Origin of the sequence: uncultured Chloroflexus sp. (genome assembly GCF_937129525.1) — a bacterium.
Classification (GTDB): Bacteria; Chloroflexota; Chloroflexia; order Chloroflexales; family Chloroflexaceae; genus Chloroflexus.
Genome location: NZ_CAKZNK010000051.1, coordinates 57,672 through 114,886 on the forward strand (window position 1 = coordinate 57,672; position 57,215 = coordinate 114,886).

Genomic DNA, 57,215 nt, shown 5'->3' on the forward strand with positions numbered 1-57,215 from the left:
CGCTGAAAGAGGGCCTGGCAGGAATATGATGATCTTACTTGCCGTTAGCGGTGTTCATCAGCGCGCAGGCTTCGGCCACTGCCGCTGCCGGATCGGCGCCGCCGTCAAGTACCTTCGTCATGGCGTCGCCAAACGGCCCCCAGTAGTTGTCAAGTTCGGGGATCTGCGGTCGGGGCACGCCGGTAGCCGAGGCCTGGGCAAAGGCTTCGACTAGCGGATCGCTGATCGACACCTTCGTGCTTACCGGCACGTGACCGGCTTCATCAACATACACCTTCATCGACTCGGGGCTGGTTAAAAACATCGCCAATGCAACCGCTCCCGCTACGTTTTGGCTGTTGATGCTGACGTAGAAGCCATCGACGCCGGTCAGCGGGCCAGCCGGGCGAGTCGCCCCTGGCATTGGGGCAACCCCAAGATTGTCACCCAGCACAGCTCGATAGTCACCCAACACCCATGGGCCGTTGATGATCATATCGGCCTTGCCGTCCTTGAAGAGTGAGTCAGCCTGCCCGCCGTCGGTCGAGAACGTGACAGTGGGCACTTCCTTCAGCGCCTTGAGGTACGCAAACCACTCGGCGCCACCAGCCTGATCGGCAATGCACTTGCCGTTGGCATCCATCAGTTGACCGCCAAAGGCCTGCAACCAGCCAAAGTTGTGATAAGCGTTCTGGTTGAGCACCAGCGTATTGCCACCCTTGACCAGCGCCAGCAGCTCGTCAGTGGTTGCCGGTGGATTAGCCACTTTGCTCTTGTTGTAGTACAGGGCAACTGCCTTAAACGACTCAGGGATTCCGTACAGTTTGCCGTTGAGCGACATACCGGCTACGCCGGTAGGCGCAACATCGGTCAACATACTCTGATATTCGCTCAAATCGGCTAATACACCGGCCCGAATCTGGCTACCCAGGCTGTCGTTGGGCGCAATAAACATATCGGGGCCGCCACCGGAAGAAACTTCATTGTTGAACTTGTTGAAGATCTGGTCAAAGGGGATCTGCAGGACATTGATCGTTGCTTGCGGATAGGCAGCGCGCGCGCGGTCGATCAAGACGTTAATAGCTTTTTCTTCGGCGCTGCCCGTGCCATAGGCATGCCAGAGAGTCACTGTGCCGGTAATGGCCATCCCGCCGGCAGCAGGTTCGGCAGGAGCTGCTGTTGGTTGGGCAGGAGCAGCGGTTGGTTGAACAGCGGGGGTAGTTCCACAGGCGGCAAGAAACGTGGCGAACAAAGCCAGCAGTGCGATCAGCGAAAACGAGAGGCGCTTCACGATTGCTCTCCTTTGATAGAGGCAACAATGCCTGATGTCACAAAGCCTACACTACAGCCAGTTGAGTCTACTGATCATCTGTCAGTGATCGATCACCTCCTTCTGTACCGTGCTGCAAAATCGTTAATTCACGACGGAGTTTCAGCAGTAATCGAGTAAGCAGTTCGCGTTCTGCATTGTCGAGTACTGCCCAGCGTCGTGCCAGCGATTCATTGTGTGCCGCCTGTACCGTATTCAGGTGAGCGCGGCCCTGCGGCGTCAACATAATTCGTTGCACTCGCCGGTCACTCGGGTCGGCCACCCGCTCAACCAGGCCAAGGGCAGTGAGACGGTCAATCAGACGGGTCGTACTGCTCTTGTCAATCAACAGATGCTCGCTCAAATCCGATAGCCGCGCGCCATAGTGTTCGGCCAGCAGAAGCAGCGCCGCATACTGAGTCGGATTGAGCTGGAATTGGCGCAAGACACGACGATCGCCATCATCCAGCAAAACATAAACTTCCTGGATCATACGGTGCTGCCTGGTGCCAGATGGCGTCATAGGTTTGACGAGATTTTGTTGTCAAGAGAATAGTTGTAATAAGAATTATTGTGTATGGGATTATATCAGAAGGTATTGAAGCTTGTCAAGAGGGATGCTGCGCTGCTAAACGTAAGAACAATGTATAATACCGATAGTCTTCGGTGATAACGGTTTTTGATGCATCACTATGATAACTATCACCGTGCGCGATGTTGTGCGGCTGGCATTGCCGGAAGGTACGGCAGTGGTGGCCGGCGCTGCTGGATTAGGGCGTCAGGTCAGTTGGATTGCGACACTCCGGGCTACATTGCCAGCTTTCGCCGAGCTGCGCGGTGGTGAACTCGCCTTGCTATCGGTTGAAGCAGCGCGCGCGCTCGATTCTCGCCTGACCCTGGCCGTACTGGTGCGCCGTCTGGCGCAAGCGCCGGTGCCGATCGCCGGTGTTGCCGCTCTGGGTGATATTACGCCTGAAGATCAGCAGGCCGCAGAAGAGGCGCGCCTGCCGCTGTTGCGCTTGCCTGATGGGGCCGATCTGCGCGAGGTTGAACGCGAGATCACGCGCCTGATCACCGATTACGAAGCCCAGTTCGAACGGCGAGCTGCCCAACTCTACGATCTGCTTACCCAGTGTTCGCTTCAGGGTGGCGGGATTGGTGGCTTGCTTGACATTCTCTACGAACGTACCGGTCAGAGTGTTGCCTGCTACACTCCGAATGGCGTCATTCGCGCCCAGCGTGGTCGCGGTCAAGCGCGCCTGGCTTTGCAGGCGCTGCGTCCAACCAGTCGTGGTGAAACCAGCTTGCTCAATCAGCAGATTTGGGTCGAGCCGATCGGCAATACCAGCCTGCCGGCTGGCTATGTAGCGATTGCCGGCGCAACGCTCGATCCCTGGGATCGCACGGCGGTGCAGCGTGGTGCGCTGGCCCTGGCGCTCGAGCTGGCTAAAGAACAGGCGGTACAGGCAGCCGAGGAACGACTGCGCGGCGATTTTATTGCCAGCATTCTGGCCGGCCCGCCCGGCGATCTGTCCGCCGCGATTCAGCGTGGTCAGGAACTAGGGTATACGCTCAATCTACCGCATGCGGCCTTGCTGGTGCATATCGATGATGCCAGCGCAGCTATGTTGGGCCGGGCAGCCGCAAATGTGCAAAATGAATTGAAGCGGCTGAAGATCAATGCGCCGATTTCCCGGCGCGAGAGCAATGTGCTCTGTATGTTGCCGGCGCTCAATGTTGGCCGTCTGCGTGAGCTGGCTGAGCACTTGCGTGAAAGTCTGCTGGCCGATCATCCCGATGTCGTGATTGCCATTGGTACCCCGGCAACTCATCTCACTGAATGGCGGCGCACACTGGAAGAGGCTGAGCAGGCGCTTCATCTCGGTCGCCAGATTTTTGGGAATGATCGGGTGTTGGCGTTCAGTGATTTAGGCGTCTACCGATTACTCGTTCGGCTCCGTGAGACGCCTGAGTTATGGTCGTTTTACCGCGAGACCCTGGCCAGCCTCGCCGAATATGATAAACGTCAACACGCCGATCTGATCAAGACTCTGGAAGCCTATTTCAACCATCTGGGCAATCTGCGCGCAACCTCCGAGGCGCTCCATGTGCATCGCAATACGCTGCTTTACCGTCTGGAGCGGATTAAAGAGATTAGCGGCATGGATCTCGATAATGCCGAAGAGCATTTTGCGCTGTGGTTAGCAATTCGGATCCATCGCATTCTCTCGACGCTCGAAGAGGGATAAGTTTCCAATACCGCAACAGCCACGTATGAAACGCTGCGGGCAACGAACGCATACCGTTGTCGTGGTTGAAGTTTCTGTCGGGCGTAACCCGGCTTGTCCACTCATCTTCCCGGTCGATATTGCAACGACTTTACGGTTGGCGATCATTTCCCAGTATGACGACAATCTCAGTTTGCGCGCTAACGCCTGGCGGGTTACCGACAACCAGCTCAGCGCCGAGCAGTTGCGCAAGCCGGCGGGCCGTGAAGGGGGTGTCTCCCACCTGATAGACGATTGTGCGCGGATACTCACCCGGTGGCGCATCCGCCGGGGTAATCACCCTAAAGCCGGCAGTGGTCAGCTCATCACTGGTACGCCGGGCCAATCCAACGATGTCAGTGCCGTTGAGCACCTGCACTTGCGCCTGTTCACTCGCTTCTCCCGGCGGTGTCAACCAGCGGTTTACCAGTGCCGCTACGTCATCGGCGTTCCAGATCAGATTCGAACCGTTTTCCTGCACCCTCACGCTGCCCGGCTCGATTCGGTAGCGTCCCAGTAATGCCGGATCGAGATTGGCAGCCAGCCGTCCCATTGCCAGCAACGTGTCAAGGTTACTCAGCGGGAGCGTTGTCAGCACGGCTGGAGTTTCGCCGGGTGGGGCAACCGCATCGAGCATTCGCGGCAGCAACAACACCCGCTCAAGCCAGTTGCGCTGCCGGATCTCGTTCATAATGGCCTGTACTACCTGCTGTTGCCGTTCGGTGCGCCCAAAGTCGCTGTCAGCATGGCGAGTGCGCGCATAGATCAGGGCGCGTTCCCCATCCATGCGTTGCAGGCCCGGTTCAAATTCGACGCGCATGACGCCGTAGTCGGGAGTGGGGTATGCCTCATCGATAATTCGCCTTGGCACGTCGATGGTAATACCGCCGAGCGCATCGATCAGTGCGGCGAAACCGTCGAAATCAATTTGCACGACATAATCAACCCGCATACCGCGTCGTTCAAAATTGAGGAAGCGACCAACCGTATCAGCAGCGTAGGCCATCCCACCCTGCTCGGCGCTAATATCGGCGCCGTAGAGTTCATTCGCATGCAGGTAGCCGTAGGCGTAGGCAGCGTTGATCTTGCGCGGGCCGAGTTCGGGTATATCAACTTGCGTATCGCGGGGAATTGAGAGCAGGTTTGCCCACCCGCCCATGCCATCAATCCGCACCAGCATCAGCGTGTCGCTACGAACTCCTTCATCCGGTCGATCGCGTCGAATGTCAACGCCGACGATCAAAATGTTGGCTCCCAGCAGTGGCGAGCTGAATGTTGGGCCACGCGGATCGGCCACCACGATTCGTTGCGCAAGCTGGTGCAGATACCAGTAGCCGAATCCCAGGGTCAGGGCAGCCACAATCAGGATGCCCAGCAGCAGACGGCCAATTGGCCAGCGTGATCGCTTTGGTTGCGGGCTAGCAGCCAGACGACGCTGTGCCTCCGGTCGGCGCATCACCAGTGTTTTGCCGGTGTAGGGTGGTTGATTTGTTGGATGATTTGACATAAAAATAAAACTCGTCTGCACACCTTATTGGTTGGCGACACATCACGCGCTTTTCCCTGACAGTGCTGCGCTATTCGGGCTTGCGCAACGGCATCGGCGCGCCGAAATGTGCCGCTGTCGCCTTTAGACCGGAGTATAATGCGAATGCATGGATTGTCAATCGCCTTGCGATGAGCGAGATTAAGGAGCGCATCATGGAAGTTGGTCTGATCGGGCTTGGCCGGATGGGCGCCAATATGGCAATCAGGCTGCGTCGAGGTAGCCATCGGGTGATCGTGTATAACCGCACCGTTGCCAGGGCGCGTGAACTGGCCGCTGAGCACGATCTGATTGCCGCGGAGGAGTTGTCAGATCTGGTTGCAATGCTGACGCCGCCGCGGGTGGTCTGGTTGATGTTGCCGGCTGGCGCGGCTACCGACGAGCATCTGGCGGCGCTGACACCGTTGTTAGCGCCGGGTGATATTGTGATCGATGGCGCAAACAATAACTACAAGGCCAGTATCGCACACGCCGAGCAACTCAGTGCGAAAGGTCTGCGCTTTCTCGATATCGGCGTCAGTGGGGGCATCTGGGGCTTGCAAATCGGCTACTGTCTCATGGTTGGCGGCGACGAGGAGACGTTCCGCCATGTTGAGCCACTCTTGCAGACACTGGCGCCGCCAGATGGGTATCTGCTTTGTGGGCCGCATGGCGCCGGTCATTTCGTCAAGATGATCCACAACGGGATCGAATATGGGATGATGCAGGCTTATGCCGAAGGTTTTGAGATCCTGCGTCAGTCGCGCTACGATTTCGATCTGGCGAAGATCAGCCATCTCTGGAATCAGGGTAGTGTGGTGCGGTCGTGGCTGCTAGAGTTGGCCGAGCGCGCTTTTGAGTCTGATGCCGATCTGAGCAGCATCCGCGGCTATGTCGAAGATAGCGGCGAAGGACGCTGGACGGTGCAGGAGAGTATCGACCTCGATGTGCCTGCCCCGGTGATCACGCTCTCGTTGCAGATGCGTTTCCGATCACGTCAGGACGATAGCTTCAGCGCCAAAGTGTTGGCGGCTCTACGTCAGCAGTTCGGTGGCCATGCCGTTAAAAAAGCGGAATGAGCTGATTCTTCCGCCGCTCTCTGCAAGAGCGTGGCGTGATGCCGCGCTTCGCATACGCTGCGCTCTCGTGATCCAAAGGACGCAATAGTTGTGGCTACATCTGCCTTCAATAATCCGCTCCGCGCCGGCTTGCGTATTGGCCGCACTCCTGAACCATGCACGATGGTCATCTTCGGCTCAAGCGGTGATCTGACCAGTCGCAAGCTGGTGCCGGCGCTCTACAATCTGGCCCGTGAGCGTCGCCTGCCGGGCGGTTTTTCCGTCGTTGGCTTTGCCCGTCGCGACTGGACTGATGAGTATTTTCGCGATTTGTTGCGCGAAGCAGTGAATGTTAATTCGCGGTCGGGGCCGGTTGATCCCGAACTTTGGGCCAGTTTTGCCCACGGTATTCAATACCACCGTGGTAGCTTTGATGATGCCGAGGCTTATACCAGTCTGGCCGAACGGCTGGCAAAGATTGACACCGAGCGCGGCACCGGCGGCAATCGCGTCTTCTACCTGGCGACACCACCGGACGCTTACCCGACGATTGTGGCTCAGCTTGGAGCGCATGGTCTGGCGCATTCACGCGGCTGGACACGCATCATCATCGAGAAGCCGTTCGGCCACGATCTAGCCAGTGCCCAGGCACTCAATGCCGAAGTGTTGTCAGTCTTCGATGAAGATCAGGTCTTCCGCATCGATCACTACCTTGGCAAAGAGACGGTGCAGAATATCCTGATTTTTCGCTTCGCCAACGGTATTTTCGAGCCGATCTGGAATCGCAATCAGATCGATCATGTTCAGATTACGGTTGCCGAGACCATCGGAGTGGAAGATCGCGGCGGTTATTACGATTCCTCTGGCGCGTTGCGCGATATGATCCAGAACCACCTGATGCAGTTGTTGTGTCTGGTGGCAATGGAACCGCCATCAGTGTACGATGCCGATGCGGTGCGCGACGAAAAGGTCAAAGTCTTGCGCGCAATACGTCCCTTGTCGGTGAGCGACACAGTGCGCGGTCAGTATGGGCCGGGCAGCGCCAATGGGCTGCCAGTGCGCGGGTATCGCGAAGAGAAGGGGGTGTCACCGACATCGCAGACCGAAACCTATGTGGCGCTGAAGTTGTTCATCGACAACTGGCGCTGGGCGGGTGTGCCGTTTTATCTGCGCAGTGGGAAGCGTTTGCCGCGGCGCGTGAGCGAAATCGCCATTCAGTTTAAATCGGCGCCGACGATGATCTTCGCTGATACGCCGTTGAACGATCTCGATCCTAACGTCCTGGCGATCAAGATTCAGCCCGACGAGGGCATCTCGCTCAAATTTAGCTCAAAAACCCCCGGTCAGCCACAGATCCGCCCGGTCACGATGGATTTTCGCTACGGCGCATCGTTTGGTGTGACCTCACCCGAAGCCTACGAACGCTTGCTGCTCGATTGTATGCTCGGCGATGGCACGCTCTTTACCCGTCGCGATGAGGTGGAAGCCAGTTGGGCATTATTGACGCCCATCTTGCAGGCCTGGGCAGAAGGGCCGCCACAGCCATTTCCTAATTACGAAGCAGGCAGTTGGGGGCCGGCGGCAGCCGATGAATTTATTGCCCGTGATGGTCGCTACTGGCGGCGACTATAACGAGTGGAGCCAGTATGAGCGAGGCGGTAGCCGGGCTATCGAGCGTGGGTTACGCCAGATGTGGCAAGCAGGACTCGTGCCAGGGGAAATAAATGGCCGGCAACGCGCTGTAGCAAGTGGAGCGTGTATGAGCGAAGCGGCAATCGATATCAATGCCATCGAGCGTGAGTTGCGTCAGATGTGGCAAGAGCAGGAGAATCCGCCTGATGCTGGCGGGCAAGCGGTTATTCGGGCTTTGACCCTCAATCTGATCGCTCGCATGCCTGACGATCATTGGGCTGATCTGGCTATGACGGTGGCGCCAGCATTGACTGCACACCATCCGAATCGGACAGTGATTGTGATCGACCGACCCGGCCAGACGACCGAGTTACAGGCCAGTGTCCAGGCCCTCTGTACCCTAACCAGTGGTGGCCGCGCGCAGGTGTGCGGCGAGCAGGTGACAATCAGCGCCCGCGGCGCGTCTGCCGGCCAGTTGACCAGCCTGATCTTACCATTACTGGTGCCTGATCTGCCGGTTGTGTTGTGGGCGCCGGGTGCGCAACCTCTTGCGCAGCCGCTGGTGCAGCGACTCTATCGGCTGTGTGACCGACTTATCGTCGATTCGGCCACCTTCGCCGACCCGGTGCGCGAGTTGACCGAACTGGCTACCTTTGAGCAGGCAACAAATGGCGCGCCAGCGGTAAGCGATCTCGGCTGGACGCGCCTGACTCCATGGCGGGAACTGACTGCCCAGTTTTTCGATACGCGCCCGTTTTTGCCTCATCTGCACCGGATCGATGAGATTGTGATTGAATACGCTGCTGCTGACCGTCCCAATCCGGTAGCAGCACTGCTCTTTGCCGGTTGGCTGGCAAGTTGTCTCAAGTGGACTCCGCTGGAAGAGGCGGTTGGAATTGAGGGTGAGACGATCCAGCTATATCTGCGCCGGCCAGCGGTTGGCGTTGGGCCGGCGGCGATCCGACTGGTGAGCGTTGAAATCAGGCCCGTAGCTCATTCCGCTGGTGAGGGATTAGTGCGGTTGATCTTGCGCGCAGTTGATAATCAACGCGCTGAGTTTGTGGTTGAGTTAACCGGTGAAGCGGGCCATGCCTGCACGCGCGCCACGATTGCCGGCGCCGCTCCGATTGAGCGCACGGCAACGATTGAGCGCGCCACTCTGGCCGATCTGCTCAGCAGTGAGTTGCGCCTGCTCAGTCGCGACCGCACGTTTGCCGCCGCGTTGCATGTTGCTGCCGGACTGGCGCGGCGATTTCCGGTATAACGGACAACAGTACAGTGCGTTGTCAGCCGTGTGTAGTGTATAAGGATTGCATTGATGTTTCCATTTGTAGAACTCTTCACCAGCCCTCTTGGTGTTGGTATCCTGATCTTGATGCTGCTGATTGAGTGGCAATCCCTGGTGCAGATCAAGTGGCAACCGTTGTTTCGCTCCCTTGGCGATGCGGCAGCGGCCAGCGCTATTTCGTCGATAGTGATTGCCTTGTTGAGTCAACTGCTGTTAGGCCTGGAGAACCCGCTGTTCGTGATCGTGGCGGCATTTGCGGTGGCCGTGCTGGTTGAAGGATTCGTGTTCATGCTGATCCGCAAACGAAAGGCGGCAGCCAGCTATATGGCGGCCCTGGTCGCGAATGCAGTCTCGTTCATCTTTCTCTTGATCTTTTATCTGTCGTTTCTTGCCATGTAAACCACGTCTGGCGTTACAATTCCCAACAGGCAGCTCCCGGCGGTATATGAGCCGGCTGTGGTTGTAGCCCGCAGCGGGTGTACAACTGCTGCGCAGCCTCATGTTCGGCTGTGGGTGATTTTCAGACGGCAATGGTGAGGATATGGTGAATCAACGCCTGTAATGCCGTTGTCACGATCCACTGTCGCGGGGCCGCCGGGATCAGTAGAAGTTGATAGTTGCATGAAAGCAATGGCGGTGCCGAGGGGCATATAATTACTGAAACCGGTCGATCAAATCCATACTGCGCTGATGTATCCAGCGGACATCTGGTTCCGTCACCTGCCGGCACTCGCTATAATACAACTATCGATATCGATCTGGTCGCGAGAAATGGAACGCCAATGAGCGATCTCTTTCGTCAACAACCGCCACAGTTGGGGAACCAGTACACCGACGATCGAGTGCTGCGGTCGTTTCTTTGTCGAGTGCTGCCGCGCGATGCGCTGGCGCAGGCTGAGCCGGATCTGATCACGCTGGGTGAGCTGGCCGGCACAGAACTCTACCATCTTCAACTGGCCGATCGCCGTAACGAACCGGTGTTAACGCAATGGGATGCGTGGGGTGAGCGGATCGATCAGATCGAGCTTTCACCGTTGTGGCGTCGCGCCGCGCGGCTTGCTGCTCAATATGGTCTCGTTGCGCTTCCTTACGAACGTTCATACGGCGCACTATCGCGAATCGTGCAGTTTGCGCTCGTCTATCTCTTTCATCCATCAACTGATGTCTATACATGCCCGCTGGCGATGAGCGATGGCGCAGCGCGTACCCTGCTTCAGGCCGGTGATCAATTACTGATCGAACGCGCGCTGCCCCGTCTGATCAGCCGCGATCCTGATACGTGCTGGACAAGCGGGCAGTGGATGACGGAATTGCCCGGTGGTTCAGATGTCAGTCAGACTGAGACCATTGCGCGACCAGATGGCGATGGTGGCTGGCGATTGTTCGGACGCAAGTGGTTTACGTCGGCGACTACCGGGCAGATGGCGCTGGCGCTGGCCCGTCCTGAAGGCAATCCGTCGGGTAGTCGCGGACTGGCGCTGTTCTACGTCGAATTACGCGATGCCGCCGGTCGTTTGCAAGGTATTCGCGTTAACCGTCTGAAAGACAAACTCGGGACGCGCAAAGTGCCAACCGCCGAATTGAGCCTTGAAGGCGCACCAGCGCGTCTGGTGGGCGCTCCAAACGGTGGGGTGCGCGCCATTGTGCCGATGTTACAGGTGACCCGGATCTGGAACAGCATTTCGGCGGTCTCATTTATGCGGCGTGGCATTGCGCTGGCGCGCGATTATGCGCGGCGGCGAGTGGTCTTCGGCGCGCCGCTCAGTCGGCAACCACTTCACATCGAAACGCTGGCGACGTTGCAGGCTGAGTTTGAAGGCGCGTTCCATTTAAGTTTTTTAACGGCTCGTTTGTTGGGGGCTGAAGAGGCCGGGATTGCCGATGAACGCCAGCGGCAGTTGTTGCGTGTGCTTACTTCGATTGCCAAGCTCACCACTGCTCGTCAGGCCGTAGCCGTGATGAGTGAAGTTGTCGAGGCATTTGGTGGCGCCGGTTACATCGAAGATACCGGCTTGCCGGTACTACTGCGCGACGCGCAGGTCTTGCCGATCTGGGAGGGGACCACCAACGTGCTTGCGCTCGATACGATGCGCGCCCTCACGCAGGCCGGCGCGTGGGAAGCGCTAACTGGATTGGTCGCTGAATTGACGGCTGCGGCGACCAGTCCGCAGCTTGTGGCTGCCGGTGAGCGGGCGCGAAACGCGCTGGCGCATGCCCGGCACTGGTTTACCGCAGCCGATGGCCGTGACTACCTGGAGCGTGGCGCGCGTCGGTTGGCGCTGACGATTGGCCGCAGCCTCGAGCTGGCGTTACTCGTTGATCATGCTTCATGGTCGTTTGCCGCAGAACATGATGGCCGCGCGCAGGCTGCCGCGCTCCGATTTGCTCGCTCGCCAGTTGATCTGATCGATGAGTTTGATCATGATGACATGGCGCTGGCCGATGACACCCCCTTGCCGGTAGACGGTTAAAGGCGGCAGTGCGATACCGCTGACGCGCAGGAACAGAGCCTGCTGTGCATCTCGATGTCCCAAATCACCAAAAAACGGCGCGCCGGTTCTGGTAAGAACCAGCGCGCCATCATAGTTGGTAACTGCACTTACCGTTTTTTACCTCGCGGCACAGCCGGAGGCGCACTACGTCCCCGCGGAGTGGTCGGGCCATTAGACGGCAACGTACCACTATCCATCGCAGCCTTTATCTTTGCAGCCTCGTCGGCGATTGCCGGATTGGCAGGACGAACCGGTTTAGTCGGTGTTGTCGCTACCGCTGCCGGCGCGGTGTTCATTGCGCCAGTTAGCTCGTGTTCGCGGCCCAGGTGGCAATGCTTGAACTTCTTGCCACTGCCGCATGGGCAAGGATCGTTGCGTCCAATCTGCGGTTTTGTCCGGCGCTGTGGTTTGCGTGTCTGTTCGCCCTCGCTACTGCCACTGGCAGCCTGCGCCGTAGCCAGCCGGCGAGCCTGTTCTTCGGCAATCTGGCGCAGGTATGCTTCGTACTGAAACGATGCTGGAATGATATTGTAGACGATGTCGTGAGCGATATTGGCTTTCAACTCGTCGAACATGCGGAACGACTCGCGTTTGAACTCAACCAGCGGATCTTTTTGCGCATAAGCCTGCAAGAGAATATTCTGCCGCAGTTCATCCATTGCGGTCAGATAATCGACCCACTGGCGGTCAATCGCGCCCAACATCACTCGCCGCTCGACGGTGCGCATCACCTCTGGCGTGATGACTTTCTCTCGTTCAGCGTAAGTCGTTTCAAGATGATCGAGCAGGTACTGTTCAATCTCCTCTTTCGTCTTGCCCTTCAGTGTTTCGGCAGTGACAGTTGCCGGCAGCGTTGGATTGATCCGACGGTAGACGCGCAACACTTCAGTCAAGCCGAATTCATCAGGCTCATCGGCGAGATGCTCATCGATCTGGCGCTGAATCTCTTCCGCCATCAGATCAAGCACTCGCTCGCGCATATCGGCTTCATCGAGAATGGCCTTGCGGTCGGCATAGATGATCTGGCGCTGCTTGTTCATCACGTCGTCGAATTCGACGGTATGCTTGCGGGCGTCGAAATTGTAACCTTCAACCCGGGTTTGCGCACTCTCGATAGTGCGGTCAAGCAAACCGGCCTGCAACGGAACATCCGACTCGATGAACCGTTCCATCAAGCCTTTAATCCGATCCACCGGCCCAAACCGGCGCAGCAGTTCATCTTCGAGCGAGAGGAAGAAGCGGGAAGAACCGGGATCGCCCTGGCGACCGGCGCGACCGCGCAACTGATTATCGATGCGGCGCGCCTCGTGGCGCTCGGTGCCGATCACGTGCAGACCGCCGAGCTGACGAACCTCTTCGCCTTCGGCTTCGGTCAGGGCCTTGGCCTTTTCCCACGCCGCCCGCTTTTGTTCGGGAGTGGCCGTTTCGATGGTCAAGCCCTCTTTCCGGAGAAATTCTTCCACCAGACCATCAGGATTACCGCCAAGCAGGATGTCTGTGCCGCGACCGGCCATGTTGGTGGCAACGGTCACTGCGCCTTTGCGACCGGCTTGAGCCACAATCGCCGCTTCGCGCTCGTGGTGTTTGGCATTGAGGACATTATGAGGAATGCCGGCCTGTTTCAGCATGGCGCTGATCCGTTCCGAGGTCTCGACCGAGGTTGTGCCGATCAACACCGGGCGTCCGATGGCGTGCATCTCCTCGACTTCGCGCAGTACGGCTTTGAACTTTGCCTCTTCGGTGGCGTAAATCTGGTCGGGTAGATCCTCGCGGATCATCGGCTTATGGGTCGGAATGACTACCACTTCGAGATTGTAAATCTTGGCAAATTCTTCGCGTTCAGTGTAAGCAGTACCGGTCATGCCGGCCAGCTTCTTGTACATGCGGAAGTAGTTTTGGAAGGTAATTGTAGCCAGGGTGACATTTTCATTCTTGATGGCTACCCCTTCCTTCGCCTCAACCGCCTGGTGAAGTCCGTCGCTCCAGCGCCGCCCCGGCATAGCCCGTCCGGTGAATTCGTCGATAATCACTACCTCACCATTGGGGGTTACCATATAATCGCGATCGCGCTGGTAAATGAACTGCGCCTTCAGCGCATTTTCGACGTAGTGCGTCTTCTCGTAATGTTCGGGATCGAACAGGCTCTCACCAGGAGGGATGTTGAGCAGGCGTTCAAGCTTCTCAATCCCTTTTTCGCTCAGGTAGATACTCTTAGTGCGTTCATCGACAAAGAAATCACCATCTGGCTCCAGCCCTTCCTCTTTTACCTGCTTGGCCGTCACCGATGATCGCCGTAACTGTCGCACCAGTTTCGCCATCTGGCGATAAAGATCGGACGATTTCTGCGCCGGGCCAGAGATGATCAACGGCGTGCGCGCTTCGTCGATCAAAATATTGTCCACCTCATCGACAATCGCGTAATGCAGCTCGCGTTGCACAATCTGCGACTTTTCGTAGGCCATGTTGTCGCGCAGATAGTCGAAGCCGAACTCGTTATTGGTGCCGTAAGTAATATCGGCCAGGTAGGCTTCGCGGCGCGTGCAAGGGCGCCAGTGAACGAGGCGCTGGTCTTCGGGATTGGCATTTGGGTCGATGTAATCGGGATCGTACAGCGCGCTCTGTTCGTGCGCAATGAAACCAACCGAAAGACCGAGGAAATGGTAGATCGGCCCCATCCAGCCGGCGCCAACTTTGGCCAGATAGTCGTTGACCGTCACCAGGTGCGCGCCCTTTCCTTCGAGCGCGTTGAGGTACAGCGGCAGGGTTGCCACCAGAGTCTTACCTTCGCCGGTCTTCATTTCGGCGATTTTGCCCTGATGGAGCACGATCCCGCCGATCAATTGCACGTCGTAATGACGCAGGCCAATGGTACGCGCAGCAGCTTCGCGCACGGTAGCAAAGGCTTCGGGCAAAATGTCATCGAGCGTTTCGCCATCGGCAAGACGCTGGCGGAACTCGTCAGTTTTAGCGCGCAGTTCAGCGTCACTCAATTGAGCAAATTCCGGGCCGAGCCGGTTGATCTCGTCCACAATCGGCTGGAGCCGGCGCAGCTCTTTCTCGTTGCTGTCGCCGAGCAAACGCCGAAGAAAGTTCAACATATCAACTCCTTATGCCCTGCCGGAAAAGGAATATTGTTGCCCTGGCAGGCGCAATGATTGCGGGTAAGGTGTGAGGCGTCATCCTTAATGTAATCAGACGACGCGATGCTATCGCTACTTCATTATATCATTGCTGTCCGCTTCGGCGATGACCTGCTCAAAGACGGCAACCACCTGTGGATCGAAATGGCGTCCGGCCTGTTCACGGATGTAGGCGAGCGCCCGTTCGCGCGACCATGCCGCCCGGTAGGGTCGATCGCTGGTAAGCGCATCGTAGACATCAACGACGGCGAAGATGCGAGCAGCCAGCGGGATCTCTTCACCGCGCAGGCCGCGTGGATAGCCCGTTCCGTCCCATTTTTCGTGATGACACCAGGGAATATCGAGCGCGGGGGCCAGAAATTCGATTGGCTGCAAGAGTTCGACGGCCAGCGTGGGATGCATACGCATGATCGCCCACTCGTGTTCGTCAAGTGGCCCCGGCTTGAGCAAGATGGCGTCGGGAATACCCATCTTGCCAATATCGTGTAACAACGCGCCGCGTCGCACGTGTACCAGCTCTTCGTCGCTAAAGCCCATGCGAGCCGCGATCCGCGCGGTCAGTTCGGTGACGCGGCGTGAATGGCCTTCGGTTTCGCGATCACGCAGATCGAGCGCGCGCGACCAGCCTTCAATCGTTGCATCGTAAGCAGCGCGCAGCTCGGCGTTCGCCGCCCGCAATTGCTCAAAAAGTTCGGTGCGATGCAACGCATTGGCCGACAGATCGGCCAGATCGGCCAGCAGGTCTCGTTCAGCCGGGCTAAGCGGTGTTTCACGTTTGAGCAACAGTGCGCCGACCTGGCGGTTGGCAGCGTTGAGTGGAACACCGACAAAGGTCTCCCGGCGCTGCTTTAACACATCTCCCACCTCAATCGGCCCGTTAGCCTGTGCCAGGGAAACGGCGAGGTTCGCGCAGAAAGCTGGATGCGAGACGAGATTGGCCAAACATCCTATCGCCCGATCAACCTGCAAGGTTGCTCCAATCGGGCGCAAGAGGGCAATACTTTCGGCCTGCATCACTTCCATCATCTGTTTGAGCAGGATTGGAGTCAATTCTTCCCACAACTGCGCCGGACGCAATGCCGCGCCGAATGCGACGAGTGTTGCCCGGCGTTGCTCGCGGGCCACCTGCTCGGAAACGTCTTGCTTAATTGCGATAAAGCGCCGGATTGTGCCATCCTCATCGGTCACCGGCGTAATCGTCATCTCTTCGTGGTAGAGGCTACCGTCTTTCCGCCGGTTGATCAAACGGCCATGCCAGGGTTGGCCTGCCAGGATCTGTGACCAGAGCGCGGCGTAAAACGCGCGATCGTGCTTGCCGGAACGCAGCAGGCGGGTTGACTGACCAATCGCTTCCGTTGCGCTATAACCGGTCAGAGTGGTAAACGCCGGATTAACCCATTCAATGATGCCGTCATGGTCAGTAATCACAATCGCGTTGGCGGCGTCGTTGAGGGCCTGGGCCTGTAAACGGAGGCGATCGTGTTGTTGATTGAACTGGACGCGATAGTAAGCATTTTCAATCGCTATCGGCAGTTGGGCCAGAAAGCCTTCGCGCTTGATAATGTAATCGACAACGCCGATCCGCAACGCTTGCAAGGGAAATTCTTCATTGCCGGGCCTGGCCAGAACGATCAGCGGTTGCGTCAGTTGCCGAAACTGGAGCAATTCTTTCACCAGATCGAGCATTGCCAGCCTTGGTTGGTCACAGTCGATCACAATCACCTCGCCGGCCTGTTCACTCCGGTCAATCGCCCGCACGAAGGCGGATCCACCTTTGAACAATCGACAGTGAATGTGCGGCGCAGCGCGTTGCAGATAGTGGATGGTTGTTTCACTGTCAGCAGTAAATGCGATCAGGCTAACCTCAATCGGACGAGCGCGGCGCGCCCGTTGGGAATGAAAGCGCTCACAGGCCTGTTCGATCAGAGGGCCGATCCGGTCAAGATAGTTGTCACGCTTGATGACATAATCATCGGCGCCGGCTTTCAGCGCGCTAATCACCATATGGTCGCCACCGCCGCCGGTCAGGATGACGACAGCCAGTGGGAGATTGCGCGCCCGAATCATAGATAGAAGATCGAGACCGTCGCCGTCGCGCAGATGCAAGTCGAGAATAACGCCATCGCAGGGCGGCTCTGTTGCCGACATCTGGTTCAGGTATATACTGGCCGACTGGTAAGAATCGATATGAGTGATGGTAATCGATTGATCGTAGGCCAGCATTGCGCGCCGGAAGAGATCAGCATCGAACGGGTTGTCCTCAATCAACAGCAGGCGAAGTGGATGCGCTGGCATTCGGGAACTCCAGATAAAAGGTTGTGCCGATTCCGGGGCTGCTCTCGGCCCAAACCCGGCCTCCCATCCGCTCAATTGCTTTCCGGACAATAGCAAGCCCCATCCCCGAGCCGGGATATGTTTCTTGCGAATGCAGGCGTTGGAAAACACCAAAGATGCGGTCGTGCTGACGCATATCAAATCCAATTCCGTTATCTTTGACCCATAGTCGCGTGTTATTCCCCTCTATGTCAGCGCCAATCGCTAACCGGGGTTGCGGCACATGGGCGCTAAATTTCAGCGCATTGTCGATCAGGTTGCGCAGCGCAACAGTGACGCTGATTTCATCGCCGTAAATTGTTGTACAGCGTAGATCGCGCTCAATAACGACTCCGTGCCTCTGAATCTGATCAGCATAAACGATCAAAATCTGTTCAATTACATCTTCCAGATGAATTTCTGTCTGCGTGAGCGGTTTACGTTCGATGCGGGTGTATTCCAGCAAGCCGTCGATGAGCTTGTTCATCTGGCTGATGGCAGCGCGAATACTGTGCAGGCATTGTTGGCCATCATCGTCGAGGCGTTGGACATAAAAGCGCAACAGTAACTGGCTGTATCCCTCAATCGCTCGCAGCGGCGCTTTGAGATCGTGAGAGACGGTAGCGATAAATGCCTCTAGCTCCTCGTTAAGCTGGCTGAGCGCAACATTCGCCGCTTGCAGTGGCGCTGTGCGTTCGTTGATGCGCTGCTCGAGCGTTGCGTTGAGTTCTTGCAGCGCAGTATTTGCCGCGCGCAACTCGTCGTTAATACGGGCCTGTTCACTGATGGCGCGCCAGCGTTCAACTCCTAGCCAGGCTGCCATGATGAGCACAAATATCCATCCTTTGATCGTTTGCCAACCGGTGAGCTGTTCAGCATTGGTGGTGAGAAGGACGAGCAGGCGATCCGAGAAGAGAACCCATGCGCCGGCAATGACGATATACCAGCAGGAGAGTCGGATCGCGCTAGAAACCGGGTCAGTACTGCGCCAGAGATAGTGAAGATGAGCGAGTGACATAACCTCATCCTGCAGTTATTGGCAGTCGTGGCACAATATTGGCTGGAGACATCAAGCGGGGATGTACTCTTGCAAGATACTTTTTCATCATATCACACTGCGCTGAGCGATGCTATGCTACAATCGCACTGTTCGGGCTGGCATAACGCGCCGGTGTGACGGCAAGTCATGAGGAGGCCGCATGGCAAAAGCGGGAGTGCTATACGTTGGAACTGACAATGGGTTGTATACGTTCAGCGATCCGGGTGGTCTCGGGCGCTGGCGACTGTTGCCCGATACGGCGCTGTCCGGCGAGCAGGTGTTTGGGTTGGTTGCCGCCGACTCACAGAGTCTGGTGGTTGCAACGAAGCAAGCATTTTTGCGTAGCGATGATGGTGGCCGTCAATGGCGTGAAGCCGATGCCGAAGATCGGGCATTGTTTAATTTTCTGGCCGGTGATCGGTTGCCGGTGGCCACTGCGCAGGGCATGGGTGTCTGGCGCAACGTCGAACCGGCGCTGGCCGGAATCGAGTTGCTGGCCGTGCTTTCGGGTAAACAAGAGGTCTTGCTGGCGTCAGTTGCTCAGGGACGGCGCCTGATGCGCAGCGATGATGGCGGAAAGCAGTGGCAAGAGGTGCCGGTGTCCTGGCAGGGAGCGATCAGCGCCTTTGCGCCCAGTAGTTATCATATCGATGTGGTGTGGGTCGGCACTGATGCCGGTCAAATCTGGCGCAGTGATGATCGCGGGCGAACGTGGCAGCAAGTGGGAAGTGTTCCTGCTGCCGTTCGTTGTCTGGCTGCGGTGCGGGTGGCCTGAGCGAGGCGCCGCAGTGTTGAGCGTTCAATAGCCGTAAAAATCGGTATACCCCTCACGGTCGAGCCGGGTGATCATCTGTTCCAGCCGGGCAGCGCTGCGCGGTAATCGACCACTACACATGGTGTGCAAGCCGCGCAGTGCCTGCCGGAACCGTGGCGTATCATCGCCGCGCAGTCGTGGCAAGAGACGTTGCATCATTTGCCAGTCGAGCGCCTCAAGCGCGCTCATTGCGTGCGCCTGCTCAATAAAGCGCAACGTTTCACCCAAGGCGCGATACCCCGCCGGTCGTCCGGCAGCAGTCAAATGGGCCTGGATGTCTGCCAGTATCTGCCAGACCTGTTCATCGATGACGCCTGAGTAGGCAGCGCGAAGGGCAGCAAGATCGACTGCTCCTAGCTCGATGAGATTCGCTCGATCTAACACCTTATCGCTCAGCGCGAAAGTGCTTTCGTCAACGTTGACAGTGCCGATCAGGCGCACATTGATCGGCAAGCGCAACGGATTGCGCACTACGCCGCCGCCAGCCATGGGTGTTTCGACCAGCGGCGTGCCCAGGTCGATCAATCCCTCTGCCGTCTCCATCGCCGACAAGATCGGCGCCAGATAGTATTCCGGTCGGGCCAGATTCATTTCGTCGAGACAGACGATATAGGTTTGGTCAGGATTGGCGGCTGCGTCAAGCAGGTGGCGCAGGAATGGGGTCGGCTGGTACAGCCCAGTCAGCGTATTGTAGTAGCCGAGCAGATCGCGGGCGCTGTGCCAGTCGGGTTGCACTGCCACCAACAGGTAGATAGGGTTGGACTGCCCTTCTGCTACCCCGCTGATCGCGTCAGCGTAAAGGCGGGTCAACCACGTCTTGCCGCTCCCGCTTGGGCCAGCCAGAATGACCAGTGGCCGAGCCTGCACAGCAAGATGAAAGACTTGCAGAACTCGTTCATCGATCACCATCCCGCGGCGCCGAATGGTAGCCACAATCTGCTCAAGTGGTGGCGTGCCTGTCAGGTAGCGCGCAGGCAGTTCGCGCACAGCGCGGGTCGTGGTGAGATCAAACTCAGCCTGCTCCATGATAGCTTCATTGAATGGCAGCAAGGCGCACAGATCGTCAATGAGCTGTTCATCTGCCGGTAACGCATCCCACGAATAAACAAAACCGGCCCACAAATAGTTTGCCTGCCGCTGAGCCAGGTAGTGATCGATCCAGCGCATACCAGGTTCAGGCGGACGGCGACTGGTAAACCGTGCCTGCCCCTCCGAGCCGAGCCGGTCGATAAGCGCAGTCCACAAAGGACGGGCGTCACTCCAGAGTTGGGCCAGTTGTGGTCGTCGCGCGCCCCACAATTGCAACCCTACCATGACGGCGCGTTCGCTGCCGCTCACGATGAGCATCACGCCAGCGCCGCGAGGGGGACGGTCAAAGGCGAACCAGTAATCCTCGATCGGATCGCGCCGCCCCTTCCCGCGGTCGATGGCGCGTCGCGTCTTGAAACTCAGCTCATAGAGAGGCCATTGCTGCGGCAAGATCGTCGCTGCTTGCCTGGCAGCGCGCTCGGCTAACGCCAGCATTTCCGGATGCAACCAGCGTTGCACCGCTTGCCAGCGCTCGCTGACGCCGGGTTCAAGCAGAGCATGCAGGGCAGTTGGTGAAAATGGCATCAGGCAGTCGGTGGTCGCAGGTAAAACTGTGGATCCAGCGTCGATTCCGTCTCATTCCTGGCCGGCTGAAACGTCTTTGCCAGCCGCGGCAACACTACATTCAATTCGTAACCAAGCGCGTTGATCGCATCTTCAACCTGCTCAGCATGCCAGCCAAAGACTGGGAAGAGGCGGGTAACAGTGAGTTGGGCCAGCACTGGCGGTTGCGCGATGCGTCGGCGCATGATGAAGTTGATCTCAAGATTCTCGTCAATATTGGGTTGATCGGCGAAGATGTTGAGAACCTTTTCCGTCAGATGATCAAAATCCGCTGTCTGTTGTTCTTCGTCACGCAATGGTAGAAAGTATGTCACCTCAAAAACCATCGGATTGGCGTGCCGCAATTCGTGTAATTGCTCGGCGACAATCTGGTTAAGCGCGTCGATGATCGGTTGGCCATGAATGGATGCAACGGTAAATTCCGCCGGCCAGTGCATGCTGATCACTGCTCGCGATGGCGGTTGTGACCATACACCGGTATCAATCTGCTGTGGCAGACAGATCACTTGCAGGCTACGCCCCAGGTTGTGCAGGTTGAGCTGTTCTTGCGTGTGCGCAATGGTGATTTGTTGGCGCTCAAGATGTTCAATCAGATAGGAAATCAATTGCTCGTAAGTGAGCATAGCCTGTCCTCTGGCGCAGTCGGCGATTACCGGTATCTCGATTATACCACTGCTGGCAACGAATCGTTCACGATCTTCGCGCGGATATGCGGGCCGCATCCGGCGCGTTGCAGACCCGCGAACGCAGATGAGCGATGTCCTCTGGTATAATACTATTTGCTGTGTAACTGACACCGGGAAGCGTAATGGCAGTTCAGTCACTCTACCGTAAATGGCGTTCCCAGACCTTTGCCGAGCTGGTTGGGCAAGAGCATGTCGTGCAGACGCTGCGCAATGCGATTGCCGAAGATCGGGTCGGTCATGCCTATCTCTTTACCGGCCCCCGCGGCGTTGGTAAAACTACCATGGCCAGGTTACTGGCCAAAGCGGTGAACTGCCTCCACCCAGATCCGGCGGCGCGTCCGTGCGGTGATTGCGAGATGTGTGTCGCAATAGCCGAAGGACGAGCGGTTGATGTGATCGAGATGGATGCCGCTTCCCACACCAGTGTCGAAGACGCGCGCGAAATTATCGAGCGGGTGCAATTTCGCCCCAGCGTGGCCCGGGTGAAGGTCTACATTATCGATGAGACACACATGCTCTCGACAGCGGCCTTTAATGCGCTGCTCAAAACCCTGGAAGAGCCACCCGATCACGCCCTCTTCATTCTTGCCACGACCGAAGTGCACAAGGTGCCGGCAACCATTTTGTCGCGTTGCCAGCGCTTTACCTTCGTTCGCCACAGCGTGACCTCAATGGCTGCTCACCTGCGCCGGATCGCCGCCGCCGAAGGCATTGCTCTCGCTGAAGGCGCGCCTGAAGCGATTGCGCGCGCCGCGACCGGCAGTTTGCGCGATGCGCTCGGTATTTTGGAACAACTGGCTTCATTCGTCGAGGGGCCGATCACGCTGCACCATGTGCAAAGCCTGCTGGGTATGACCGCTGCCGCTGAGGTTGATGCGTTAATCGCCGCGCTCCTCAATGCCGATCTTACCGCCGCGCTCCGCGCCGTGAATGCAGTGTCGAATCAAGGGGCCGATCTACGCCAGTTTACCCGCGATCTGGTTGAACGGTTGCGCGCTGTGATGCTGCTGAAAGCAACCGATGATCGCGCGCTGCTCGATCTTGGCGATGATGAGGTGACGCAATTGACCCAATGGGCGCAGCAGGCTGAGATGGCCACGCTGGTACAATGGGTGAAATTGTTCAGTAATCTGGATTATCAATTGCGCATCACTCCCTACGGCCAGCTCCCGCTGGAAGTGGCGGTGGTCGAGGCGTTACTCGCTCCGCCCCCCACGACGCAACCCGCTGCCCCCCGGCCATCGGTAGCGCGCTCGCCGACCCATGCGCCGGTAACTGCGCCGCTACCGCAGCCGGCTGCTCCGGCTGAACCAACACTTCCGCTGGCACCTGAGCCGTCTGTGCGTTTTGCGCAATCCGCTTCACCTGCGCCATCTTCGGCTGCGCCGCTGCCGCCAGATGCGCCAATCGCGCCGCCAGCAGAGTCGCGACCAACAGCCGATCCTCCCCCACCGCCGCCGGCTGTGTGGGCTGCAACTCAGCAAATCCGCCCTCCTGCTGACCCGGCAGCCGCGCGCGCTGCTGCTGCCGATCTCTCGTTGCTCGAGCAGATCGAGGCGATCTGGGAAGATTTTAAGCGTGATGTTCGTCCGCGCAGTCCGACCGTTCAGGCATTGCTCAACAGCGCGCGTCCTTACGATGTCGAGGGAAACACGATCGTTTTACTCGTCACTTCATCGTTTCACAAAGAGCGTCTGGAAGAGCCAAAAAATCGGGCCATCATCGAAGAGGTGCTCCGTCGCCGTCTCGGTCAGGTCGTGGCGGTGCGCTGCACAATTGAGGAAAAATCGGTTGAACCAACCGATCTGCGCGGGAAGATTCGGGAAGCGCGCAAAGATGAGCTGGTTCGCGCTGCGCTCAATATTTTCGATGCGCATATCATCGATATCCAGCCGCTTGAGCCGGAATAATCGCTGCTGTACAAGCGAGCCGCAGTATGGTACCCTAACAGCAGAGTATCGGAATGGTAAATACTGCATAAGATGCGCGCGAGGGTAAGGTAACAAGCCGTTATCGTGGCCTATTCGTGAAGGAGTAAAGCTCATGAATCAGCGTCAACTGATGCAGATGGCGCAGCAGATGCAACGCCAGATGCAAAAGGTTCAGGAAGAACTGGCTGCTACCATCGTCGAAGGTACCGCTGGCGGCGGTATGATTACAGTAAAGATGAATGGTCATCGTGAAGTTCAGTCGATCACCATTTCACCCGATGTCGTTGACCCCAACGATGTCGAAATGTTGCAAGATCTATTGCTGGTGGCAATTAACGACGCTTCGCGCAAGGCGCAACAACTGGCCGAAGAGCGCATGCAGCCGCTGACCGGCGGGCTGAAGGGTCTTTTCTAAGCTAAATGGGGAAGGTATGACCGTTCGCCCCGAACAACATCTGATCGCTGCGCCGGTTGCCCGGTTGATCGAGGAATTTGCGAAGTTGCCGGGGATTGGGCCAAAAACCGCAGCTCGCCTCACCTTCTTTCTCCTGCGTGCCGAGCCAAAACAGGCTCAGGCGCTGGCCCAGGCTATTCTCGACATCAAAGAGCAGGTGGGATATTGCCGCCGTTGCTTTAATATCACGGTTGGTGAGTTGTGTTCAATTTGCCGAGATCCGGCGCGCGATCAGACCAAAATCTGTGTAGTGGAAGAGCCGCTCGATGTGCTGGCAATCGAGCGCACCGGTGCCTACCGTGGTTTGTACCACGTCTTGCACGGTCATATCGCTCCGCTTGAAGGTATCTATCGCGAGGATCTCAAAATTGATGAGTTGCTGGCCCGCGTGCGCAGTGAGCCGGTCAACGAGGTGATCCTCGCTACTAACCCGAATACCGAAGGCGAGGCAACGGCCTTTCTTCTCCTGCGCGATCTGGCTCCGCTGGGTGTGCGGGTGACACGGCCAGCCCGTGGCCTGCCCACCGGTGGCGATCTGGAATGGGCCGATCCCGAAACACTCGGCTCGGCATTGGAAGGCCGACGGGAGTTGTGACTGCAAAGATGCTCCGTCTGTGGCGATACAAATCTGCGTTATGAACGTTAACACTATTCTCAGTGAAACAATTGCCAGCGTCAAAGGGGCACAGTTTGCCGGTATCGTCGGTACCGACGGCCTGAGTGTGGCGATGGTCTTCCATCCCGCCGCTACTGAGTTTGATCTCGACATCGAACTGGCCGAGCTAGAGCTGGCCGAACTGACATCGCGCGCTGCCGCCGCTGCTGATCGGATTGGTGCCGGCTATGTTCGCGATCTGGTGATCGAAACTGATGCGCTGTTGATGTTAGCCAGCCAGATTTTGCCCGGCTACTATGGCGTGCTTGGTGTGCTGAGCGAGATGGCCAATCTCGGCAAAGCGCGCTTCGCCCTGCAAGCTATGATCGAGCGCGCGCGGGCCGAATTGTAATTCAGGCTAACGGCGCAGCTTTGACACGGCATTGCCAATGGCCAGTCTGCGTTGCCGCGCCGCTACCCGCTGCCCCCCACTTCTGTGGCGACCCTGCCCGGCGCCAGTACCATTTGCTGGAAGATGTGTTCGAGCATTACCTGCGCATGATCACACAGGCCGCAATGCACTGCTGAGGGCTGAATGATCGTGCTGCGGGTCGCCGTCAGCCAGCGAAACCGCTCATAGATGGGCAGTTCTCCGATTGGTCCGGCGGTAGCGCTGCCGGCGCAGACCAGCTCAAAGGCGATGAGTTGCTCGCGCACCGGCTCTAGATCAAGATCGGGCCAGAGCGCGGCGATGCGTCCTTCATCGAGGTATGCCCGCATACCGAGGAATCGTTGTTGCCGGCAGAGCAGTACGACGCCGATGTTAATCTGTTCGCCACGCTCAACGCGCGGCACCAGCCGTAACAGGGCATACTCAAAGGCGCTCGCGGGCATTGATAGCCTCCTGTACGAATGCGCGCGGCGCTGTTAGCCGCAACGTGAAATACTCGATATACGCTGCCCGATGCGCTTCGACCGATGGAAAGCGCGGGTCTTCTAACCACTCGCCGGGTACCTGGGCAATAATCTCGCCGAGTAGCTCTGGAGTGATCTGGCGAGCCAGCGCCTCATCAACCGCCGCAAGATGGGTTGCTGCCGGCAACAGCACGTGATCGCGAATCTGCGTGAATGGCGCTCTGGCCCGGTTTTGGTAATCGTGCCATGTGAAATGCATATATAATGCCGCGCCATGGTCAATCAGAAAAAGGCGCCGATGCCACCAGAGGAGATTGGTGTTGCGTGGTGTCCGATCAACATTGGTAATGAAGGCGTCAAACCAGACGATCAACGAAGCCAGTTCGCTGTTCAGCGAGCGCACTGAGGTGGGATCAAATGCCAGCGCGCCGGGCAAAAAGTCAACCGCCAGATTCAAACCGGCGCTGGCCGTCACCAGATCCTGTATCTCGCCATCAGGTTCGTTCCTGCCCAACGCCGGATCAACCTCGATCAAGACCAGTTCCGGCGCCGGCAATCCCAACGCGCGTGCCAGTTCGCCACAGATCAATTCGGCGACTAAGACCTTTGGCCCCTGGCCAGCGCCGCGAAATTTGACCACGTACAGACCGTCGTCGTCAGCTTCAACGATGGCTGGCAGCGATCCGCCTTCACGCAGTGGCGCTACATAGCGAGTTGCGGTCACTTTCCGTAACATTAGCGCTCCAGTTTCAAGATATACCCTGTCTGCGCCGGGATCTCGGTGAATGGCCGGTAATCGGTGAATGCGCCGTTGCTAATCGTCAGCGGCGCCGCCGGCGCTGGTGGTGTGCCATAGATTGATACGAGCTGGTACGTGCCTGCCGGTAGATCGCTCGCGCTCAGTGAGAGTGTAAACGGTTCGGTCGGCACTGCATCGAAATTGATAATCACCAGCGCGATGTCATCACCACTGCGGCGAATGTATGCAGCAATGTCATCACCATTGGCCTGGAGCGGAATGAAGTCGCCGATGGCGAGCGCTGGCGTGTTGATATGCAGGTGTATCAATTGTCGATACGCATTCAACAGCGAGTCGGGATCTTCATCTTGCAGCATCACATTCTTGGTCGGGTAATCAAGCTGTGGAAGCTGCCACGGATAACCGGCAGTGAATCCTCCCATCTCCTCTTTTGTCCACTGCATCGGTGTGCGGATCCGCTCGTCGGGTTTGACTCCCATCATACCGATCTCTTCACCGTAATAAATAAAGGGGAGACCAGGTATAGTCAACAGGGCCAACGCCGCAAGTTTGGCTTTGCCAAAATCATTGCCGAGCGTTGACATCACCCGGTTCTGGTCGTGATTGGTAAGAAATGGCGCCCAGCGCTGGTAAGGCAGTTTGGTATAGGCATCTTGCACGGCTTGCATAAACAGTCTGGCCAGACCGGTATTTGCCGCGCCGACGATTTGTTTGGCAACCTCGAATTCAAAGTAGTAATCGAGCTGATCAGGGTAATATGGCGCCAGGGTGCGAGGGTTGCCGTTAAAGACCTCGCCGACGGTAAATGTGCCCGGAAGTTCGCGCGCCAGAAATCGGCGAAAATCGCGCAGCCATTCAAACGTCTCGACAGTATCTTCTTGCAGCGTATAGTACTCAATTAAATGTTTGATCGCATCGAGCCGAAATCCGGCTACCCCCATCTCTTCAACCCAGAAGCGCGCAATGTTGCGCGCTTCTGCGGTCACAGCCGGATTGCGAAAGTTGAGGTCAGGCATGCCACCCCAGAAGACACCGTAGTAGTATTCGTCGCGGATCGGTGATTTGTGCCAGACAACGTTGTTGCCAAACGGGCCGCGATAACCCGGGTCGATAGCCGACCAGAGATACCAGTCCCGATAGGGTGAAGCCGGATCCCGCAAAGCTTCCTGGAACCAGGGGTGTTGGGTACTGGTATGGTTGAGCACCAGATCAATGATGATCTTGATTCCCCGTTGCTCTGCGGCTGCTACCAGTCGCTTAAAGTCATCGTTGGTGCCGTAATCCTTCTCGACCGTGTAGTAGTCGATAGTGTCATACCCATGATAACTGGCGGCTTCGGCAACCGGCATGAGCCAGATACAGTTGACCCCCAGATCGCGGGTAGTGGTCGGGTCACCATCGTTGAGATAGTCCAGTTTCTCGATAATACCATTAATGTCACCATTCCCATCACCATCGCTGTCATAGAACGAACGCACAAAGATCTCGTAGCAGACAGCGCCATCCCACCAGCCGGCCTCGATCGGAAAGGGAGTCGCAGTCGGGCCGGGAGTAATCCGGGGTGGGAGGGTGGGCAGACGTGGATCGCGCGTCGGTGTTGGCGGACGCGAACTGGTAGGGCTTGCTTCGGTTGTCGGCGTCGTTGCCGGTGTTGTTGACGTTGCTGATGGCAAACCGCATGCTGCCAGCAAGATGGTTATCAGCAAGCAGAGTGATATTCGATGCATACGAAACCGTTTCATTGGTAATTAGTTGCGCTTACCCGCATTATAACAAATCTGCCACACCATTGCGCTGATACTACTGCAATCTAACGCGCGTCATCGCAAACGAAGATCCGCCGCAGCCCTGCCGCAAACTCGCGCGCGCCACCTTGCGCCGGGTGGCGTACCGCAATGTGGTCAATGCCAAGGTGGGTTAACGACTGATCGGCAATGCGACCCATTGCCACAACCGGACAGTTGGGAAATAGCGCGCGCACCCGGGCCAGGAGTGGCAGACCTAACGCCAGTTCACTCCGGCGCGGCGCGCGATTGCTCTGCGGTTGACCTGGCTGATGTGGATGGAGCGGAAAAGCATTCCAGCCGACTGCAAAGCGATTGAGTGCCGCCAGTTCGCGGTAGACGATAGTTGCCGTCTGTTCACGCGAGATGCGTCCATCCGTTGTAGCCAGGGCAAATCCGCGCTGAGCGCCGAATTGACCAGGCGGATCCACGCCGGCCAGCAAAATCTGCTCGCTGGTGAAAGGAACTCCGGTGCGGCGCGCGCCGTGATAGCCGGGAGCTTCCCCAACCAGGAGCAGATCGGGGCCACGTTCCAGGGCTAATGCCAGAGCCAGTTCCAGATTGGCTCGCCGAATGGCATTGCCGCGTCGTTCCTCATCATCGGCGCCATCCCACGCATACATATTAATCGTGTCAGGTGGCGTCGGCAATGCCGCCAGATCGGCAATCAGTGCAGTGATCAATGATGACATATTGTTTAAGTTTCAATGTGTGATATGACTGCGAACTGTAACTGTTTGGGATTATAGTGGATCTAGCGAATACGAGGAGGTTTGTCATGTCTACGTCGCCAACACTCTGGGAGATCGAAAGTCCGCTCGGCGCGGTGTCATTTCGGGTATCCGGTCAGGGACGCCCGCTCATCTTAGTTCATGGCTGGGGTGGTTCCAGTCGTTACTGGCTGGCAGCTCCGGCCTTTCTCCCCAATCGACGGCTGATCGCAATCGATTTGCCCGGTTGCGGCGCATCTCCGGCGCCAAACGAGCCGGTCACCCTGGAGTCGTATGCGCGTGTGGTGCTGGCCGTAGCCGATGCGCTTGACATCGACCGATTTGCGTTGGCCGGTCATTCACTTGGCGCGGCGGTGGCGTTGGCCGTAGCCGATCTGGCCTGTGAGCGGGTAGAGCGGCTGGGGTTGATCAGCTTCGGTTTCAGCGCCAACTGTTACGAAGAGAGTCTGGTGACAATTGCCGGCGCGCAGTGGCAGGTTGCGGCGGCATACTGGCGACCCTGGCTGATCTGGTGGCGCCCATGGTGGGGAGTTACGCAATCGTGGCGTCAGGCCTGGTGGATGATGCCGCCGACACCAGAAATATTGGCGGCGCCGATGGTGCGTTGTTCGCTCGATCACTCACTACTGGCCCAGGGGATTGCAGATCTGGTGGCAATGGATCTCCTGGTAGCAATCGAAGCGGCAGCCATTATGGGACATCCAAAGCTCAAACGAGCAGCGCAAAGTCAGCTTCCGCCAGTGTTGTTACTCAGCGGGCAGTATGATCCGGTCTTCCCGCCGGTCAATGTGCGGGCGCTTCATCGTTGCATAGCGAATGCGCAATTAGTAATTCTGCCAGATTGCGGTCATGTGCCGATGGTTGAAGAACCGTCTGGCTGTTATCAAACGATTGCGCGCTTTCTAGATGGAGAAAACGATTATTCATCGTAGGATATTGTAGAATCAAACGATAAAATCTCGGCGCAAACTGCTGCTTGACAAGGTTAAACAATTCCTGTTACTGCTTGCCTGCATATGCTATAATGGGCAGGGCAGTGCGCGAAGTTATCCGGCTTCGCTCTGAACAGGAAGGTTGCCTTTTATGCAGCGTGGCGCACTACTGTTTATACTGATAATCCTTATCGTTATTATCGGTGGACTCGCCGCTTTCTTGTTATTGCGAGGCGGGTCAACAGTAACTGAAGTTTCAACCACCCCTGAAGTGCCACCGCCACCGACTGCTGTGCCGCTGGTGAGCGTCGTGCAGGCGCGGATCGATCTTGATGCAAATACCCTCCTCAATGATCGCAATCTGCTCGATACAATAGAAGTTCCAATCACCGAGTTCGACCAAGCTAACGAATTCAGCAACGTCAGCGATGTCCTTGGTAAGTTGCTCATCAACCCGGTCGAAGCCGGCCAACCAATCCGGCGCGATAATCTACGTGATGCCGGCCTCGCACAGCGCATTCCAACCCCCGAACCCGGGCAGCCAGCCGTGAAGGCATACCCCCTGTTTGTTAACAGCCTCTCAGGTGTGGCCGATCAGGTTGCTGTCAATGATTTTGTCGATATTGTCGCCACCTTCCAGGTTGATCGCCAGATCATTCGACCTGGCACTATTCAGGTCGTGACTCTCAATGATGTAGATCAGCTTGTGCGTGAATACGAATACGCGGAAACCCAGAGTTTCTTTACCACCAAGACTATCATTCAGCGAGCGCAGGTGTTGCAGATTGTTCGTCCGGCAATACCGACGCCGAGTGATGTCGAGGGAGAAGGTCAAACTACTGCGCCACAATCATCCAGCCTGCCGCAAGTTGACGAAACGGGACAGCCGATCGTTGGTGGACAGGTTGCAGAAGGTGGGCAGACGAGTAGTCCAAGCACGCTGACCGAGGGCATCTGGGTTGTCGTTCTGGCTTTGACCGATCAAGAGATTGAGTTGCTGGAGTTTGCGTTGCAATCGCAAGCCCGGATCGTCATGGCATTGCGCGCCTCTGGTGATAATGCAATCGAGGCAACGAGTGGAGTGACGATCGACCTGTTGGTGCGCGAGTTTGGTCTGCCGCTGCCGCGACCGCTACCGCCGCGAGTTTACGGTGAAAATGAAGTCTTTGTGCCAGAACCGACGCCAACTCCGTTGACATTACCTATTCCATGATCGTCGTCTCTAAGGTACAATGACACATACAAGATTACTCCTGATGGTATCGGCGCTCAATTGCTCTGCGCGCGTCCGTTGCGAATGACCAGCACTACGCATTCTGAGGAGCCAAGGCATGAATGAAGGTGAGAAGATTCGAGTCATGATCGTCGATGATGTGGTTGATACGCGCGATCAGCTCGAAAAATTGCTCTTCTTTGAAAAAGATATTGAGGTGGTTGCCAAGGCGAGCAATGGACGCGAGGCGATTGCTTTCGCTCGTCAGCATCGTCCGCAAGTCATTTTGATGGACATCAACATGCCTGATATGGATGGGATTGCCGCGACAGAAGCAATTCTCACCCAGGATCCGGGCATTCAAGTCATCATTATGAGCGTTCAGGGCGAGACCGATTACATTCGGCGGGCAATGCTGGCCGGCGCGCGCGAGTTTTTGATCAAGCCGATCAGTGCCGATGATCTATATCGTTCGATCCGGCATGTTGCCAAACTGGCCGCAATGCGGCCAGTTGCGCCAGTTGCCGGAGGAGTGGCCGGTGTGGCGGCGACGGCTGGCCAATCCTCGGTGGATGGCCAGATTTTTGCCGTCTTTAGCCCTAAAGGTGGTGTCGGCGTCTCATCTATTGCCGCCAACCTGGCCGTGGCAATCCGCCAGCAGACGAATAAAAAGGTGGCGCTGGTTGATGGCAATGTCGTCTTTGGCGATCTGAGCGTGATTCTTAATCTGCGCGCCGATAAGACGATAGTTGATCTTGCCTCACGGATCGAAAATCTCGATCGCGACTTGCTGAATGACGTGATGGCGACCCATCCCTCTCAGGTAAAGGTGTTGCTGGCGCCTCCTGATCCACAGCGTGGCGAGCTGGTTACTGCCGATCACATTCGCGCTATTCTCGAAGCGTTGCGGCATGAATATGACTATGTCGTGGTCGATACTCCGGCGTCGTTCCACGATCGGTCGTTGGCAGCCCTCGATCTAGCGCAACGGATCGTTACGCTCATCACGCTCGAGATGCACTGTATTCGCAATGTCATCCTCTTTCTTGAAGTCGCTAATCTGCTTGGATATCCGAATGACAAGGTGATGCTGGCGCTCAACAAAGCAACGAACCGCACAGGTATTCGAGCTGAAGATGTTGAGAAACATCTGCAACGCAAGCTTGCCTTGCAGATTGGTGATGCTGCTCAAGAAATGACCCTCGCGATTAATCAGGGTGCGCCGCTCGTCTTGTCAAAGCCAAACCATCAGGTGGCGAAAGATATTATGAACCTGGCTCGTGAATTGATCGCAAAATCGAGCGCAGCTTCGGCGACCGCAACCAAAGAAACAAAATCGCGTGGTTTGCTTGGGAGCTTGATTCCACGTCGCTGAGCTACCAATTGATCAACCCAGGTTATACGTGTCAGGGAGGTGACTGCGATGTCGTTGCTGAAGCGAATTGGTGGCGCTGCGCCAACACCGGTTGAGCCGGCTGTGTCGCGGTCGCCAGCGCGGACTGAAGCTCCTGCTCGCTTGCCAGGAACGGCAACACCAGGGGCGGAAGATACCTTCCGCGAGTTGCGCGCTCGGGTGCAGGATCGTCTGATTAATGAGCTGAGTTCACAACTCGATCCGAATAATCCCGCTAAAGTGCGGAAACAGGTCGAAGAGATCTTTAACTCAATCCTCGATGGTGAAAGTATTGTTCTGTCCCGCGCCGAACGTCAGCGCCTGTTTGAGAGCATCGCCGCTGATATTATCGGTTTGGGGCCGATTGAGCCGCTGCTTGCCGACGAGGATGTCAGCGAAATTATGGTCAATGGCCCGAAACAGGTCTATATTGAGAAAAAGGGCAAATTGATCAAAACGGATATTACCTTTGCCGATGATGAGCACGTTATGCGGATTATCGACCGCATCGTCGCGCCGCTTGGTCGCCGGGTTGATGAGTCATCGCCCATGGTTGATGCCCGTTTGAAAGATGGTTCGCGCGTAAATGTTGTTATCCGTCCGCTCGCGCTCAATGGGCCGACCATTACCATTCGCAAGTTTCGCAAAGATAAGCTGACAGTGCAGGATCTCGTGCGCTTTGGTTCAATGTCGCAGGATATGGCCGATTTTCTGGCTGCCTGCGTCAAGGCGCGTTTGAATATCGTGGTGGCCGGTGGTACCGGTTCGGGTAAAACAACCCTGCTTAATGTGTTGTCGTCGTTTATTCCTGAAGACGAGCGCATCATTACGGTTGAGAATGCCGCCGAATTGCAGTTGCGTCAGGATCACGTGGTAACGCTTGAGTCGCGGCCTCCAAACGTGGAAGGGAAAGGTGAGATTACCATTCGTGATCTGGTCATCAACTGCTTGCGTATGCGCCCTGAGCGGATTATTGTCGGCGAGTGCCGTGGCGGTGAAACGCTCGATATGTTGCAGGCAATGAATACCGGTCACGATGGCTCGATGACGACAATTCACGCAAACACGCCGCGCGATGCAGTGAGCCGTATCGAAACAATGTGCTTGATGGCCGGTATGGATCTGCCAGCGCGCGCGATTCGTGAACAGATTGCCTCAGCTATTCATGTCTTTGTTCAACAGTCACGACTTAAAGACGGATCGCGCAAAGTGACGCAGATCACTGAAGTATCCGGTATGGAAGGCGACGTGGTCGTGTTGCAAGACATCTTTGTGTTTGAACAGACCGGGATTGATGAGAAGGGCAAGATCGTCGGTCAGTTGCGGCCTACCGGCGTGCGACCACGATTCCTTGAGAAGTTTGAGGCGCAGAATATCTTCCTGCCGCCAACCATCTTCGGTTCGTCGGAGCGTTTTAGCTTCTAACCATCCCGACGATTGCCTCGATAGAGGGAGGCGTTACTGTTATGGATGCTTTGTTCTCGCCGGAGTCGATGCCGCTGACGTTGGGATTGTTAGGTGTGCTCCTCGTGCTTCTGGTGGCTGTTGCAGTGGCGTTGATGCGCCAATCGGCTACAGTCGATGTATCGCAGCGGCTTGAGATGCATGTTGGCGCAAAAGCGCAGGAGCGACCAAATGAGCCGATTGCGCGCCGGGCAATCGAGCGTATCGACTCAGTTGTCGCCCGAAGCAAGCAGGGTAGTTCGATCAAGAATGAGCTGGCGCGCGCTGATTTGAAGCTGACCGTAGCTGAGTTTTGGGGTATCAAGATTGGCGCAGCCCTGCTCGGTGTGGTGTTTGGCATGATCCTTGGTCGGGCTAGCCCGCTGGCTCAAATCGCTTCGGCCATCGTTGGCGCCATCGTCTTTTCATTTATCCCGAACATCTATGTCAGCCTCCGCGCCAAACAGCGCGTGAAGGCATTCAACAATCAGTTGGGCGATGTCATTACAATGATGGCCAATGCGCTGCGCGGTGGTTACAGCTTCTTGCAGACACTTGATATGGTGTCGCGCGAAGCGCCCGAACCCTCTGCAAGCGAGTTTCGTCGCGTTGTGCAGGAAGTCGGTCTCGGTCGCTCAACTGAAGAGGCCCTGCAAAACCTGCTGCGCCGTGTGCCCTCTGATGACCTCGATCTCTTGATCACGGCGGTCAGTATCCAGATGGAAGTCGGTGGTAATCTTGCCCAGGTGCTCGATACGATCGGTCATACTATCCGCGAACGGGTGCGAATCAAGGGTGAGATTTCAACCCTAACCGCTCAGGGTCGTATCTCGTCCTGGATCATTACCGGATTGCCTATCGGTCTGGCAATGTTTATTACGGTGGTGAATCCTGACTATATGGCGCCTCTCTTTACCTTTGGTTTTCCACCAGAGGCATGGTGTTGTATGCCGGTCACTTCGCTCTTTATGATTGCTCTCGGCTATTTTGCGATCCAGAAGATTATTGATATCGAAGTGTGAGGTGAGTCATGGCAGACCCTCTGATTATAGGTGTTGCTGGCTTGCTCGTCGTTGGCCTCGTGATAATCTTCTTTTTCGTCAGGCAGATGAACCGGTCGCGCGCTATCAGTGAACGTCTTGAGCAGTATACTGATGTTTCGTTGTCATTGGAAGAACTGGAGTTGCAGCAGCCATTTCGTGAGCGAGTCTTGAAACCGTTGTTTCGCTCGCTATTGAATTCGCTGGGTCGGTTTGGGCTGAAGCAAAATCAAGAACGATTGCGGATAAATCTGCAACTCGCTGGTAATCCAGGCAATTTGTCACCAAATATGTTCATCGGCCTGCGCATGGTTCTGGCAATCGTGTTAATGATCGCTACCACTTTGCTGACCATTAGTAGTATGCCGCTCATGCAGGCATTGAGCGGAATCCTGATCGCGGCGATGATCGGCTATATCTTGCCCGGTATCTGGCTGGATCGCAAAATCAAAGAGCGGAAGAAGAATATTCTGAAAGCTCTTCCCGATGCGCTTGATCTGCTTTGTATCAGCGTCGAAGCCGGTCTGGCTTTCGATCTGGCGCTGCAGCGCGTTGCGCAGAAATGGGACAATGAGCTGTCGCGCGAGTTTCGACGAGTGTTGCAGGATATTCGGCTCGGTCGCACTCGTCGTGAGGCACTGCGCGATCTGGTGACACGCACCGGCGTTGATGATGTGCAAACCTTCGTCTCAGCAGTGATTCAGGCCGATCAATTGGGTGTTTCGATGTCGAAGATTCTGCGCATTCAGTCGGATCAGTTGCGCACGCGCCGTCGCCAGCGCGCTGAAGAAGCTGCCCAGAAGGCGCCGGTTAAGATGCTCATTCCGATGGTCTTTCTCATCTTTCCTGCTCTGTTTGTGGTCATCCTTGGCCCGGCGGTGCCACGCATTATGACGGCATTGGGAGTTATGAGTGGTGAATGAATGGCGACGGTGAAAGTGGTGAATCAGACCCGGCGCGTTACCCTTGCCGAACAGTGTGAGGTGGCGCGTTCGTTTTTGGCTCGTGGTCGTGGTTTGTTGGGGCGCGCGACATTGCCAGACGGCAGTGGATTGTTGATCGAGCCATGCAGTAGCGTTCATATGCTGTTTATGCACTTCCCCATTGATGTCATCTTTGTTGATCGGCAAGGACAGGTTGTCGCGCTCTATCCCTCGCTGCCGCCATGGCGCCTCTACGCTGGCCATCGCCGCGCGCGCTATGCGCTCGAGTTACCCGTCGGTGTCATTGCTGCTTCCTCAACGGCAGTTGGCGATCAGATCGCAGTTTTGCCGGCACAGTCGTGATCAGCTTGCGCTGCATACAGCGTGACTGTCCATGTTGCAGTGCCCAGCCCAAAGCCACGATAAGAGAGATGGTGTCTGAGTGGTGGTTTGACGCCAGTTGCACGCTCTCAACGATTTGATGGTGGCGAACGTGATCCTGAAGGGCAATCTCAACCGGTGATGTGACAATAGCCTGGCTTCTTTCACCTGTGAGTAGTTTCAACAGTCTGTCTCAGTTATGAATCATGCCCAATCGCCTATACGCTGGCTGGCGCCGATGCTCGGCGTCGTTTTTGTTGCTCTCTACCTGCTGACACTAACTGAAGTGCATACTTACGATGCGCTCTCGTATATTCTCGATGTCGATCGCAAACCCTGGCCCGAATTGTTTCATCCCCACCATTTACTCTACGGCCCTTTAGGAGCGTTGATCAGGTCACTGGTATCAGCATTCGGCTGGCAGGGGAGCGCTGCAATCTGGTTGCAGGCGGCTAATGCCCTGGCCGGCGCAGGGGGTGTTGCGCTGCTCTTTCTGCTCTGTCGCGCGTTGACCGGCGCTTCAGTAGCATCGCTAGCGGCAACGTTGAGCGTTGGTTTGAGCTACGCTTACTGGTACTACGCGGTTGAGGTAGAGGTCTATACCCTGGCCGCCGTGGCATTGATGGTTTCGTTGTGGCTGCTGGCAACGATGGCACGCTCACCAACCTGGCCGACGGCAGGCTGGCTTGGGCTGGCGCAGGGGATCGCTGTGCTGGGGCATCAGACCAATGTCTTGTTGACCATACCGGCTCTCGTCACCATCGGGCTGGCAGCAAACGATCAGCGCAGCCGTTTCCAATTGGCAACGGCCTATCTCTTACCGCTGGCAGCAGTGGTTGGCGGCGCGTATTTGTGGGTAGCCTTCGGCGTGAGTGGCATGCGAAGCTGGGCCGAGGTGTGGGTGTGGCTGACCGGCTATGCCCGCACCGGTTTTTGGGGTGGGAGCATTGACGGAGCGAAGCTGGCCAGATTGGGCAAGGGCTGGAGCGAGACGCTGGCGCCGGTTGGCGGTAGCATTATCGGCATTGTCGCGCTGGTGTTGCTTGTGACCGGCTGGCGAGGTCTGCTACGTCTGCCTCGTCCATTGCTGGCCGGACTGCTGAGCTGGTTAATCGGGTATGGTCTCTTTTTCCTCTGGTGGGAGCCGGACAACATCGAGTTCTGGATTGCAAGTCTACCGCCGCTGGCAGTGTTACTGAGCGCAGCGCTGGCCTCACATCCGCTTGACCGCTTGCGCGCCGGCTTGTCCGGCTATATCGGTTTGGCGCCGGCGCTGGCGCTGCTTGCTATCAATTTGCCGGCCATTGGCGAGCGTGGCGACGCTGGCCGTGACTTGCAGCGCCGGATCGCAGCGGCACTGGTTGCCGCCAGTCAGCCAGGTGATCTAATCATCGTGCCTGATGGCATCCTGGAACTCTACCTGCCTCACTATTGGAAGCATGATACGGTGTATGGCCTCAATCAGGCTATGGTAGCCAGCGCCGGTGATTGGTCGGCAGCCTGTGCGCTCTTGCGCCAACGGATCGATACAGCGCTAGCCAGTGGTTACGCAGTGCTGCTAGCTGATGAAGCGCAACGACCAGCGCCTGCGCCGCCTGACCAGCCGCCAACCCCGGCTGAACGGTTTGGCTTGACCGCCGAGACGGTTGCGGCATGTTACGCGCCGGCGCAGCCGATGTTGCGTCCACTGGAGCTTCCGCCCAATCTGCCTTCCTATCAGATGATCCCACGCGCTAACGAATTGGCGCGCGCGAGCGGTTGGGATTTTCGCGCTGGCCACTGGGGGTGGCGAACGGTTGGGGTGGTGTCTGAAGCCGTAACGGCTGCCGGCTGGCAATTGACTCCGGCGCTTGATCCGGCGCTGATCAGTCCGCCGTTGCTGTTCTCATTAGCAGAAGTGACAGCCATCGAATTGCGTTTGATGGCCACCACTGGCGCGCGTGATGCGCAACTCTTCTTTCTCGATCCGTCCGGTCAGGCCAGTGAAGAGCGCTCATTGCGTTTCACCCTCACTTCCACCGATGCAATGACGACCTATCGCCTGGAGCTGGCCGAGTTGGCCAAACAATTCGATCTGGTTGGTGGTTTGCGCTTCGATCCGGTCGGGGCAGGTGATGGCGGTATCGTAGTGGTCGAATCGATTCGACTGGTCGGATGGCGTACTGCGCCTGATGAGTGAGCAGGCACATCGGCTTTTACCGCGACATTCATCGGGTAGCGATGAACGAATACCTTACAGCCGCATCATTCAGCTTTCGCGGCCACTTAACAGCAGATAGGCGAACAGGAGCGCACCGGAACCGAGTGAAACGAACAACTTGAGCGCGAACGGCAAGCTGGTCGGCGAAATGAAGGCTTCGATGAGACCGGCGACAACCAGGATCAGGGCGCAACCGATGAGCAACACTACAGCGCGGCGCGCTGCTACAACCAGGGCGCTGCGCCGGCTAAGCGTGCCAGGCCGCAAAATAGCCCATCCGAGCTGCAAACCTGCCCCGCCGGCAATGAAGATAGCGCTCAGTTCGAGCGTAGCGTGACTGGTCACGAAACCCCACAGATTGTCAGCGAAGCCGAAGTGCTGCGCAATCCCGGCCACTGTTCCCAGCAACAGGCCATTAAAGACCAGAATGTAAAGGGTATAGATGCCGAGCGTGACTCCGCCGGCAAAGGCTCTAATTGCGACATTGATGTTGTTGGTCATGATCTCGGTCGAAGCTGCGGCTGGCCCTTCGTTGATGCGCAGCCACCACTCTTCACCGGCGCGAATCTGGTCGGTAACGAAATCAATACCGGGAACCAAAACTTCACCTAATGCCGGATCGCTCAACCCGGCGACAAAAGCGGCCAGCGCCGGCAACAGAAAGACCAGCGCCGCCGTCAGGGTCATCGGCCAGGTAGCGCGAAACGCGCGTGGCAAAGTAGCGCGAAAGAAGGTGGCAACCGGGTTGGACTCGCTGGCGCTGTAGCGATAGATCACGCCGTGGGCGCGCGCGACAAGCTGGTTGAGATAGGCTGTCAGTTTGTGATCGGGATAATCACGACGGGCAATAGCCAGATCGGTGCAGGCCTGGCGGTACAACTGACCGAGTTCACGCAGTTCGGCGGCAGAAATACGACCGATCCCACCGGCAGCGCGCGCAATCAGCTCTTCAAGCCGACTCCAGGCTGCGCGGCGTTGAGAAATATGGCGATCGGGAGTATTCATTGCCGTATGAGAGTGCCACTTGTCAGGGGTTGACCGAGTAGCGCTGCAGTCACCAGTTCGGGAACCGGCCCGATCAGGCGCACTTCCAGCTCTGGCAATGCCTCGATCAGTTGCCACATCAAGGCGAGTTTACTTCGCATCCCGCCGGTAACATCAGCCGCTCGTGACGCGCCTGTGCCGTGTAAGACCTGCGTGATATTGGCGCGGGTGATCAGTGGAATCGGTTGCGCAGTCGGATCGCGATGTGGATCGGCGGTGAAGACTGCCGATTCGCCGACGAGAACGATCCGACTGGGGCGGAGTGGGCTGTGAAGGGCGAGGAAACTGAGCAACGCTTCGGTTGAGATGATCGCAGTACCCTGATCGGTGTCGAATGCTACATCGCCGTGAATGACCGGTGTTAACCGACGCCGCAAAGCCTCGCTGATCGGCTCTGTTTCCCAACGCCGAATCTGACCGCCGGAACTGCTCAGCGATGCCGATGGTTGCAGGCTGACTGCCGGTACGCCAGCGGCGAGCAGGGCATCAACTACGATTCGATTAAGCCGCAGGGCGGCGGCGGCAGTGAGGGCAAAACCAATATGATCAGCATCAACCGGCAGACCGCGATGCACGCCATAGCGCGCCGCGTAGTGATGACCAAACGAACCACTCCCGTGACCGATCACGAGCGCCAGCGCCGGATTGGCGGCGCGAGCGGCTGCGACTGCGCCGGCCAGCGCCTCAATCACTGCCATATCGGCTGCTTCACGTCCGGTCTTATCAGTAATGACCGAACCGCCAAATTTGATGAAGGTATACACAGGCGTGTCACGACGGGAAGATAATCAAAATACCCAGAACAGTTATGCCCCACAAGACGATACTCAATGCCAGCGGACGATCCTGCAACACAAGATCTTCAGGCGCGCCACCGCCATCACGCTGATGGATCAGATACAGATAGCGGAAGATGGCATACACCACAAACGGAATGGTGATCATCAACATGGGAAACGGCTCTTGTGGCGCGACCGGCGCAGAGAAAGCCGTCATGCTGTAAGCCATCACGATGCTGGCCGTAACAATTGCCTGCATCTGATCGAGCAACGGGATGGAATATTCCTCCAGGATACGGCGATGATTGCCGGCCCCATCTTCAAGCAGCTTTAATTCGTGACGACGCTTACCGATACCAAGGAAGAGGGCCAGCAGGCCCATACAGACAATCAACCAGGGTGTGATGACGATGTCGATGACGGCAGCGCCGGCAATTGCGCGCAAGATAAAACCGGCGGCAATGATAAGAATGTCAAAGATCACAATATTCTTCAGCCAGAAGCTGTAAAGAAATCCCTGCACAATTACATAAACTGCCAGCACAATAGCAAAATCAAGGTCGTGATCAAGCCAGATCGCCAACGGAAAGACGATAATCATGAGCAGCGCCGCGGCAACCGCAGCCAGCGTTGGGCTGAGCAAGCCGGCGGCCAGTGGACGATGACGTTTCTTCGGATGCGCGCGGTCTTTTTCAATATCGACCAGATCATTGAGCAGATAGATGGCACTTGCCGCCATACAAAACGCAATGAATGCGCCGATGACGCGCAAAAGCTGGGAGGGTTCGGTATACCAGAGCCGCCCTTCCGAGAAGGCAATGGCGGCGAAGACGAACACGTTCTTGATCCACTGTCGTGGACGCATCGTGCGCACCAGCGCGCGTAGCGACTGTACGCTCAGCGGCGCGGCTTGCTGGATTGATTGAGAGCTGGAAAAATCCTTCATAACAACTTGTTGGATGTGTATCGCGATCAACCTTTGTTGATTGTACCCGACCAGGGTAGCAATCGTCAAAGCAGGTTACTGTTTCGGCGCGTTGACATTCGACCAATGGAATACAAATCACTCGTTCGAAGCCAGCAGGATGTGCGCGGCTCACTTGCGCGCTGGCTGGTATCATTTCCGGCGCGCGTGATTGTGCTGTGGCGAAACGGAGGCAATATGAACGTGAGAGTGGCCCATAGGCAGTACCATGCAGATATGGCGCTATTACCGATGTCCATAGCTGGCCTCACCACAATTGCTTCGAGCCAGACATTCGTGTACAATGGCAAACAGTTTCGCAGTCATCGGTCACGTTTATTGCGATCACGGTAACGTTACACCATGCATGAACTCCTTATTGCCACCCACAATCCGGGAAAATTGCGCGAATTTGCGGCAATATTCGCCGATCTCAACCTGCGCCTCCACTCGCTTGCCGATCTGGGCATCACCACCGTGGTGGCCGAGACAGGTCAAACCTTTGCCGAAAATGCCCGTCTCAAAGCGGAAGGCTATTGCGCGCTCAGCGGGTTGCCGACGCTGGCTGATGATAGCGGATTGGAGGTGGCGGCGCTCGGTGGCGCGCCTGGTGTCCACTCGGCGCGCTACGGTGGTGTGACCGGTCTGGCACAATTGCAATACCTGCTTGATCAGATGCGTGATGTGCCCTGGCATCAACGGTTGGCCCGGTTTGTCTGCGTGATCGCGCTGGCACACCCGGAACGTCCTACCGAACTGGTTGAGGGAACGTTGCCTGGAGTCATTGAGTTTGCGCCGCGGGGTAGCGGGGGATTCGGCTACGATCCACTATTCTACGTCCTTGATGAAGATGCAACCCTGGCCGAGTTGAGCGCCGAGCGCAAGAATCAGATCAGCCATCGCGCGCAAGCAGCGCGCGCGGCGCGTGAAGTGCTGGCGCGCTGGCTGCTTGAGCAATAACAACATGGCACAACGTTACAGCTTATCAGGAGTTGCGCTACGTCAAAATGCGCAGGTTGGGCGCGCTCGCTATTCTGTTCTTTTTGATGCAAGATGAAGCCTTGCTCACAGCGCGCAGGGCTTGTTTCAGGAGGATCGGGTGTTTGTAGTGGCGTTAGCGTCAGGCAGCGCAGGAAATGCAATCCTCGCGCGCGCAGGTGATGAAGCGCTGCTGATTGATGCCGGTATCTCATTACGCGCAATCGAGCAGTTGCTGGCATGGCACGGCACTGCGCCGACGCAGATCAAAGCGGTCTTGTTAACCCACGAGCACGATGATCATGCCTTGAGCGCCGCAGCCTTTGCGCGTCGGTATTGCGTGCCGTTAGTTGCGAATGCGCTCACTCTGGCAGCTCTTGGCGAGACGGTAGCGGCAGCGCCAACGGCCATCTTGCCGGTTGGCGAACGAGGCGCAATTGGAACATTTACCGTCGAAAGTTTTCCCGTGGCGCATGATGCTGCCGATCCGGTCGGCTATCGCATTCAGGCCGCAGGGGTGACGGTGGCAGTGGCGGTTGACCTGGGAAGTTGGGATGAGGCCACTGTCAACGCGCTTACTGCCGCAGATCTGATCATTCTGGAAGCAAACCACGACCGCGCGCTATTGTCGGCAGCTCCTTACCCATTGTCAGTGCGCCAGCGGATCAGCAGTCCGCGCGGTCATCTTGATAATACGCAGTGCGGCCAGTTGCTGGCCCAGGTGATGACCCGGCGCGGCAGTAGCGATGTCTGGCTAGCCCATCTCTCGCGTCATGCCAATACACCTCAGGTAGCGGTGGAAAGCGTGAGCCGCGCATTGCGTCAGGCCGGGCTACGGCATCTACCATCGCTGCGCGCGCTGCCGGCCCGCGCGCGACCAGGGTCAGGCGGGATGCCATGCTGGCAGGCTCGTGAATGGTGGTAACAAGCAGAACTGTTTGCTTGTGATATATCCGGTCAGGAACAGTAAAGGAGACGATCGATGCCGATCCAGAAAATGGATTACATCTGGTTCAACGGTGAGCTGGTAGAGTGGGATAAAGCGACCGTCCACGTAATGGCTCACGTTATCCATTACGGTACCAGCTTCTTTGAGGGCATCCGCTGCTACGAAACACCGCAAGGGCCGGCGATCTTTCGCCTGACTCCACATATGCGGCGCCTGATCGACTCGGCTAAAATCTATCGCACGGCCATTCCCTACACGCTCGATCAGTTGGTGGCAGCAGTGAAAGAGACAGTGCGTGCCAACCGGTTACGTTCAGGATATATCAGGCCGGTGGTCTTCCGCGGTTACGGCGAGATTGGCGTAAATCCCCTTAACAATCCGGTTGAAGTAGCGATTGCCACAATCGAGTGGGGTAAATACCTCGGCGCAGAGGCGATGGAGCAAGGCGTCGATGTTTGTATCTCGTCGTGGAATCGCTTTGCGCCCAACACGATGCCGGCATTGGCCAAGGCGGGTGGCAATTACATGAATTCACAATTGATCAAGATGGAAGCTATGGCTAATGGCTACGCTGAAGGTATCGCGCTCGATGCCGATGGCCATGTCAGTGAGGGTAGCGGAGAGAATCTCTTTTTAGTGCGGGATGGCGTGGTTTACACCCCGCCGTTAACCTCTTCAATTCTGAGCGGAATCACTCGCGACACGGTGATGACACTGTTACGCGAGATGAACATTGAGGTGCGCGAGCAGATCCTGCCGCGTGAGATGCTCTATCTGGCCGACGAGCTGTTCTTCACCGGCACGGCTGCTGAAGTCACGCCGATCCGTTCGGTTGATCGCATTCCGGTTGGCTCTGGTCGCCGGGGGCCAATTACTGCCGCGGTGCAGGAATCCTTCTTTGCCATTGTGCAGGGCGAGCGGCCTGATCGCTACGGTTGGCTTGAATACGCCTGATAGACGAGTCTCAATAGCGTTGCCGCGAAGACGTTCAGCGTCAACAACAGACGCCCAACGTCTTCGCGTTTTTGCGTTTACGTCATTCAGTATGCCGCAGTGCGTTGCAATTTCTGGGCAACATGCCGTATAATGATCATATAGCTGTGCAAAACTTTTTGAAAAACCATGCAAATGATTGACAAAACTGTCATCCGGTGCGAGCAGGTCACAAAATCATACCTTGAAGGTGAACAGCAACGCACCGTGTTGCGCGACATTACGATCACGGTCGCTGCCGGTGAGTTTGTGGTCTTGCTCGGCAAGAGTGGTAGCGGCAAGAGCACCTTACTCAATCTGGTCAGTGGTATCGACACGCCGACTTCAGGCATTATTTGGGTGGCGGGCCGTCGGCTCGATCAACTGAGTGAGCGAGAGCGCACTCTCTTCCGGCGTCGGTCGATTGGGTTTGTCTTTCAATTCTACAACCTGGTGCCGACGCTGACAGCGCTCGAAAATGTGCTTCTGCCGCTTGAACTGAACGGCTTGCGCGGCTCAACTGCCCGTGAACGGGCGCTGGATATGCTGGCCGCGGTTGGTCTGGCCGATCGCGCCCATACCTATCCCGATCGGCTCAGTGGTGGCGAGCAGCAACGGGTAGCAATTGCCCGCGCCCTGGTGCATAACCCCGATCTCGTCCTGGCCGATGAACCGACCGGTAATCTTGACAGCGATACTGGTAGCCAGGTCCTCGATCTGCTTGACCGCCTCACCCGGCAGGTTGGTAAAACGTTGTTGATGGTCACGCATAGTCGCGAGATGATCGGAGTGGCCGATCGGGTCTTTCAGTTGCGCAATGGTCGCATTATCGAAGAAGCGTTGTTGACGGCGTAATAACCGGTCTGTCATACGGTGGTGCCGTTTTATTTAGCCGGTTGCAAGCTAGCAGCAGTATTGTAGCTTTGTGACCGGTATCAGTATGATATAAAAGTTGTGTATTCCTGAACAATAAAGGAGGTCGAAGAAGCATGATGCAAATGAACACCCACACGACACCCAAAGCGCCACGCTGGATCACGACCACTGCCGGTCAGTGGGCCTGGGCCACGAATGAAGAATGGCGCCGCTTTGCCGATCGGGCTTTGAGCGTGAGCGAACGTCAGCGCCTGTTGGCTGAAGCAGAGCGCTTGCATTCCCAACATGTTAATCCCGCTGATCACGCCTGATAATGGCGCGGATCGGCGTTAAACAACTGCGGGTGGCAGCAGCGCCACCCGCAGACTGTTTGAAACGCTTCTTGATCGTCTACTCTTCTGCCCGGACGCCTAAAACAATGCCGCTGCCGCGAGGCAGATAATCGCCATTGCTAATCCCAATGATCTGGTTGCCACCAGCTAACCGGGCAGCGCTAACTACCTCGTTAGGTTGGTAGCGGTCGAAATCAGCGAGGAGTCGATCCCGCCCCTGGACATCAACAAACACCAGCGTCAATCCGGGCGTGTTAGCGAGAATCGCTTCCGCTTCGGCGCGATTGCGTCCGATCACATCAGGGAAGCGCACAACATCGCCTAAGCTGACGTAAATCGTTACCGGATCACCCTGGGGAATGCGGAGCATTGGGCTGGGCGATTGACGAATGACAAACCCGGCGTCGATCGTCTGGCTGGGTTCCTCCACCGTATTGACTACAAAACCGGCTGCGGTCAACTGAGAACGAGCGATGTCGTTGCGCGTGCCGGTCACATCGGGCACCGCAACCAGAAGGGGTCCTAAACTCACTGTGTAGGAGATCGGGCTGTTAATTTCAACGATTGTGCCAGGGGAAATTGTCTGTGTAATCACAATTCCCTGCGGCACATCGCGATTATATTCGCTGCTCGGCGCTGGAATAAGCTGATTCTGCTGCAATAATTCGCGGGCCTCGCCATCGCTACGGCCTATCAGTTCGGGCACAACAGCGGTGGGTATCACGGTAGGTTCTGGAGTCGTGGTTGGATTTTGACCGGGTTGCTGGGTTGTTGGTCGCTCAGAATTGCCGCCAAAGATATTAGGGAGAATACCGCTGCTAACTAGAAAGACTACGGCCAGCACTCCGATGAGTGTCAGCATGCCCACAAAAAAGGCGCCACATCCTACCCCTTCCTGTCTTGGCGCGCGGGTGGTTACCGGGCGCGGATTGGGGATGGCGGCTGGTCGGCTGGCGGAGACTTGCGCCGGTCGCGGCGGAGATGGTCGGGGCTGAGCTGGCGCTGATTCCGCGCCAGCGTTGACCACAGTTGCCTGGGAAACCAGTCGTTCATAAGAGCGCAGCTCCTCGGCAAGCTCAAGCGCGCTACGCTGCCGCTGCGCCGGATCTTTCGCCAGTGCGCGCAGAATAATTGCCTCGAGGGTAGCGGGAATTTGTGGATTGTATCGGCGTGGTGGCGGCGGTGGTTCGCTGATATGCTTCATAACCACTGCCAGCGGCGTCTCGCCAGTGAAGGGGAGACGCCCGGTCAGCATCTCATAGAGCACCACACCGAGCGCATAAATATCAGATTGCGGCGTTGCCGGACGACCCTGCGCCTGTTCAGGCGCAATGTAGTCAACCGTTCCCAGAGTGATGCCGGTTTCGGTCGTTGCCGTTGAGAGGTGGCTTTTGGCAACGCCGAAATCGGTAATGCGCACATGTCCATCGTCGGTAACGATGATGTTCTGTGGCTTGATGTCGCGATGAATCAGGCCGGCGCGATGGGCGGCGTGCAGGCCAAGCGCAATCTGCTCGCCGAACCGCACTGCGCGCGGGATGGCAAACGGCGCTTCGCGATGAATCAACTGTTTCAGGGTCACGCCGGCAACGTATTCCATCACAATGTAGTGCTGGTCGCCGTCCTGACCAACATCGTAGACATCGACCAGATTGGGATGGCTCACCATGGCAGCGGCATGCGCTTCGTGGCGGAAACGAGCCAGGAAGTCGGGATCGGTCATCAGGTGGGGATAGGGGATCTTGATCGCGACCGGGCGGTTCAGGCGCAAGTCGCGTCCCAGGTAGACACGCGCCATACCGCCCTCGCCGAGCAGTTGTTCGATCTGATAGCGGCCATCAAGCAGTTGCGTTTGCATTGTTCGACTATGCTTCAAAAATACCAAACTAACAACGATTTACTGTAATTTTACGAGACGCGCCGGATTTGCCGGCAGAGGGTGGTCAGCATCGAGAATGGCTTCCAGCAATGCCAGGTTTACAATATCGTCACGATTGTAGTCGAGCAAGATTTGTAAAGCTGCTTGATCGCCATACTGCTCATAGCGCTCCCAAAGCTGCGGCGCGTCACGTCCGCTGAGTCCGGTGGAAGCGCGCGCAATTCCCAGGGTCTCTTCGACCACTTTCAGGCCACCACGCAACCCGCGGCGGCGGCAATCGCGCAGGAGATCGCGGTGAGCAAACTCGGCCAGCAGATCGACGTGCAATCTTCGCCTGATCACCGGTAGATCGAAGCTGCTCCCGTTGAACGTCACGATAGTTGTGATACCGGAAAGAGCATCATAAAGCGCAAGATCGCAAATCCCGCCACCAACCAGTTGGATGCTGCCATAATCATGCCGGTAGATGCCGAGAACGCTGATCGTGCCGCTGTAGGTTGTTTCGATATCGAGGTAGGCACGCATCTCAGCTCCTGTGGTCAATTTCTCGCGCCCATTATGGCATGCCCTTTGCAGGGCGTCAATGCGCGTTGTTTTACTTGTGCTATAGTAATCAACGAAGATGCCTGGTTATTTGTTTCCTGCATTAAGGAGGCGCGATGAGTTCCTTGCCCCGTCGGATCATTCTCGATACTGATCCGGGCATTGATGATGCGCTGGCGATTTTGCTGGCGCTGGCCTCATCTGAGATTGAGTTACTTGGCCTTAGTGTGGTGCATGGCAACTGCACGCTGGATGAAGCGGTTGCCAATGGTTTGTCTGTGCTCGAACTCGGTGGCGGTCAGCAGATCCCATTATTCGTGGGGTGTGATCGACCATTATTGCGACCTCTAACTACTGCTCACGACACCCATGGTCAGCGCGGGTTGGGTTATGCGCAGTTGCCGCCAGCTCAGATACAGCCTGCCAGAAAGCATGCAGTTGACTTTATCATTGATACTGTTCTGGCTAATCCTGGTGAAGTGACGCTGGTTGCGGTTGGGCCGCTCACCAATGTGGCGCTGGCTTTGCGCAAAGAACCGCGGTTGGCCGGCGCGTTGCGCGAAATTGTAATGATGGGTGGCGCTTTACGCGCTGACGGTAATGTAACTCCCCGCGCCGAATTCAACGTCTACGCCGATCCGCACGCGGCTCAGATCGTCGTTTCGTCCGGGGCGCCACTGGTCATCATGCCCTGGGATATTACCCGCCTGGTGCGTCTGCACGAGAGTGAGGTGCAGCGTATGGCTTTGCCCGGCAAGCCAATCGGTCGTTTCATCGCCGATGCGACTCGATTTTACATCGAGTTTCACCAGCGTTACTTCGGCTACGATGGCTGCGCCATTAACGATCCGGCTGCGCTGGCGCTGGTGTTTCTTCCCGATCTGGCAACGTATGCTGATGTCCACGTGACAGTCGAGATCTGTAGCCCGCTGACGATGGGATTTACGGTGGCTGATTTTATGCTGAGCGATGGGCGTCAACCCAATGCGCGAGCGGTGGTTGGCTTTGATACGCCGCGCTTCCTGTCGTTGTTCGTCGAGCGGATGCAAGCCCTTGAGCAGCGCCTATATGCATCATAGGAGGAGGTGTTCATTTCATTGGAGTAGGGCAAGACAATCTTATCGCTGCAAACGTTCCCGTATCAGGTTGAGCAGGAACGTGGCCGCTTCCAGCCGCAAGCCAACAGCGATCAGCGTATAGATTATGAAACCGGCGCTGCCGGCTACCGCTACCTGCGCTAACGGTGGCCATACGCTGCCCAGCGTAGCGGCGATCCCGCTGACGGCCAGCGCCATCAGACCGCTGGCCGCCAGACCTTTCACCATTGCTTCGCCGAGTCGCAAGCCGCGGAGGGAGAGCGAACGTTGCAAGATCCATGCTGTGATGATGGCATGGCCGATCCACTGGGCCGAGTTGCCCAATACCAGCCCTAAAAATCCCAGAGGTGTCCATTCGGCCAGCGGTATGGCAACCACCAGGTAGCAAAGAATCGCCGCGCCCTGAATCAGATTAGGAATGAGGGTGTTCTTGCGCGCGTAGAAGGCAAACAGCAACATCTGGTCAATTGCCGCCGCTGGCAATCCCGGCAGATACAGCAGCAAGGCTAGCGCAGTAATGACCGTATCATCTGGCCCGAACGCGCCGCGCTCGAATAACGTGGCGGTGATAGGAACACTGAGCGCAGCCAGGCCGGCGGTTGCCGGCAGGATCAGGAGCAATACCACTTTCAAGCCCATTGCCAGTGTGGCGCGAAAGGCCGGATCATCGCCGGCAGCGCTTTGCCGTGAGAGCGTTGGCAACACAGCGAGCGCGACTGCCGACGCGACCAGGCCAAGCGGAAACTGAATTAACGTGGTGGCAAAGCGCATCGTTGACAGCGCAGCCGGAAACCCTGAAGCCAGCCAGCGGTCGATGACAGTGCCGATGAGCGAAAAACCGATACCCAGCGTAACGGGCGCATACAGGCGTAAAATGCGTCGCACTGCCGGATGGCGCAAATTAAATCGGAACCGGATTTGGGAGTCACGCAATCCGGGTAACTGAATGAGCAGTTGGGCAAACGCCCCCAGGAGTGTACCGACGGCCAGGCTCTTGATGCCGATCATTGGGGCAAGTATAACAATACCGGCGATCATGCCGGCATTGAACGTCGCTGCCACGAACGCCGGCAACAGGAACCGACGTTGAGCGTGCAAAATGGCGGTAACGACTCCGGAGATCCCCATCAGGGTGACAGCAGGCAACAGCCAGCCTACCAGCGCGATAGCTTCCATTTGCAGCGCCGCCTCGGTAGAGCGGGCAAGGAGTGACACAGCGAGTGGAGCTTGCCACGCCAGCAGTGCGCTGGCAATGACCAGCACAGTGAATGCCAGCGTGAGCACTGTCGAGACAACATGCCAGAATTCGGCGCGGTCTCGTTCGGCATACTCGCTAAATACCGGCACCAGCGCCGCGCTGACTGCACCGCTGACGAGGAGTTCATACAGGGCATTGGGCAGAGTCCAGGCGAGGGTGAAGGCGTCAACCGCCAGACCGCGGCTGAAATAGGCGGCAATGATCGGCTCGCGCACCAACCCGAGCAGGCGACTGGTGATGTTGCCCAAACTGATGAGCAACGCCGCAAGGGCGATACTCCGGAAGATACCACCTGGCGCAGAAGACTCGGTCACAGGCATGAACTATTCGCCGCCAGCCGTTGAGACAGCTTCGCCAGTAAACTGGGCGACGATTCGTCGCAAAGCCTGCGGTTGCACCCGGAACGTTGCGCCGCCGCCAAGTTCCACAATCGACGACGAGTCGATTGCGTAGCGCAAGATATTCTCGCTATCAACCACGCGCGCGAAGCTAGCCAGTTCGAGCATCATCCGATGGTTGAGATCGGTTGTCACATAGCCGCGCAGCGCGCCGGTATAATCGTCGAGACTGGTGATTTGCTGCAACAGACCGCGGTCGCGGACGCGCTGGAAAATAGCCATCAGTACCTGTTGTTGCCGCTGGTTGCGCCCAAAGTCGCTATCGGCGTGGCGGGTGCGGGCGTAAATCAGGGCGCGCTCGCTGTCCATCCACTGGCGACCGGCGGCAAACGAAACTTCAATGGTGCCATAGTCCTCGGTGGGATAGGCCGGATCGTAGATTGGGCGAGGCACATCAATTTCGATGCCACCGATCAGATCGATAATCTTCTTAAAACCTTCAAAGTTGATCAGAATAAAATAATCGATTGGCACACCTAACAACTTGCTCACGGTCGATTTTGCCAGCGCAGCGCCACCGCCGGGGCCAAAGCGGTTTTCACCGATGGCGTAAGCGGCGTTGATGCGGCCTTCGCCGCCGGTCGGATAGCTAACCCAGAGATCGCGAGGAATGGAGAGCATGCTGACACGACCGGTATCGCGAGCAATGTGTACTACTACGATAGCATCGGTGCGGGTAGGACTGGTATCTTCAGGGCGGGCATCAGTTCCCAACAACAGAATGTTCAGTTCGGATCGGCTCAACCTGAGCGCTTCGGCGGTAGCCGTTGCTTCCGGCGGGTTAACGGCTGCCACTTCCGGCATGGTTGGCTGTGGCGTTGGTGGCGCTGGTGGCGGGCCGTAGATTTCATCCAAAGGAAGAGGTGGTTGAGCGGTTGGTTGAACGATTGCCGCTGTCGGCAAGGTAGCCGGCGTGACAATCATTGAATCGATATCGATAAGCGCCTGCCGCCATTCAAAGGCAATGCGCAGCATCGTGGCTACGACTATCAGGCTTATAATGAGTGCGGCGCCGGTAAGAACGCGCCTGCGCGAAGCTAACATAACCTCCTGCTCCGAATTTCAGATGCCGTTCGCTCTGCCTTGGACGACGCTATACCGGGGTAATTTGTTGCAGACTGGTCGCGCAGCGCAGCGATCGGACGTGGATCGGGCATCTTTGCTAGCATCGTTCGTGCCGTTTGTTACTATACCACATCAATGCAACCGCGTGAACATCACACACAATGATGCGAAGCTGAAAAATAACTGATGCGAGGTCGAATGATCTGGATAAGCAGCGTTTATTCTCTTTACGCTACGAGTATCGCTGCCATAACATCTGTCAGCGATATTGTTGTATCTGGCTCTGCCGGCGCTGGCTCTGCCTCGTGTCTGCATCGCTGCCATAACATCTGTCAGCGATATTGTTGTATCCCTGCTGCAATTTTCCTCAGATGTGTCGAGTGGTTGCAACCGAACCTGACACGTGTCTTGTGCGCAATGTTCAACTCATCTCATCCATCGCTATGATCGGTGCTCTGGTCGGGTTGACCGATCAGGCCAACATCACCGCTCTCAACCATCCGTATGATACCGGTCGGTTCACGCACAATGAGTGTTCCACTGCGATCAACATCAACTGCCTCGCCGTGAATAACGTCATTGCCAGTCGTGATGGTGACCATTTGGCCGAGCGTAATCAGCCGGCTACGCCAGGTTTGCCACAACCGTTCGGTTTCACCGGCCTGCAATTGCCGGAACCAGAAGTCATACCGGCGCAGCAGTGTATGGAGCAGGTGGAGACGATCTATCATGGGCGCGCCGGCTAACGTCAGCGCTGTAGCGGGGTAAAGGGTAGCTGGTAGTTCGGGCGCGGCACTGACGTTGACTCCACAGCCGATAATAGCCCATACCAGCCGGCCAGTATCCCAGCTTCCTTCCAGAAGGATACCGGCAGTTTTAGCCCAGCCGGTTGGTGTTTGCACCAGCACGTCGTTAGGCCATTTCAAGCCGGCTTTTAGCGGTGTGGTGGTATCGATCGTTTCCAGCAGCGCAACTGTTGCCAGCCAGATGAGGGTTGCTGGTGTAGTGGCGACGATCGGCGGTGGGCGCAAGCCGAGTGAGAAGAGGAGCGCGCTGCCCGGTGGCGCGATCCAGCGCCGACCGAGCCTGCCACGACCGGCTACTTGCTCTTCAGCCGTAATCAAGACTGGCAGCGCTTCGGGGGGTAGGGTCGCAAGCGCTGTCCGCGTGAGATCCATCGTCGAACTGACCTGATCGTAACAGTAGATGGTTACCGGCAAGGTAGCGTCGGGCGCCAGTCCGGCGCGAATAGCGGTAGGGTCAAGCATAGCTTTCTCCGGTGGGTGGCGGCAAAGATGAAAAATCGCTAAAAATCTACCAAATGGTATGGACGTGGTAACAATTTTTCGTTATACTACTCACTACTGAACCTGAAATTATGCACTTGCCTCGCGGGTGCTCACCTCTTCGCAGCGGAAAGGATTTGCGTATGACCACTCTTGTTCTACTGGCGGCAATCATCATCATTGCCGGTGGATTGTTTATCTCGCTGCGTCGGGTGCAACCTGAGTTTATTCGGGTCCGTATCCGTGATCGTTGCCAGTCGCGTCGCTTCCGCCGCTGAGCCTCATCTATTGTACCGCAGCCTGGTTTGCCGCGCCTCCTCTCGTAGAGGGAAGGTGCGGTTGTGTTTTCAGGGAACTTTTTCACCATCAGCAACGTTTCTGAAACGGTACGAGTAAAGATCGTGCAAGCGGAAGGAGACCGCATGCAGGCGAAGCGTGCATGGGCCAGGCTGTCAGCCTTAATTGTTGTGCTGTTAGTAAGCACTGTGTGGTTTGCGCCGGTAATTGCGCAAGGTTCTGCCATCACGCTCACGGCGCGGGCGGCATTTCAGGGGTATGTGCGTTCCGGTACCTGGTTGCCGGTTCTAATTGAGGTTGCAAATAGTGGCGTTGATCAGACGGTTGAAATTGTCGCCGGCACTCCGAATGGCCCTTTCCACAGCGCCATGGTCGATCTACCCGGCGGCAGCCGGAAGGGTGTAACTATCTACGTGTATGTGACCGGTATGCCGCGTCAGCTCAACGTGAGGCTTCTGGCGAATGGCGAAGAGCTGGCCAGCGTGCCGGTTCGATTGCAACCGGTCAGCACAGGATTGCTGGTTGGCATGGTTGGTGAACGCGAGCCACAATTACCGGCGCAACTGGCCGATCGCATCAAACTTACCAGCGCATTGCTATCCTGGGCTGATGTGCCGGTCGAAGGGTTAGGTCTATCGCCTTTCGATGCTTTGATTCTGACCGATCCAGGCGCAACTGAATTAACGCCGGCTCAGCAGCGCTCGTTGCAAGAATGGGTGTTGCGTGGCGGTACGTTGATCATTAATGGCGATACGGGAATTGCTCGAACATTGAGTCTGTTACCTGCCGAACTGGCGCCGGTGCAACCAGGAAGGCCGTTACCGTCACTCGACGATCCACCATTGACCCCGTTAGAATTAATTCCTCGCAGCGATGAAACCAAACGTGAAGTGTCTCCACTTACGTTGCCGCGCCTTGCCAGTTCTTCGCCCCTGGCCTTCAGTCAGTGGTATGGCGAAGGTCAGATTATCGCGCTGGCGTTCGATCTGACTGCGTCAGAAGTGCGCAATTGGGGTGGCTGGCGCGAGTTGTGGCAGGCTGTTTTGCCACCGCCGTCATTTGTGCCTGAGGGGATGGGTTTTGGGGCCAAGCTCTTGTCCACGTTTGTGGAAGAAAATCTGGCTAATGCGTTGACCAGTCTCCCGGCACTTGATCTGCCTTCTATCAATGTTCTCGGCTTGCTGTTAGGGTGCTATTTGATCGTCGTCGGGCCGGTAACCTATCTGGTTTTGCGCCGCTTTGATCGACTCGCTCTAGGCTGGATTGTGGTGCCGGCGATCACGGTCATCTTTGCGGTGATCGCCTACGCGGTCGGTTTTAACATGCGTGGCGGCGATGTCATTGTCAGTCAGCTTACCTTGATCGATGCAATTGAACCAACGCTCTCACGAGAACGCAAAGTGATCGGCATCTTTTCACCAGATAGCTCGGATTACCAATTGCGTATCAATGGTGAACCGGCATTGGTGCGTCCTATTTCGGCGCAAGGGCCTTGGAGTTCGGGCAATCTATCCAATGGCCGCTACCTCCAGGCTACCGCCGATGGCCTGGTGGTTGAAGATTTAACAGTGTTACAATGGTCATTGCAAGCGATCGCGCTAGATCAAATTGTTGCCTCGCCGGGACTGGAAGCGCAGATTACGGTCAATGGTGAGGATATGCGGGGTACTGTGACGAACCGCAGTAATCGCGCGCTGGAAGAGGTCGTGCTGGTTTACGGTGACAATATTGCTATGATCGACCAGCTTGCTCCCGGTGAGCAGCGGGTCGTTCAGGTTGAGCGGCCGCCGCACAGTTACGATGGAGCTTCATTAGGCTACATTATTTATGGGCCACAGTTTGAGGAAAGTGGGCGCATAGGACAACCTCCGCCTCCGATGTTGCAATTGCGCAGTCGCGTCCTCGATGTCCTGTATGGTTATGGAGTGGGTACCCGTGGCGCGCAGCCGCTGGTGATGGGATGGTACAGCGAGCAGCAGGCGCAGGTTGAGCCGGTCGGTCGGCGGGCAACGATGCAACAACTGGCGCTGGTGCGCGGTACTGCGCAGTTGCAGCTCAGCGGTGAAGTCAAGCTGACTGGTGGGTTTGCGAGTGCCATTGAACAAGCAGGCGGGATGAATAGTCCATGCTATGCGGGAAGTACGCTCGGTGTTGTGCCCGATGTTCAGCCTGCAACGATTCGCTTTACGTTACCCCGCGCTCTGAGCAACATACAATTGCGCGAATTGTCATTGACTATTCGCTCCGATATATTTTGGAACGGTTCAATCGAAGTGTACGATTGGACAACCGGTGAGTGGGTATCACTCCTGACCGAGTCACTCATTCAAAATCAGATGGTGAGCATTGATCAGCCGGAGCGATTCCTCAACGGCAATGGCGCCATGCGGGTACGGTTGCAACGGCTCGACCAGAACCAGAGCTTTTCCTGTGTGTATATCGATCCGGTTATACGGGGGCGGCTGCCATGACGCTGGCAATAGAGACTGTCGAGCTTACCCACCGCTACAAGAAGCTGGTTGCGCTGGACAGGCTTAACCTGCGGGTGGAGCAGGGTTGTATCTACGGATTCATCGGTCCCAATGGAGCCGGCAAGACGACGACGCTGCGCATTCTGGCCGGTTTGTTGACGCCGACCAAAGGCGAGGTGTACCTGCTTGGTGAGCGCTTAACCATGCGCGCGGCGCAACGACTGGTGGGATACATGCCCGACTTTTTCGGAGTCTATGATGATCTACGGGTATGGGAGTATCTCGATTTCTTTGCCCGTTGCTACGGCTTGCGAGGATCGCGGTTGCGGCAAGTAGTTGATGAGCTGCTCGATCTGGTTGATCTGAGCGCCAAGCGTGATGCGTTCGTGCAGACGCTCTCGCGGGGTATGCAGCAACGGCTCTGTCTGGCGCATGCTCTGGTGCATGATCCTAAGGTGCTGTTACTTGACGAGCCGGCCAGTGGGCTTGATCCGCGCGCGCGAGTGGAATTGCGTGAACTGTTGCGCACTTTGCGTGATATGGGCAAGACTATCATGCTCAGCTCACACATTCTCAGCGAACTCGCCGAAGTGTGTGATGCAATCGGCATCATTGACCACGGACGAATGTTAATCAGTGGCTCCCTGGCCGAAGTGCAGCAACAACTGGCAACCGGTTCGCGGTTACGGCTCCGTATTGCCCGTGAAAGCGACGTTGGCCCGGCGCTGGCGCTGTTGCAACGCCAGCCGCTGGTGAGCGCTGTAAGCGCTGCTGCCGCCGATCCACGTGGTTTTGTCGTTGATTGCCACGAACCGATTAACGAAGAGCAATGCGCAGCCCTGCTGTCCGAGCTGATCAATGCCGGTATTGCGGTCAGCGAATTCAGCGCTCGCAGCGAAAACCTGGAAGAACTATTCCTCCGCTTGACGGCAGATACGGTGAGGGCGGGTAGTTGACGCATATTCCACCAATGAACCAGCGCGATGGTTTGATGGTATTAAGTGTCGCGAGGCGCGGCAAGGTTGTAGTTGGCAGGCGAGGGTCATATTACCGGTGGGTTTGATCAATATGCAGGAGTAACTATGGCATCTCAAATCCGGCAGCCGCTACTTAATCCGATCCTGGTACGCGAAGCGCGCACACGCATGCGAGGATTTCGGCCATATCTGATCCTGACCATCTTCTTACTGTTGCTTATTGCGAGCGCATTCGGTATTTACCAGTATATGGTTTTGCAGGCTCGCACTGGCATGGTCGTGCTCAGTTCGCACATCGGCCAGGCATTGTTTCGAGGGCTGGCATTCACTGAAATGTTTTTCATCGTGCTGGTAGCGCCCGTACTGACAAGCGGCGCAATCAGTAGCGAACGCGAACGGCTGACCTACGATATGTTGCTGGCCACGCCATTGCGGCCCGGACAAATGCTGACAGGGAAACTGATCGGCGCGCTGAGCTATCTCTTGCTCCTGATTATAGCTTCGATCCCGGTATTCAGCACTGTACTGATCTTCGGCGGCGTCGAACTGCGCATTCTGGTGTGGGTCATTTTGCTCTTGGGTAGCGCAGCGCTCTTCTTTGGCACCATTGGTTTGTTTTGTTCAACGTTGTTCAGACGCACGACGGCGGCAACGATTGCGAGCTACACGATTGTATTGCTACTCTGCGGCGTGCCATTACTGGTTGCTTCGATCTGGCCGCAATTTAGCAATCCGATGGGGCAAAATCCTCCGCCATGGCTGTTATACCTCAATCCATTTAGCGCAATTGTGGCAGTCACTACGGTTACGCCAACCACCTTTCAGCCTGACTTGATTTTTTTCGGTGTCAGTGATCCCTTCATGACCGTACCTTTCCTGTCACAATTCAATGTTGGTATTGTGCGTTATGCGCCCGAAGGTCCGGTCTTGATGCCGGTTTACCGGGCAACTCTGCTGGGGTACTGTCTGTTGACCTTTGTCTTGCTCTGGATCAGTTCACATTTCGCGCTGCCGGCGCGGCGCTGGTGGCCGCGCTGGAGCGATCTGGGGTTTGCAGTGGTAGTGGGGGCGATAGCTCTGGTCGTCTGGATGCAGATCGAATGGTGGTGGATTGTGCCGCCGGTTGATCCCTGGCTGATGCCGGCCCAACCGATGCCGAT

49 protein-coding genes are annotated in these 57,215 nt (G+C 56.9%); 29 read left to right on the forward strand and 20 right to left on the reverse strand.

Annotation, left to right across the window (positions count from 1 at the left end; translation table 11 throughout):
• Positions 1 to 34: 34 nt before the first annotated feature.
• Both Q0650_RS05685 and Q0650_RS05690 read right to left on the reverse strand, forming a co-directional pair.
• The gene (locus Q0650_RS05685) at positions 35 to 1,270 is read right to left on the reverse strand and encodes an extracellular solute-binding protein (RefSeq protein WP_298816790.1); all 1,236 of its coding nucleotides are present in this window, start codon (positions 1,268 to 1,270) and stop codon (positions 35 to 37) included.
• A gap of 67 nt (positions 1,271 to 1,337) precedes the next feature.
• A complete protein-coding gene (locus Q0650_RS05690) occupies positions 1,338 to 1,781 on the reverse strand; it encodes a MarR family winged helix-turn-helix transcriptional regulator (RefSeq protein WP_298816792.1) in 444 nt (147 codons plus the stop codon).
• A gap of 199 nt (positions 1,782 to 1,980) precedes the next feature.
• On the opposite strand from Q0650_RS05690, the gene Q0650_RS05695 reads away from it, so the two are divergent.
• Entirely contained in the window at positions 1,981 to 3,537 is a 1,557-nt protein-coding gene (locus Q0650_RS05695; protein WP_298816794.1) for a PucR family transcriptional regulator, read from the forward strand.
• A 130-nt stretch (positions 3,538 to 3,667) separates the two neighbouring features.
• Here Q0650_RS05695 and Q0650_RS05700 read toward each other — a convergent pair whose 3' ends face one another.
• Entirely contained in the window at positions 3,668 to 5,062 is a 1,395-nt protein-coding gene (locus Q0650_RS05700; protein ID WP_298816796.1) for an LCP family protein, read from the reverse strand.
• Positions 5,063 to 5,124: 62 nt separating this feature from the next.
• On the opposite strand from Q0650_RS05700, the gene gnd reads away from it, so the two are divergent.
• The 5 genes from gnd to Q0650_RS05725 all read left to right on the forward strand — a co-directional run bounded on the left by gnd (position 5,125) and on the right by Q0650_RS05725 (position 11,529).
• Complete coding sequence (gene gnd / locus Q0650_RS05705; RefSeq protein WP_333691680.1) at positions 5,125 to 6,159, forward strand: phosphogluconate dehydrogenase (NAD(+)-dependent, decarboxylating); 1,035 nt, start codon at positions 5,125 to 5,127, stop codon at positions 6,157 to 6,159.
• 90 nt (positions 6,160 to 6,249) lie between these two features.
• Complete coding sequence (gene zwf / locus Q0650_RS05710) at positions 6,250 to 7,770, forward strand: glucose-6-phosphate dehydrogenase (RefSeq protein ID WP_298816800.1); 1,521 nt, start codon at positions 6,250 to 6,252, stop codon at positions 7,768 to 7,770.
• A complete protein-coding gene (locus tag Q0650_RS05715; RefSeq protein WP_298816803.1) occupies positions 7,727 to 9,034 on the forward strand; it encodes a glucose-6-phosphate dehydrogenase assembly protein OpcA in 1,308 nt (435 codons plus the stop codon). Before zwf ends, Q0650_RS05715 begins: the two co-directional genes overlap by 44 nt.
• 54 nt (positions 9,035 to 9,088) lie before the next feature.
• Positions 9,089 to 9,457 (forward strand): hypothetical protein, encoded by a 369-nt coding sequence (locus Q0650_RS05720; RefSeq protein WP_298816805.1) that lies wholly within the window; start codon positions 9,089 to 9,091, stop codon positions 9,455 to 9,457.
• Between the two features lie 383 nt (positions 9,458 to 9,840).
• Positions 9,841 to 11,529, forward strand: coding sequence for an acyl-CoA dehydrogenase family protein (locus Q0650_RS05725; RefSeq protein ID WP_298816812.1), 1,689 nt, complete (start codon positions 9,841 to 9,843; stop codon positions 11,527 to 11,529).
• Between the two features lie 128 nt (positions 11,530 to 11,657).
• On the opposite strand, the gene secA is transcribed toward Q0650_RS05725, so the two are convergent.
• From secA to Q0650_RS05740, 3 genes are all read right to left on the reverse strand, one after another.
• Positions 11,658 to 14,648, reverse strand: a complete 2,991-nt coding sequence (gene secA / locus Q0650_RS05730) for a preprotein translocase subunit SecA (protein ID WP_298816814.1) — start codon at positions 14,646 to 14,648, stop codon at positions 11,658 to 11,660.
• Positions 14,649 to 14,762: 114 nt separating this feature from the next.
• On the reverse strand, positions 14,763 to 16,985 hold the full coding sequence (locus Q0650_RS05735) for an HD domain-containing phosphohydrolase (RefSeq protein WP_298816816.1): 2,223 nt from the start codon (positions 16,983 to 16,985) through the stop codon (positions 14,763 to 14,765).
• A complete protein-coding gene (locus Q0650_RS05740; protein ID WP_298816819.1) occupies positions 16,951 to 18,021 on the reverse strand; it encodes an ATP-binding protein in 1,071 nt (356 codons plus the stop codon). The genes Q0650_RS05735 and Q0650_RS05740 overlap by 35 nt, the downstream gene beginning before the upstream one ends.
• Before the next feature lie 181 nt (positions 18,022 to 18,202).
• Between Q0650_RS05740 and Q0650_RS05745 the strand changes: the two genes are divergently transcribed.
• Positions 18,203 to 18,817, forward strand: a complete 615-nt coding sequence (locus tag Q0650_RS05745; protein WP_298816820.1) for a hypothetical protein — start codon at positions 18,203 to 18,205, stop codon at positions 18,815 to 18,817.
• Between the two features lie 24 nt (positions 18,818 to 18,841).
• Here the strand turns inward: Q0650_RS05745 and Q0650_RS05750 are convergent, their stop codons facing one another.
• Both Q0650_RS05750 and Q0650_RS05755 read right to left on the reverse strand, forming a co-directional pair.
• Positions 18,842 to 20,470 carry an McrB family protein gene (locus Q0650_RS05750; RefSeq protein ID WP_298816822.1) on the reverse strand — a complete coding sequence of 543 codons (1,629 nt, stop codon included), beginning with the start codon at positions 20,468 to 20,470 and terminating at the stop codon, positions 18,842 to 18,844.
• A complete protein-coding gene (locus Q0650_RS05755) occupies positions 20,470 to 21,231 on the reverse strand; it encodes a hypothetical protein (RefSeq protein WP_298816824.1) in 762 nt (253 codons plus the stop codon). Before Q0650_RS05755 ends, Q0650_RS05750 begins: the two co-directional genes overlap by 1 nt.
• Positions 21,232 to 21,317: 86 nt before the next feature.
• On the opposite strand from Q0650_RS05755, the gene dnaX reads away from it, so the two are divergent.
• The 4 genes from dnaX (at position 21,318) to Q0650_RS05775 (ending at position 24,587) form a co-directional block, all read left to right on the forward strand.
• On the forward strand, positions 21,318 to 23,105 hold the full coding sequence (gene dnaX, locus Q0650_RS05760) for a DNA polymerase III subunit gamma/tau (protein WP_298816827.1): 1,788 nt from the start codon (positions 21,318 to 21,320) through the stop codon (positions 23,103 to 23,105).
• A 133-nt stretch (positions 23,106 to 23,238) separates the two neighbouring features.
• Positions 23,239 to 23,541, forward strand: coding sequence for a YbaB/EbfC family nucleoid-associated protein (locus Q0650_RS05765; RefSeq protein ID WP_298816828.1), 303 nt, complete (start codon positions 23,239 to 23,241; stop codon positions 23,539 to 23,541).
• A gap of 16 nt (positions 23,542 to 23,557) precedes the next feature.
• Positions 23,558 to 24,175, forward strand: coding sequence for a recombination mediator RecR (gene recR, locus Q0650_RS05770; protein ID WP_298816830.1), 618 nt, complete (start codon positions 23,558 to 23,560; stop codon positions 24,173 to 24,175).
• Between the two features lie 40 nt (positions 24,176 to 24,215).
• Positions 24,216 to 24,587, forward strand: a complete 372-nt coding sequence (locus Q0650_RS05775; RefSeq protein ID WP_298816832.1) for a hypothetical protein — start codon at positions 24,216 to 24,218, stop codon at positions 24,585 to 24,587.
• Between the two features lie 62 nt (positions 24,588 to 24,649).
• Here the strand turns inward: Q0650_RS05775 and Q0650_RS05780 are convergent, their stop codons facing one another.
• The 4 genes from Q0650_RS05780 to Q0650_RS05795 form a co-directional block, all read right to left on the reverse strand.
• Positions 24,650 to 25,069, reverse strand: coding sequence for a DUF3037 domain-containing protein (locus Q0650_RS05780; RefSeq protein ID WP_298816835.1), 420 nt, complete (start codon positions 25,067 to 25,069; stop codon positions 24,650 to 24,652).
• Positions 25,050 to 25,826, reverse strand: a complete 777-nt coding sequence (locus tag Q0650_RS05785; RefSeq protein ID WP_298816837.1) for a HipA family kinase — start codon at positions 25,824 to 25,826, stop codon at positions 25,050 to 25,052. The genes Q0650_RS05780 and Q0650_RS05785 overlap by 20 nt, the downstream gene beginning before the upstream one ends.
• Positions 25,826 to 27,577 carry an alpha-amylase family glycosyl hydrolase gene (locus Q0650_RS05790; RefSeq protein WP_298816839.1) on the reverse strand — a complete coding sequence of 584 codons (1,752 nt, stop codon included), beginning with the start codon at positions 27,575 to 27,577 and terminating at the stop codon, positions 25,826 to 25,828. The genes Q0650_RS05785 and Q0650_RS05790 overlap by 1 nt, the downstream gene beginning before the upstream one ends.
• 83 nt (positions 27,578 to 27,660) lie before the next feature.
• Positions 27,661 to 28,326, reverse strand: coding sequence for a uracil-DNA glycosylase (locus Q0650_RS05795; RefSeq protein WP_298816841.1), 666 nt, complete (start codon positions 28,324 to 28,326; stop codon positions 27,661 to 27,663).
• Between the two features lie 86 nt (positions 28,327 to 28,412).
• On the opposite strand from Q0650_RS05795, the gene Q0650_RS05800 reads away from it, so the two are divergent.
• From Q0650_RS05800 to Q0650_RS05835, 8 genes are all read left to right on the forward strand, one after another.
• On the forward strand, positions 28,413 to 29,297 hold the full coding sequence (locus tag Q0650_RS05800) for an alpha/beta fold hydrolase (RefSeq protein ID WP_298816843.1): 885 nt from the start codon (positions 28,413 to 28,415) through the stop codon (positions 29,295 to 29,297).
• A 151-nt stretch (positions 29,298 to 29,448) separates the two neighbouring features.
• Entirely contained in the window at positions 29,449 to 30,510 is a 1,062-nt protein-coding gene (locus Q0650_RS05805; protein WP_298816845.1) for a pilus assembly protein CpaB, read from the forward strand.
• Positions 30,511 to 30,628: 118 nt separating this feature from the next.
• A complete protein-coding gene (locus Q0650_RS05810) occupies positions 30,629 to 31,885 on the forward strand; it encodes a CpaE family protein (protein WP_298816847.1) in 1,257 nt (418 codons plus the stop codon).
• 48 nt (positions 31,886 to 31,933) lie between these two features.
• Positions 31,934 to 33,328 carry a CpaF family protein gene (locus Q0650_RS05815; protein WP_298816849.1) on the forward strand — a complete coding sequence of 465 codons (1,395 nt, stop codon included), beginning with the start codon at positions 31,934 to 31,936 and terminating at the stop codon, positions 33,326 to 33,328.
• Between the two features lie 41 nt (positions 33,329 to 33,369).
• On the forward strand, positions 33,370 to 34,368 hold the full coding sequence (locus Q0650_RS05820) for a type II secretion system F family protein (RefSeq protein ID WP_298816852.1): 999 nt from the start codon (positions 33,370 to 33,372) through the stop codon (positions 34,366 to 34,368).
• Between the two features lie 8 nt (positions 34,369 to 34,376).
• Positions 34,377 to 35,309: a type II secretion system F family protein gene (locus tag Q0650_RS05825; protein ID WP_298816854.1), complete on the forward strand. Its 933-nt coding sequence runs from the start codon at positions 34,377 to 34,379 to the stop codon at positions 35,307 to 35,309.
• Complete coding sequence (locus Q0650_RS05830) at positions 35,310 to 35,672, forward strand: DUF192 domain-containing protein (protein ID WP_298816857.1); 363 nt, start codon at positions 35,310 to 35,312, stop codon at positions 35,670 to 35,672.
• Positions 35,673 to 35,889: 217 nt separating this feature from the next.
• On the forward strand, positions 35,890 to 37,869 hold the full coding sequence (locus Q0650_RS05835; RefSeq protein ID WP_298816859.1) for a glycosyltransferase family 39 protein: 1,980 nt from the start codon (positions 35,890 to 35,892) through the stop codon (positions 37,867 to 37,869).
• Between the two features lie 69 nt (positions 37,870 to 37,938).
• On the opposite strand, the gene Q0650_RS05840 is transcribed toward Q0650_RS05835, so the two are convergent.
• The 3 genes from Q0650_RS05840 to Q0650_RS05850 are packed head-to-tail and all read right to left on the reverse strand — an operon-like array spanning position 37,939 to position 40,659.
• Positions 37,939 to 38,895, reverse strand: coding sequence for a stage II sporulation protein M (locus Q0650_RS05840; RefSeq protein ID WP_298816860.1), 957 nt, complete (start codon positions 38,893 to 38,895; stop codon positions 37,939 to 37,941).
• The gene (locus Q0650_RS05845; RefSeq protein ID WP_298816862.1) at positions 38,892 to 39,698 is read right to left on the reverse strand and encodes an isopentenyl phosphate kinase; all 807 of its coding nucleotides are present in this window, start codon (positions 39,696 to 39,698) and stop codon (positions 38,892 to 38,894) included. The genes Q0650_RS05840 and Q0650_RS05845 overlap by 4 nt, the downstream gene beginning before the upstream one ends.
• 7 nt (positions 39,699 to 39,705) lie before the next feature.
• Entirely contained in the window at positions 39,706 to 40,659 is a 954-nt protein-coding gene (locus Q0650_RS05850; protein WP_298816864.1) for a decaprenyl-phosphate phosphoribosyltransferase, read from the reverse strand.
• Between the two features lie 381 nt (positions 40,660 to 41,040).
• On the opposite strand from Q0650_RS05850, the gene rdgB reads away from it, so the two are divergent.
• The 5 genes from rdgB (at position 41,041) to Q0650_RS05875 (ending at position 44,763) form a co-directional block, all read left to right on the forward strand.
• Complete coding sequence (gene rdgB / locus Q0650_RS05855) at positions 41,041 to 41,637, forward strand: RdgB/HAM1 family non-canonical purine NTP pyrophosphatase (RefSeq protein ID WP_298816866.1); 597 nt, start codon at positions 41,041 to 41,043, stop codon at positions 41,635 to 41,637.
• Between the two features lie 139 nt (positions 41,638 to 41,776).
• Entirely contained in the window at positions 41,777 to 42,580 is an 804-nt protein-coding gene (locus Q0650_RS05860) for an MBL fold metallo-hydrolase (protein ID WP_298816868.1), read from the forward strand.
• A 57-nt stretch (positions 42,581 to 42,637) separates the two neighbouring features.
• Positions 42,638 to 43,558, forward strand: coding sequence for a branched-chain amino acid transaminase (locus Q0650_RS05865; protein WP_298816870.1), 921 nt, complete (start codon positions 42,638 to 42,640; stop codon positions 43,556 to 43,558).
• A 168-nt stretch (positions 43,559 to 43,726) separates the two neighbouring features.
• Positions 43,727 to 44,431, forward strand: coding sequence for an ABC transporter ATP-binding protein (locus tag Q0650_RS05870; protein ID WP_367280795.1), 705 nt, complete (start codon positions 43,727 to 43,729; stop codon positions 44,429 to 44,431).
• A 134-nt stretch (positions 44,432 to 44,565) separates the two neighbouring features.
• Entirely contained in the window at positions 44,566 to 44,763 is a 198-nt protein-coding gene (locus Q0650_RS05875; RefSeq protein WP_298816874.1) for a hypothetical protein, read from the forward strand.
• Between the two features lie 79 nt (positions 44,764 to 44,842).
• On the opposite strand, the gene pknB is transcribed toward Q0650_RS05875, so the two are convergent.
• Together pknB and Q0650_RS05885 are read right to left on the reverse strand one after the other, a co-directional pair.
• Positions 44,843 to 46,642, reverse strand: coding sequence for a Stk1 family PASTA domain-containing Ser/Thr kinase (gene pknB, locus Q0650_RS05880; RefSeq protein ID WP_298816876.1), 1,800 nt, complete (start codon positions 46,640 to 46,642; stop codon positions 44,843 to 44,845).
• Between the two features lie 39 nt (positions 46,643 to 46,681).
• On the reverse strand, positions 46,682 to 47,188 hold the full coding sequence (locus tag Q0650_RS05885) for a ribonuclease H-like domain-containing protein (protein ID WP_298816877.1): 507 nt from the start codon (positions 47,186 to 47,188) through the stop codon (positions 46,682 to 46,684).
• Between the two features lie 134 nt (positions 47,189 to 47,322).
• Between Q0650_RS05885 and Q0650_RS05890 the strand changes: the two genes are divergently transcribed.
• Entirely contained in the window at positions 47,323 to 48,285 is a 963-nt protein-coding gene (locus tag Q0650_RS05890) for a nucleoside hydrolase (protein WP_298816879.1), read from the forward strand.
• Between the two features lie 39 nt (positions 48,286 to 48,324).
• Here the strand turns inward: Q0650_RS05890 and murJ are convergent, their stop codons facing one another.
• The 3 genes from murJ to Q0650_RS05905 form a co-directional block, all read right to left on the reverse strand.
• Entirely contained in the window at positions 48,325 to 49,881 is a 1,557-nt protein-coding gene (gene murJ / locus Q0650_RS05895; protein WP_298816881.1) for a murein biosynthesis integral membrane protein MurJ, read from the reverse strand.
• A 3-nt stretch (positions 49,882 to 49,884) separates the two neighbouring features.
• Positions 49,885 to 51,003 (reverse strand): LCP family protein, encoded by a 1,119-nt coding sequence (locus Q0650_RS05900; RefSeq protein ID WP_298816883.1) that lies wholly within the window; start codon positions 51,001 to 51,003, stop codon positions 49,885 to 49,887.
• Between the two features lie 452 nt (positions 51,004 to 51,455).
• Complete coding sequence (locus Q0650_RS05905; protein ID WP_298816885.1) at positions 51,456 to 52,292, reverse strand: biotin--[acetyl-CoA-carboxylase] ligase; 837 nt, start codon at positions 52,290 to 52,292, stop codon at positions 51,456 to 51,458.
• Positions 52,293 to 52,453: 161 nt separating this feature from the next.
• Here Q0650_RS05905 and Q0650_RS05910 point away from each other — a divergent pair, with 161 nt between their 5' ends.
• The 4 genes from Q0650_RS05910 to Q0650_RS05925 all read left to right on the forward strand — a co-directional run.
• Positions 52,454 to 52,588: a hypothetical protein gene (locus Q0650_RS05910; protein WP_298816887.1), complete on the forward strand. Its 135-nt coding sequence runs from the start codon at positions 52,454 to 52,456 to the stop codon at positions 52,586 to 52,588.
• A 144-nt stretch (positions 52,589 to 52,732) separates the two neighbouring features.
• Positions 52,733 to 55,078 carry a hypothetical protein gene (locus Q0650_RS05915; RefSeq protein ID WP_298816889.1) on the forward strand — a complete coding sequence of 782 codons (2,346 nt, stop codon included), beginning with the start codon at positions 52,733 to 52,735 and terminating at the stop codon, positions 55,076 to 55,078.
• Entirely contained in the window at positions 55,075 to 56,034 is a 960-nt protein-coding gene (locus Q0650_RS05920; protein WP_298816891.1) for an ABC transporter ATP-binding protein, read from the forward strand. The genes Q0650_RS05915 and Q0650_RS05920 overlap by 4 nt, the downstream gene beginning before the upstream one ends.
• A gap of 126 nt (positions 56,035 to 56,160) precedes the next feature.
• A partial coding sequence (locus Q0650_RS05925; protein ID WP_298816893.1) for an ABC transporter permease occupies positions 56,161 to 57,215 on the forward strand: 1,055 nt, incomplete at its 3' end.

Coding starts and splice junctions, on each gene's coding strand:
- Q0650_RS05690 (WP_298816792.1), bottom strand. CDS start 1,781: ATGATCCAGGAAGTTTATGTTTTGCTGGATGATGGCGATCGTCGTGTC.
- Q0650_RS05695 (WP_298816794.1), top strand. CDS start 1,981: ATGATAACTATCACCGTGCGCGATGTTGTGCGGCTGGCATTGCCGGAA.
- Q0650_RS05700 (WP_298816796.1), bottom strand. CDS start 5,062: ATGTCAAATCATCCAACAAATCAACCACCCTACACCGGCAAAACACTG.
- Q0650_RS05715 (WP_298816803.1), top strand. CDS start 7,727: ATGAATTTATTGCCCGTGATGGTCGCTACTGGCGGCGACTATAACGAG.
- Q0650_RS05720 (WP_298816805.1), top strand. CDS start 9,089: ATGTTTCCATTTGTAGAACTCTTCACCAGCCCTCTTGGTGTTGGTATC.
- Q0650_RS05725 (WP_298816812.1), top strand. CDS start 9,841: ATGAGCGATCTCTTTCGTCAACAACCGCCACAGTTGGGGAACCAGTAC.
- secA (WP_298816814.1), bottom strand. CDS start 14,648: ATGTTGAACTTTCTTCGGCGTTTGCTCGGCGACAGCAACGAGAAAGAG.
- Q0650_RS05735 (WP_298816816.1), bottom strand. CDS start 16,985: ATGCCAGCGCATCCACTTCGCCTGCTGTTGATTGAGGACAACCCGTTC.
- Q0650_RS05740 (WP_298816819.1), bottom strand. CDS start 18,021: ATGTCACTCGCTCATCTTCACTATCTCTGGCGCAGTACTGACCCGGTT.
- Q0650_RS05745 (WP_298816820.1), top strand. CDS start 18,203: ATGGCAAAAGCGGGAGTGCTATACGTTGGAACTGACAATGGGTTGTAT.
- Q0650_RS05750 (WP_298816822.1), bottom strand. CDS start 20,470: ATGCCATTTTCACCAACTGCCCTGCATGCTCTGCTTGAACCCGGCGTC.
- Q0650_RS05755 (WP_298816824.1), bottom strand. CDS start 21,231: ATGCGGCCCGCATATCCGCGCGAAGATCGTGAACGATTCGTTGCCAGC.
- dnaX (WP_298816827.1), top strand. CDS start 21,318: ATGGCAGTTCAGTCACTCTACCGTAAATGGCGTTCCCAGACCTTTGCC.
- Q0650_RS05765 (WP_298816828.1), top strand. CDS start 23,239: ATGAATCAGCGTCAACTGATGCAGATGGCGCAGCAGATGCAACGCCAG.
- recR (WP_298816830.1), top strand. CDS start 23,558: ATGACCGTTCGCCCCGAACAACATCTGATCGCTGCGCCGGTTGCCCGG.
- Q0650_RS05775 (WP_298816832.1), top strand. CDS start 24,216: ATGAACGTTAACACTATTCTCAGTGAAACAATTGCCAGCGTCAAAGGG.
- Q0650_RS05780 (WP_298816835.1), bottom strand. CDS start 25,069: ATGCCCGCGAGCGCCTTTGAGTATGCCCTGTTACGGCTGGTGCCGCGC.
- Q0650_RS05785 (WP_298816837.1), bottom strand. CDS start 25,826: ATGTTACGGAAAGTGACCGCAACTCGCTATGTAGCGCCACTGCGTGAA.
- Q0650_RS05790 (WP_298816839.1), bottom strand. CDS start 27,577: ATGCATCGAATATCACTCTGCTTGCTGATAACCATCTTGCTGGCAGCA.
- Q0650_RS05795 (WP_298816841.1), bottom strand. CDS start 28,326: ATGTCATCATTGATCACTGCACTGATTGCCGATCTGGCGGCATTGCCG.
- Q0650_RS05800 (WP_298816843.1), top strand. CDS start 28,413: ATGTCTACGTCGCCAACACTCTGGGAGATCGAAAGTCCGCTCGGCGCG.
- Q0650_RS05805 (WP_298816845.1), top strand. CDS start 29,449: ATGCAGCGTGGCGCACTACTGTTTATACTGATAATCCTTATCGTTATT.
- Q0650_RS05810 (WP_298816847.1), top strand. CDS start 30,629: ATGAATGAAGGTGAGAAGATTCGAGTCATGATCGTCGATGATGTGGTT.
- Q0650_RS05815 (WP_298816849.1), top strand. CDS start 31,934: ATGTCGTTGCTGAAGCGAATTGGTGGCGCTGCGCCAACACCGGTTGAG.
- Q0650_RS05820 (WP_298816852.1), top strand. CDS start 33,370: ATGGATGCTTTGTTCTCGCCGGAGTCGATGCCGCTGACGTTGGGATTG.
- Q0650_RS05825 (WP_298816854.1), top strand. CDS start 34,377: ATGGCAGACCCTCTGATTATAGGTGTTGCTGGCTTGCTCGTCGTTGGC.
- Q0650_RS05830 (WP_298816857.1), top strand. CDS start 35,310: ATGGCGACGGTGAAAGTGGTGAATCAGACCCGGCGCGTTACCCTTGCC.
- Q0650_RS05835 (WP_298816859.1), top strand. CDS start 35,890: ATGAATCATGCCCAATCGCCTATACGCTGGCTGGCGCCGATGCTCGGC.
- Q0650_RS05840 (WP_298816860.1), bottom strand. CDS start 38,895: ATGAATACTCCCGATCGCCATATTTCTCAACGCCGCGCAGCCTGGAGT.
- Q0650_RS05850 (WP_298816864.1), bottom strand. CDS start 40,659: ATGAAGGATTTTTCCAGCTCTCAATCAATCCAGCAAGCCGCGCCGCTG.
- rdgB (WP_298816866.1), top strand. CDS start 41,041: ATGCATGAACTCCTTATTGCCACCCACAATCCGGGAAAATTGCGCGAA.
- Q0650_RS05865 (WP_298816870.1), top strand. CDS start 42,638: ATGCCGATCCAGAAAATGGATTACATCTGGTTCAACGGTGAGCTGGTA.
- Q0650_RS05870 (WP_367280795.1), top strand. CDS start 43,727: ATGCAAATGATTGACAAAACTGTCATCCGGTGCGAGCAGGTCACAAAA.
- Q0650_RS05875 (WP_298816874.1), top strand. CDS start 44,566: ATGATGCAAATGAACACCCACACGACACCCAAAGCGCCACGCTGGATC.
- pknB (WP_298816876.1), bottom strand. CDS start 46,642: ATGCAAACGCAACTGCTTGATGGCCGCTATCAGATCGAACAACTGCTC.
- Q0650_RS05885 (WP_298816877.1), bottom strand. CDS start 47,188: ATGCGTGCCTACCTCGATATCGAAACAACCTACAGCGGCACGATCAGC.
- Q0650_RS05890 (WP_298816879.1), top strand. CDS start 47,323: ATGAGTTCCTTGCCCCGTCGGATCATTCTCGATACTGATCCGGGCATT.
- murJ (WP_298816881.1), bottom strand. CDS start 49,881: ATGCCTGTGACCGAGTCTTCTGCGCCAGGTGGTATCTTCCGGAGTATC.
- Q0650_RS05900 (WP_298816883.1), bottom strand. CDS start 51,003: ATGTTAGCTTCGCGCAGGCGCGTTCTTACCGGCGCCGCACTCATTATA.
- Q0650_RS05905 (WP_298816885.1), bottom strand. CDS start 52,292: ATGCTTGACCCTACCGCTATTCGCGCCGGACTGGCGCCCGACGCTACC.
- Q0650_RS05910 (WP_298816887.1), top strand. CDS start 52,454: ATGACCACTCTTGTTCTACTGGCGGCAATCATCATCATTGCCGGTGGA.
- Q0650_RS05915 (WP_298816889.1), top strand. CDS start 52,733: ATGCAGGCGAAGCGTGCATGGGCCAGGCTGTCAGCCTTAATTGTTGTG.
- Q0650_RS05920 (WP_298816891.1), top strand. CDS start 55,075: ATGACGCTGGCAATAGAGACTGTCGAGCTTACCCACCGCTACAAGAAG.